Raw genomic sequence first — 52526 nt, 5'->3', positions numbered from 1 at the left:
ACTACGGCGCGCCGCCCTGATCAAACGGGCGGCGCCACCCGCCTTCTTTTGGCAATAAATACTGCGGGGGGCCGCGACAGCGGCGGGGGCAGCGCCCCCTCGACACCAGCCAAACAACCCGACGGTCCCACAACGAAAAAGGCCACCCTCGAAAGGGTGGCCTTTTCCAGTTCCGCGATAGGAAAGGGCTTTAGAAGCCCAGACCTGCGTATTTGCTTTTGAACTTGGACACGCGGCCGCCGGTGTCCATCAGGCGGGACGAACCGCCGGTCCATGCAGGGTGCACGGAGGGGTCGATATCCAGCGCCAGTTGGTCGCCTTCTTTGCCCCATGTGGATTTCATCTGAACAACAGTCCCGTCCGTCATCTTGACGTCGATCATGTGGTAGTCGGGGTGCGTATCGGCCTTCATGCCTCTGCTCCTTCAGACTTGGGTTTGTAGTTGGACACTTCTGCGATCCGTGCCGATTTACCGCGACGCGAGCGCAGGTAGTACAGTTTGGCGCGACGCACGCGACCGCGGCGGACCACGGTGATGCTGTCGATGTTTGTCGAAAACAGGGGGAACACACGCTCCACACCCTCGCCAAAGGAAATCTTGCGCACGGTGAACGAACCGGCAATGCCGTGGCCGTTGTTGCGTGCGATGCAGACGCCTTCGTAGTTCTGGACACGGGTACGTGTACCTTCGGTCACTTTAAAGCCGACACGGATGGTGTCACCGGCTTTGAAATCGGGAATTTCTTTCCCGAGGGCGGCGATTTGCTCCGCCTCGATTTGTGCGATCACGTCCATTGACGATCTCTCCTATGATGCTCGCGGTTATCCCACGAAGTTTGTTTGCGTCCAGAGAGCTCTGTGTCTTCATCGGGTTCGCCGCAGCGCCCGCCAGAGGTCAGGTCATCATTGCCTTGTCTCGCGTCCTTGCATTGAGCGCACCGAAGAAGGTGCCACAAGCAACACGGTCCGATTCCCAAGAACAGGATCAGACAAGGGGCCGTATAGGCAGCGCGCCAAGACGCGTCAAGCGCCGACCATGTCCAACGGGATGCTTGCTTGCAGTCCAGCCTAACTGCGCGGCAGCCCGTTACGTCTTGTCGGTACGTTTAGCCCACAGATCGGGTCGGCGTTCTTTGGTCAGCTTTTCCGACATCTCCTGTCGCCACTCTGCAATCTTGCCGTGGTTGCCCGACATCAGCACATCAGGAATATCGCGCCCTTCCCAGCTTGCCGGTTTGGTATATTGCGGGTGCTCTAGTAGGCCCGAGGAATGGCTTTCCTCGACCGTGCTTTCGGCATTGCCCAACACGCCGGGCAACAGGCGCACGGTGGCGTCCAGCATCGCCTGCGCGGCAATCTCTCCGCCTGTCATCACAAAATCCCCAAGCGAGACTTCGGTCACACCCCAATGTTCCAGCGCGCGTTCGTCCACGCCCTCGAACCGTCCGCACAGCATCGTCACCCCGTCACAACGCGCCAGATCGCGGGCCATCGCCTGATCAAAGCGGCGTCCGCGCGGCGACATATAGAGGATCGGCCAGCGTCCGCGCGCATGGGCCTGCGCCGCTTGTAGGGCGGCGCTGACCACGTCGGCGCGCAGGACCATGCCCGCGCCGCCCCCGGCGGGGGTATCATCGACATTGCGGTGCTTGCCGATCCCGTGCGGGCGCAGGTCATGGGTGTGCAACTGCCATTTGCCGTCTTGCAACGCCTTGCCGGTCAGGGACGCGCCCAGCACCCCCGGAAAGGTTTCGGGAAACAGCGTCACGATACGCGCCTGCCAGACACCGACCAGATCGGGCGTTTCGTCCATAAGGGAGGACGGCTTCAGCGTCGGGCGGATCGCCTTGCGACCGTGGGATTTGCTGGGTTGGCTCATGTGGGTTGCATCCTTGAAAGGATTTCCTGTTTGGCGGCTTTGCGCGCCTCTCGGTCGGGGTATGCGCGGTTTGCGGCCAGAAGTTCAAGCAGCACCTCCGTTGGAAGGCGGGTATTGGCGGCCCGCACAGGGACGAGGCTGGCTTTGACGTGGTCCGGCACACCGCACAAGGCGAGCAGCGGGGCAATCGTATCGGCCCCGTGATCCAGCGCGCAGGCCTCGACGTGGCAAGGCACCGCAACACGCACCGCATCAACCGCTGCCGCCAAATCGCCGCTCGCCTGATACCGCACCGCAAATGTGTCGACATCCAAGGTCATGGAGGATGATTTTACATGCTCCCAATAGGCACTTTCCAGCCACGACGCCTGAGCGCGGGTAGTGAAGTAAAACGCGACCTCGGCCTGCGGAAACCGTGCGACACAAAGGTCATAATACAGGCGCGCTAGTTCGGGCGCGGCGCCGTAGTCGCTGATCTTGGGACGCCCCGGCATGTGCCCCGACAATTCCTCGGCTGACAGGACCAGCGTGCGTTTCGGCATTTCGGGCAGATCGGCCAGTAGGGCGTCGAACCGCGTGGCGACCTTGGCAAAGCTAAGCGGATCGCGCCACGTTGAGAACCCGCGTGCCGCATGCGTCAGGTCTGTCATCTGCCCTTTAAGGCGTATGGCCAGCGCGGGCATCAACGCCTTACGGTTCTTGCGCAGGAACTGCTGGACGGTCGAGGTGCCCGTTTTGTGAAACCCCGCATGGATCACGATACGGCGGGGCATCAGCGCCCCCGCCGGTGCAAAGCGTTCTGCGCCGCGCGCCAGTCGCTGTCCGGCAGGTCAGAGCGGTTCAATTCAAGCATCGCGGCGCGTTTGTCGGCGTCAGGCGATGTGTTGGCAGGGGGCAGGGGGGTGAAGGCGGCGCGCAGATCTTGCGGCACACCGGCGAGGGCGAGCATCGGTGCAATCGGATCGGCGCTATGATCCTCAAGCGCGTGGCTATGCACGCTGGCCCCCGTCACTGTGGCGCGGACCTTGCCGACGATCCCGTCCAGATCGGCAGAGGTGGCAAAACGGGCGGCATAGTCCTGCACCGACATCGTCATCCGTGCAGCGCGCAAATGCTGGGTGTGGCAACTGGCCAGCCATGGTTGCGCGGCGCGGGTGGAGTAGCACCACGCGATCTGCACACCTAGTAAGGCGCTGTGCCATGTGTCGGTCATTGCGGCCACCAGTGCGGGGGCGGCGTCATAGGTTGTGACCTCGTGCCGTCCGGGCATGTGGCCGCTCAGATCTTCGGAGGATAGCAGCACGGTCTCGTCCTCCCACGCTTCGGCCAGCAGCGCGGCTTCGTAGGTGACAAGGCCCAAATCAAAGGCAGAGCGGCTGCGTGAATAGGCGCGCGCAGCCTCGCACAGCGCGACCATGTCGGGGCGCAGGACAACATGCAGATGCGGGGTAAGAGCCGCGCGATGGGCGGCCAGCGTGTTTTGCAGCGTGGTGGTGCCGGTCTTGTGAAAGCCCGCGTGGACGATCAACCGCTTAACCATGGCCTAGAACAGACCCTCGGGCGGGTCGGCCACGATACGCCCTGTCGCCAGGTCCACGGTCGGCACGACTGCTTGGGTAAAAGGCACCAGCACAGTGGCCGAGGCATTGGGCAATTGCACTTCAAGCAAATCGCCAGCGCCGTGGTTCTGCACCGACTTCACTTTTCCAAGCGGCGCACCGCCTGTGTCGAAAACCGCCAGCCCCGTCAGGTCGGAATAGTAATATTCGTCATCCGGCAGGCTGGGCAGTTGTTCGCGGCGGGCAAATAGTTGCGTACCCTTCAGCGCGTCAGCCTGTTCCTTTGTCTCTACATCCGTGATGCGCGCCACAAAGCCATTCTTCATCGGGCGCACCAGCGCCAGCGTGAAGCTGCGCGTGCCAGCCTGATTGGACAGGGGGCTGTAGGTTTCGATGTCGTCGGGCTGCGCGCAAAAGGATTTCACCCGCAATTCGCCATTCACCCCATAGGACCCGCTGATGGCACCTACGCAAATCAGGTCGTCACTCATCCCAGCATACTCCGTCATGCATCTTTCCACCCGCGCCCAGACAGGCATCGGCGGCTTGACTGCGTTCGTACAACAGGCCCGCGACAAAGGCGATAAGCAGCAGCACAGGAGTGCGTATCAATCGGAACATTCACCGCCTCTTTGGCTTTTGGGGCGCAGGCATTTGCACGCCCTGCACGCGGATTGTCCAGAGCGGGGTTGTGGAAGGAGGGGAGGTTTGCGGGCCAAGCAGACATTGTTCAGCGGGCATCAAGTGACGGCTTTGTATCGTTGTATCGTCCAAGACCAATGCTATGCCGCGTAGGAAATCCATCCTTTGAAGGTGAGAGCCGCGTAGAATAACTCGATCCGTTCAAAACCGGCTCTTTGCAAAATGGCCTCGTCGTCCGAGGGAGCCAATGCCGGTAACTTGTCTTTCATGCTTGCGATACCGGCTTTTGTCTGGACCGCACCTGCCCCCCGCGCGATCTGGAAATCAGCATAGCGATGCAGCCACCGGTCCTCACCACCGTCAGAATGCGGAAAGCTGTGATGAACAACCACTAAAGGGGCGCCAGGGCGTAGACGGCAACGCAGCTCTTGCAGAGTTCGCAGCCGCTTGTCCGGTTCCAGAAAATGCAGGACAAGCAGGCAGATGGCCCCGTCAAACGGTCCGTTCGGTGCGTCATCAATATAGCCGAGGGTGAAGTTGATCCGGTCGAGATCACCACCCAGCGTCTCTTTCGCCTGAAGAATCATGTCGGCAGATGGATCCACTGCCGCAAAGTTCCATTTCGGATGGTGTTCTCGCAGCGTTTGCAGTTCCATACCGCCGCCAGCACCAAGTGCAAGGACGCACCCGTTGTCACCAATGGTCTCTGCCAGAAGAAGCCCGACGATCCGGTGCAGATCGTTCAGACCGGGGACCTGCCGTTCTACGCGTGCCCTATATCCGTCTGCGTTGAATACTTTTGAGTTTGATGACATCGAACCAGTCCTTTGATCTCAAAAGCTGACTTTCGCGGCGAAGCGGAATGAGTGCAAGATTGGCTCAAAGCCGACTTGCGCCGTTGCAGCGGTGGCTACACAGGTTCGAATGACGGCTATGCGGGACGAAGTGAGCTTTCGCTGCGGCTGCGCCAATGTCTGCTTCCGAGCGTTTTGGTTACAGCTACTCAGGTGTAACCATCGACTGACTACTTCCCAAGCTCATCTTTGCTGATTACTGTTCCATTGGAAATCATATCGCCATCTTCGAGAATTTCGGATTTGGTTGGCGGTGGCAATAGCTTCACAGCTTCTTTCAGGTCTTCAACGCTTTTCGCTTCGACCTTGTAGTCTTCATACTCAACTTTCAGAGACCTGTTTGGATCACCGTTGAGCCATTTTTCAATGAGCAGGAGGACGCTTCCCGAGAATACTGTTGCACCTGTGGTTACCGTTTGTGGATGCGTCACAAACCAGAGCAGGTACTCCATAACAGATGCGGATCCAGTGCTATCCTTTACTAACATTGCGTTACCCACGGCGACACCGTCTTCCGCCAACGACAAGCTTAATGACTTCGCCACGTCAGCTTCATCTTTGGTCTTGCTGTGGGACAAAACAATACTAACTCTATCGTTTATAATTTCTCTAACCATATTGGCCTCCCGCCAACTCGCCGGATCATTCCCACTCGATATTGAGGTGATTTCGCAATGATGCAACCTACCGTCAGAAAGTAATTGAAGCGTCAGGTTGCGAAGCTGCGCAATAGTCAGCAGACGTTCGCGTGTGTGACAGCGTAGGTAGTTTGGGGCTCATAGCGGACTTTCAGCCCACGGCGTCACTGACGGTAGAGATCGGGACCGCTGTGCAAGGCGCAAAAAACCCGCCCCGAAGTAGATCGGGGCGGGCGTCTGCCACTGCGTTGTGGCGCAGATTACTCTGCTGCGGCGTCTTCTGCTGGTGCTTCTTCGGCAGGTGCTGCGGCGGCTTCGGCTGCGGCGGCTGCCTTGGCGGCTTTCTCTTCTGCGCGCTCTTGCGCTTTCTTGCCGGGCTGGCCTTTTTTCAGGTTTGCGCGCTCTTTCTTGGGCAGCAGGTCAGCTGCTTCGAGCATACGTGCGATACGGTCTGTGGGCTGTGCGCCCTGACCCAGCCAGTACTGAACGCGCTCGACGTTCATCTTCACGCGGTCTTCGCTGTCTTTGGCCAGCAGCGGGTTATATGTGCCCAGCTTTTCGATATAGCGGCCATCGCGTGGCATGCGGCTGTCGGCGGCAACGATGCGGTAGAAGGGGCGCTTTTTGGAACCGCCACGGGCGAGACGAATTTTCATGGACATGATGTTTTTCCTTTTGCTTTTGGTTGGGTGACAGGCAGGCGGCCTGCCTTATGGCTGGTGTTGCTTATGGTGCTGAATGACTTCAGCGATGATGAAGTTCAGGAACTTCTTGGCAAATTCGGGGTCCAGATCGGCCTCGTTTGCCAAAGCTTCGAGCCGTGCGATCTGGGCCGTTTCACGGGCAGGATCGGACGGTGGAAGGTCGTGTTCAGCCTTGAGTACCCCCACGGCTTTCGTGTGTTTGAACCGTTCGCCCAACGTGTAGACGAGGATGGCGTCAAGGCGGTCGATGCTGGCGCGATGCTCAGCAAGCACCTTTGCGGCGCGGGTCGTGACGTCGGTCATAGGAAGCCTCCGGTGCGGTCGCGGTTAATCAAGGGCCCATCCTTTCGGTGTGAACTTCGGGTCGGCATAGTGCCCGATTTCCATCTCGATCCCGTGGGACAGTTGAGTGTCGTCCAGTTGCGCAGGGGACGGGTGGCGATAGACAGCGTCAGAGCCGTCGATGCTGGGTGCGTCCTTGTCCTTTTTCGCGCCAAGACGCTCGGCCAGACGGATACTGTCGAGGTTGGACGGGTCGATATAGCTGACCGCCGAAGCCCAGTCGTTAGCATAGTAGTGCTTGCGCACCGCATGGGTTGCTTCGAGGGCATAGCCCTTGCCTGCCTTGGACGGCCAGATGATCCAAGCGATCTCGCGCTCGGGCCATCCGGCAGGCTGCCAGCCGCCCGCCATGCCATAGGTTTCATCGGTGCCCTTGTCGTGGATCATCCACATGCCAAAACCACGGATCTGCCAATGCCCCATCTCGGCGGCGTACAGCATCCACGCCTCGTACGCATTCAGCGGCCCGCCCATAAAGCGCGAACGGTACGAGGCAAAAGTCGCCTTGAAGTTGGGGTAATCGCCCGGTTCCGGCGCACGCAACGACAAGCGGCCCGTGGTTATGGTGGGGATGTCGAACACTTATTTCTTTTTCCCGAAACCCGACAGGCCGGGGGGCAAGGCCATACCGCCGCCGCCCAGACCGGGCAGTTTGCCACCCATCTGTTTTGCGGCTGCTTCAAGCTGCTTGGGGTCCATGCCTTGCGCCATGGCGGCGGGATCCATGCCGCCTTTGCCGCCCATCATGGCCTTCATCGCCTGTTTCATCATGCCGCCTTTGCCCTTGCCGAGCTTTTTCATCATGTCCGACATCTGGCGGTGCATCTTGAGCAGCTTGTTGAGGTCCGAAACCTCCATGCCGGAACCGCGCGCGATACGCTTCTTGCGGCTGGCTTGCAGGATTTGCGGGGCGGCGCGTTCCTTTTTGGTCATGGAATTAATCATGGCGATCTGGCGTTTCAGGACTTTGTCGTCAAAGCCCGCGTCCTGCACCTGTTTCGCCATTTTCCCCATGCCGGGCATCATGCCCATCATGCCTTCCATGCCGCCCATCTTGAGCATCTGTTCCAGCTGCATGCGCAGGTCGTTCATGTTGAACTGACCTTTGGCCATGCGCTTCATCATACGCTCGGCCTGTTCGGCCTCGATGGTTTCCTGCGCCTTTTCGACAAGGGCAACGATATCGCCCATGCCAAGGATACGGCCCGCGATCCGTTCGGGTTCGAAGGTTTCCAGCGCGTCAAGCTTTTCGCCAAGGCCGACAAATTTGATCGGCTTGCCGGTAACAGCGCGCATCGACAGGGCGGCACCGCCGCGTCCGTCACCATCCATCCGCGTCAGCACAACGCCGGAAATACCGATGCGGTCGTCAAAGTTTTGCGCGGTGTTTACCGCGTCCTGACCTGTCAGCCCGTCCACAACTAGCAGCGTTTCGCGCGGGTTGGCGACGTCACGCACGGCCTCGACCTGCGCCATCAGTTCTTCGTCGATCGACAGGCGGCCCGCGGTGTCGAGCATATAGACGTCATAGCCGCCCATATTGGCTTGGGTCTTGGCCCGCTTGGCGATCTGGACGGGGTTTTCACCTTTGACGATGGGCAGGGTGTCGACGCCGATTTGGGTGCCGAGAATCGCCAACTGTTCCATCGCCGCAGGGCGGTTCACGTCAAGCGAGGCCATCAGCACCCGCTTGCCATCGCGTTCCGTCAGCCGTTTGGCGAGTTTCGCGGTGGTGGTGGTTTTACCGCCACCTTGCAGACCGACCATCAGGATCGGCGCAGGCGGACTGTCAATCTTGAGCGCGCCCGGCTCCCCTTCGCCGCGCAGCGTGTCGATCAGCTCGTCGTGCACGATCTTGACCACCTGCTGGCCCGGGGTCACGGACTTGGTGACGGACTGGCCTGTGGCCTTGTCCTGTACGGCCTTGACGAAATCGCGCGCCACCGGCAGTGACACGTCCGCCTCAAGCAGGGCAACACGCACTTCGCGCAGGGCGGTTTTTACATCTTCTTCGGACAGTGCGCCCTGTTTCGTCAGCCGGTCGAATACACCGGAGAGGCGTTCGGATAGATTTTCAAACATGGGCCATGCTCCATTCTGACCGTTGACGTTCACCTGTAGCTAGGCACAGGCAGTGAGAACCCCAAGCTTTTCATACAACGAAAATCACCCCCGTGGGCGCAACGCGCTGACGGAGGGCGATCCCGGGTATTTCCCAAGGGACCGGAAAGCTGACACTTCCCGAATGCGCGTCGGCTAGCGGTTCGGGACACCAGAGTCAAGGCGCGTGGGGCGATGCAGCTATTTTGCGCGGCGTGGTGTGGGGGGGCGCCAAGACCATTCCATTTGCGGTCGGGTGATGCCTATGCCGCCGATAGCGTTTTGAGTCTTGCAAATTCGAACGCAATTTTCGAAAACGGTTGTGAGTGTTTGTATGTGCACAGCAGGGCCGGACGATGGACAATTGGGATGAAATAAAGACCGCCTATCAGGTGGCGCGCATGGGTACGGTCAGCGGGGCCGCCGATGTGTTGGGCGTGCACCACGCCACGGTGATCCGGCATATCGACGCGCTAGAGGCGCGGCTGGCGGTCAAACTGTTCCAGCGCCACGCCCGTGGCTATACCGCGACCGAGGCGGGGGATGATCTGTTCCGCGTGGCGCAGGCCACCGACGACCAGTTCAGCCAGTTGGCAGGGCGGATCAAGGGGCGCGGCACCGAAGTCTCGGGCGAGCTGGTTGTGACCACCCTTGCGACGATGGCACCGCGTATGGCCCCCGTGCTGACCCAGTTCCAGCAAGAGCATCCCGATGTCGTTGTGCGCTATCTGACCGGCGACCGCCTGTTCCGGCTCGAATACGGTGAGGCCCATGTGGCCATCCGCGCGGGGCGCGTGCCGGATCAGCCGGACAATGTGGTGCAACCATTTGTCAGCCTGTCGGTCGGCCTTTATGCGACCCGCGCCTATGTTGAACAACACGGACATCCGGATATGGATGGCGACCTAACGGGCCACCGCTTTGTCAGCCACGACTCTGCTGACAGCCGCGCCCCGTTCCACAAATGGCTGCGCGGATGCGTGCCCGAATCCGCAATCACCTTCCGTTCGACCGATGCGCGGGCGCTGGAACATGCGGTGATGGCAGGGGCAGGGATCGGCTTTGTCACCGTGATCGAGGCGCGCGCCAACCCCGATCTGGTCGAGATTATGACCCCGAGGGAAGACTGGGCCTCGCCGCTGTGGCTTGTAACCCATGTGGATTTGCACCGTACTAATAAGGTGCAGGCGTTCCTGACCTTTCTGAAAACGCGGTCCAAAGAATGGAAAGTGCTGTGATGCAGGCCGTCTTCGCGTGCGCCGCGTGACGCCCGCCTTGCAGGGCCATGCCGCGATGCTGCTGTTTTCTGCGCTCGTGGCGGGGTCGTTTTCGCTCGGCGCACTAGCCGCGAACGAGATTTCGCCAACAGCGATGAACGCGGCACGGTTTGCGCTGGCTTCCTTGGTTGTGGGCGCGGCGGTACTGGCGACGGGCAAGATGACGCGCAGCGCGTTGCAGGCCCCGTGGCGCTACCTTGTCTTGGGTGGTTTCTTTGCCGTCTACTTTGTCCTGATGTTCGAAGGGCTCAAAACCGCGGCCCCTGTGAGCGCGGCGGCTGTGTTCACCCTGACCCCTGTACTGTCCGCGATCTTCGGCTGGTATCTGCTGCGTCAGATCACGACCCCTCGCATGGCGCTGGCCCTGACGATCGGTGCGGCTGGCGCGCTTTGGGTGATCTTTCGCGCCGATCTGGCCGCGCTGCTGGCATTTGAGGTCGGACGCGGTGAGGCGGTCTATTTCCTCGGCTGCGTCAGTCACGCGATCTACACGCCCATGGTGCGCAAGCTGAACCGAGGCGAACCTGCGCTGGTCTTCAGCTTTGGTGTGTTGGTGGCGGGAACCGCTTTGCTGACGATCTACGGTTGGGGCGACCTGCGCGCCACTGATTGGGCGGCCTTGCCTGCAATCGTTTGGATCACGCTGGTCTATATCGCACTCTTTGCCTCGGCGGCGACCTTCGTCTTGCTGCAATTCGCCGCGATGCGCCTGCCAAGCGCCAAGGTTATGGCCTATACCTATCTGACACCGTCATGGGTGATCGGGTGGCAAATGGCCTTGGGCTTTGGGGTGCCGCCCGCGCTGGTGCTCGGGGGCGTCGGTCTGACCATTATCGCGCTGGTGCTTTTGCTGCGCGATGACGAGGTGGCGGCCTAAAGGAAACCGTCCGCCACAAGGGCCGCGCGCAACTTGTTTAGATCCAGCGGCGCGGGCGTGGTCATCGGCAAAGGCATAGCGCGGGCGTCAATTGTGGTCGGCGTCACCCCTGCAAACCCCTGCATTTGCATTGACAGATAGCGTAGCATTTCAGGTCGGTTCCGTCGCAAAAAGATTGCTGTCTTCGCATCGCGCCGCATGGCGAACGGAACCAGATGAAAGGCCGATCCGTCCGCCCCGACGATATACCGCGCGGCCCGCATCACCCCCAGTTGCACATCCAGATGGTATTTCTCGGGGTGCAGCACAAAATACCCTGCCGCTTCCATCATCGTCTCGATCTCGTCCTCGCGGTCGACACGTTGGTCGGCGCGATGCAGCCGCGCCCGCGATAGGTACAGCTTTTCCGCCCCGTCCACCGGCAGATCCGACAATCTGTCTGCGATATGGTGGCGAAAGGCGGGCGTTCCGGCCAACCACGGGCCATGGCCAAAACCTGCACTGGGCAGGATCAGCCGGTCGATGCGTGTCGGCTCTTTGATAATGTGCACAGGCAGATCGCCGCAAAACCGTTGCACCAGCGCGCCAAGGCGGCGGGGCAGGGGCGGGCCCATCTCCATCCCCTTGCGCGCGGGCAGGACCAGACCATCCGGCACCACCTCGCTTTGCCCAAGGGCCCAAACCCGCGCCAAACTCTCCAGCAAGAAATGCCCGAAATGATCGTGGCTCAAGCCAGCGTAAAGATAGGTGCCGCGCAACCGCGCCGTCGGGGTGGCCGCCTGTGGCACGCCACTCATTCGGTCCCGCGACAGCCGCGCTTGCGACAGCGGCAGAAACGCCCCACGCGCATCGAACACGCCATGAGCGACGTCCGCACTGCCAATGTCGGTGACGACAACCGCGCCCCGCACAATGCGCACACGCGGCGCAGGCAGCGCATCAGGGATCGCCGTCATGTTCAGGACGGGTCCGCATCGGGCAGTTCCGCCGCCAAGAAACGCTCGAACGCATCAAGGTTCACCGGCTCGAACTGGCCAAAGCCTTGCATCCACACCGTGGCGGCGCGCATCGCATCAGGTTGCAGCTTGCACCACTTCACGCGGCCCCGCTTTTCCTGCGCGATCAACCCCGCGCGGGTCAGTATAGTCAGGTGTTTGGAAATCGCGGCCAGCGACATCTCGAACGGCTCTGCCACATCAGTCACGGCCATATCATCCTCAAGCAACATGGATAGGATCTCCCGACGGGTCGGATCCGCAAGGGCCGAAAACACGGCGTCCAGACTGTTTGCTGCATCACTCATACCTGACCTGATGGCGATCCGATTCATAATCGTCAACCGATTGGTTTAATATCCCCCGATCCGCCGATTGGCCCGATGGCCCCACATCCCCGGAAAACCCTCTCCCATCATTGTTCTGAAAATATGCAATATAACAATGCCTTACGCTCCGCGCGCGCACTGATGCTTTGCCGTTGACTCATTCCACCCCGCGACATATCCAACAGCCATCCAAAGGACGGGACCAAGGCACGTGACCGACCCTGACGACAAAGCAAAAATGGAGGCGCTCAACGCGCGTCTTGCGGCTGTCAAAAAGGTTCACGCACCCAAACCCCGCACGCCGGATCATCACTCTCAGGCCCAGCTTGCATGGCGGATGGTGATTGAACTGGTGGCCGGTCTGGGGATCGGGTTTGGCATGGGGTACGGGTTGGATTGGCTTTTGGGCACCTCTCCGTGGTTCATGATCGTGTTTATATTTCTGGGCTTCGCCGCCGGTGTCAAAACAATGATGCGCAGTGCGGCCGAGGTTCAAAGCAAGCAGGCCGCCGAGCTGGCCGAAGAAGAAAACGACCGACCCGATTGAGGGCGGCATAGGATTGACCACCTCTCGGGGTGAGATGAGACGGAGAGAGCCAGATGGCAACTGAAGCAGCGGAAACCGGCGGCGGTCTTGAATTCCACCCCATGGACCAATTCATCGTCAAGCCTTGGCTGGGCGAGGTCGGTGATCCGATCCACTGGTACACCATCTCGAACGTCACTGTCTGGCTGGCGCTGGCTGTTTTGTCGGTCATCGCGCTGATGGTTCTGACCACCTCCAAACGCTCTGTTGTTCCTGGCCGCGGCCAGTCCATCGCTGAACTCGCCTATGGTTTTGTCTACAAGATGGTCGAAGACGTGACCGGCAAGGACGGGATCAAGTATTTCCCCTACATCATGACGCTGTTCATGTTCATTCTTTGCGCGAACTTCCTGGGTCTGCTGCCCAAGTCGTTCACCACCACATCCCACATCGCGGTCACGGCCGTTCTCGGCTTTGGCGTGTTCTTTGCTGTTACCATCCTTGGTTTCGTCAAGAACGGCGCGTCGTTCCTGTCCCTGTTCTGGGTGTCGAGCGCGCCGCTGCCGCTGCGCCCCGTGCTGGCGATCATCGAACTGATCTCCTACTTCGTGCGCCCTGTCAGCCACTCCATTCGTCTGGCGGGCAACATGATGGCGGGCCACGCGGTTCTCAAAGTTTTCGCCGGCTTTGCCCAAGTCGCAGCGATCGCCCCTGTCGCGATCCTCGGCGTGATGGCGATTTACGGCCTCGAGGTTCTGGTGTCCTTCATCCAGGCCTACGTCTTTACCATCCTGACATGCGTGTACCTCAAGGACGCATTGCACCCGCATCACTAATGTTTGGTGGGCACACCGCCCACCCTACTCAAACTTCCAATTGTAAGGAGAATTCTCATGGAAGGTGAACTCGCACACATCGGCGCAGGTCTGGCAGCAATCGGTTCCGGCGCAGCCGCAATCGGTGTTGGCCACGTGGCTGGCAACTTCTTGGCAGGCGCCCTGCGCAACCCGTCGGCAGCAGCCGGCCAGACAGCGACACTGTTCATCGGCATCGCCTTTGCAGAAGCTCTGGGGATCTTCTCGTTCCTCGTTGCTCTGCTGCTGATGTTCGCCGTCTAAGCCACTGAGCGACATTCCTTACAGTCGGGCAGTGTGACAGGTTCATGCTGCCCGATGTAATGGCGCATTTCGGCCCCGTGTCAGGGGTCAACTCAGGGGAACGACCGACATGGCAACCGATACAAACGCAGCTGCAGAAATTGCAGCAGGGGCGGCGCCCGGAATGCCGCAACTGGACATAGGGACGTTCGGCAACCAGATCTTCTGGCTGTTGCTGGCCCTTGTCGCCATCTATTTCGTGCTGTCGCGCGTGGCATTGCCCCGCATCGCAGCCATCCTTGCCGAACGGCAGGGCACTATCACGAATGACATCGCCGCTGCCGAAGACCTTAAAGTCAAAGCCGAAGAGGCCGAGGCCGCATACGAAAAGGCTCTGGCCGATGCGCGTGCCGAAGCACAGCGGATCGCAGGCGAAACCAAGGCAAAGATTCAAGCCGACCTCGATGTCGCCATCGAGAAAGCGGATGCAAGCATTGCTGCCAAGGCCGCCGAAAGCGAAAAGGCAATTGCCGAAATTCGCGCCGGTGCTGTCGACTCCATTGCGCAGGTCGCAAAGGACGCCGCACAGGAAATCGTCGCCGTCATGGGCGGTAAGGCAGATGCCAAAGCGGTCGAGGCAGCAGTCTCGGCACGGATGAAGGGATAAGAGCGATGGGTATGAAAACACTGACACCCGCGCTGGTTCTCGGCATGCTGGCCAGCCCCGCGCTGGCGGCATCCGGTCCTTTCTTTAGCCTTGCGAACACCGACTTCATCGTCCTGATCGCATTCATCCTGTTCATCGCGGTCCTGTTCTACTTCAAAGTTCCTGGCATGATTTCCAAAATGCTGGACGAACGCGCAACAGGCATCCAGTCCGAGCTGAGCGAAGCACGCGCCCTGCGTGACGAAGCACAGGCTTTGCTGGCCTCTTACGAGCGTAAGCAGCGTGAAGTTCAGGATCAGGCGGACCGCATCGTTGCACAAGCCAAGGTTGACGCCGAAGCCGCAGCAGAAGTCGCACGTGCCGATCTGGCCCGTTCGATCGAACGCCGCATCGCTTCTGCCGAAGACCAGATTGCCTCGGCCCAAGCCGGTGCTGTCAAGGAAGTACGCGACAGCGCCGTGTCGGTTGCAGTTGCTGCAGCCCGCGACGTGATCGCCAAGCAGATGACAGCCGCCGACGGCAACAAGCTGATCGACGACGCGATCTCTCAGGTCGACGCCAAGCTCCACTAAGCTTTATAAAATTCAGATTAAAACCCGGCGCTTGCGTCGGGTTTTTTCGTTTGTAGACGCTGTAGAAGCACGTGCCGCTTAAGTCGCGCCCGTTTCATGATCCAGCCGCTGACGTGCAATAGCCTCGTTACGGTCTGCTTTTTGCTGATCCAGCAGCGCGCCTTCGACATAGTCCATATGCCGGTGCACCGCATCCCGCGCCTGATCGGGTTCGCGGGCCTGAAGCGCATCGTTGATCGCGCGGTGCTGGTCCAGCAGAGCCTGCCGCGTCGTGCGTTGTTTGAACATGACCTGACGGTTGTAAAATACCCCGTCTCGCAACAGCTGGTACATCGACCGCATCATATGCAGCATGATGACATTATGGCTCGCCTCGATGATCGCCATGTGGAATTGCGCATCAAGGCGGGCCTCTTCCTCGCTGTTGCGCTTGGGGTGGGCGGCCTCCATCTTTTCGAACACGGTCTGGACGACAGCCAGATCGGTGTCGGACCCTAGGCGTGCGGCACGTTCGGCTGCCAGCCCCTCCATGTCCCGCCGGAAGCCGAGATAGTCAAAGACCGCCTCGTCATGGCGCGCGAACAATTCAGTCAAGGCAGGTGGAAAGGCTGACCCAAGCACATCCGCCACAAACACTCCCGCACCAGGGCGAGCGGTCAGCAACCCGCTGTCCTGAAGCGTTCCAATCGCGTCCCGTAATGAGGGGCGGGAGACATTCATCCGCTCTGCCAGTTCACGTTCGGGGGGGAGGCGTTCGCCGGGGCGCAGGATGCCGCGCAGGATCAATTGTTCGACCTGTCGCACAACAGCGGCTGAGATTTTTTCGGGATGAACGGGTTGGAAGGGCATATCTGGTCCTGTCGGAATTGGTAAAATCATATGACCAATGGCTGTGGCGTGCAATCGCAAGAGGGAGGCGCGATCCGCGCCCCCGTTAACCGCGCATTAACCGAGAGCAGCCCAATCTGGCCTATGTCCTTCCGCTCGCTCCTAATGGCCCTTTGCCTGCTTGCCGCCTGCAACACGGCGGGGCCGCATTTTCGCGGCTTGCCTGCGACGACTGTTACGGTGGACGGATCGACCTTTGATGTACGCGTGAGCGAAAAACTGGCAGAGGCGATCCGGACCAATGTGCAATACGCCCCCCGCTTCGGCCCGATCCGCGACCGCGCAGGCAAGGCGATGGAGATGGTCAGCGGCTGCAAAGTCAAAGAAGTACGCGGCGATGCCGCCGTCGCCACCGGCATTCTTGATTGTGGCAAAGGTGGGCCTGCACCAGACAGGCTCGAAGCTCAAGGCGAATACGATTGCCTTACAGTTGATTCTTATGTCAGCCCCGCCACGAATGAGGTGGTTCTAGATCTGGACTGTACGTTGATTTAGGCAGGTTGGCGCAATATCTTGTGGATAACCCTTGCGTAAACCCCTTTTGTAGTGCGTCAGCGTTGACAGGTGGCAGGGCGGGCGGTCACCATATGGGCCCGATAACCGTCAACAGGCAGGGCCAATTTGCGCTTTTCCAAACTCAGACTGACAGGGTTCAAATCCTTTGTGGATCCGACCGACCTGATCATCGCTGATGGTCTGACCGGTGTTGTCGGCCCGAACGGTTGTGGAAAGTCGAACCTCCTAGAGGCGCTGCGTTGGGTCATGGGCGAAAACCGCCCCACCGCGATGCGCGGCGGCGGGATGGAGGATGTGATTTTTGCCGGTGCGGCGACCCGTCCGGCACGTAACTTTGCCGAAGTGTCCCTGCATATCGACAACAGTGAACGGTTGGCCCCTGCCGGTTTCAACGACTCGGACGCGCTGGAAATTGTGCGCCGCATCACCCGTGACGTGGGCAGCGCCTATAAGGCGGCGGGTAAGGACGTGCGCGCACGCGATGTGCAAATGTTGTTCGCGGATGCCTCGACCGGATCGCACAGCCCTGCCTTGGTGCGTCAGGGGCAGATCGCGGAACTGATCAACGCCAAGCCAAAGAACCGCCGCCGCATTCTAGAAGAAGCGGCTGGGATTTCGGGCCTGTACCAGCGCCGTCACGAGGCGGAGTTGAAGTTGAAAGGGGCAGAACAGAACCTTGCCCGTGTCGATGATGTGGTCGAACAGCTTGCAGGGCAATTAACACAATTGGCGCGACAGGCCCGTCAGGCGGCGCGTTACCGCGAGATTGGTCAGCAGTTGCGCTTGGCCGAGGGGCAGTTGCTGTACCGGCGCTGGCGTGAGGCGGACAATGCGCGTGCTGCTGCGGATGAGGAATTGCGCGCGCGCACCTCTGCCGCGGCCCAAGCCGAAAGTGCCGTTCAGGTCGCCGCCAAAGCGCGCATAGCCGCCGAGGATGCCCTGCCGCCCCTGCGCGAGGAAGAGGCGATTGCTGCCGCCGTGTTGCAGCGCCTGTCGGTGCAGCGCGACACGCTGAGCGATCAGGAAGCGCGGGCGGCGCAGACCATTGAGACGCTAACCCAACGCATCGCGCAACTGGCCCGCGATATCGAACGTGAGGGCGGATTGAACCGTGATGCGGGCGAGACGATTGAGCGCCTTGAATGGGAAGCGGGCGAAATCGCCAAGGCCAGTGAAGGGCATGCGGAACTGCTTGCCGCTGCCGCCGAAGCATCGCGTGAGGCGGCGCAGGTTTTGCAAGCGCGCGAAGCCGACCAGGGCGACAAGACCGAAGATGTGGCGCGGCTTGCCGCCCGCCACGGGTCGGCCCAACGTCTGTTGGAGGACAGCCGCAAGGTCGAGTTGAAATCCGAAGCAGAGGCGGCAAAGGCGCGCGATACGGTCGCCGCCAGTCAGACCGCGCTTGATAAGGCAGGGCGCGATTTTGATGCCGCGCAAATCGCTGTGGCTACCGCCGAAGCGACCGCCGTGCGCGCCGACGAAACATTGCTGGCTGCCGAGGACGCCCGCGCCGACACCCAAGCACGCGAGGCAGATGCGCGGGCCGAACGGTCCGAAGCGGAGGGCGAAATGAACGCCCTGCGCGCCGAGGCGGGTGCGCTGGCCAAGCTGGTGCAGCGTGACACGGCCGAAGGTGGGCAAATCCTTGACCGTTTGCAGGTAGAGCAGGGGTTCGAAAAAGCGCTTGGCGCGGCGATGGCGGATGATTTGCGCGCGCCCGAAGTGGATGCCGATGGACCGTCGGGCTGGTCCAACCTGCCGGACTATACGGATGTGCAGCGCCTGCCTGATGGCGTGACCCCGTTGACGCATCACGTGTCGGTTCCCGATGTCCTCAGCCGCCGGATGAGCCAGATCGGCCTGTGCGATGTAGATGACGCGCCGCGTTTGCAGCCCCTGCTGCGTCCCGGACAGCGCCTTGTCTCGACCGAGGGGGATCTGTGGCGGTGGGACGGTTTCCGCGCTTGGGCCGAAGATGCGCCAAGTGCCGCCGCACTGCGCCTGCAACAGCTTAACCGGCTGGAAGAGTTGAAGCAGTCGCTAGAGCGCGCGACCTCGCGTGCGGATGGCGCACGGGATGCACACGAGGCGCTGACCAAACGCATGGCGGAGTTGACCGAAGCCGACAAGAAGGCGCGCCATGCCCGTCGCGAGGCCGATCGAATGGTCGCCGAAGCGGGCCGCGCCCTGAGCCGCGCCGAAGCGGATCGCAACCTCGCGCAAGGGCGGCTTGAATCGCTGGGCCTCGCCGTGACCCGCCACGAGGAAGAGGCGATGGCCGCCCGCGTCCGCGTGGCCGAGGCTGAGGCCGCGTTGGCCGAATTGCCTGACCTTGCCACAGCCCGCGCCGAGGTCGAAGACCTGCGCATGACGGTCGAGGCCGCGCGGATTACCATGATGTCGCGCCGGTCCGCCCATGACGATCTGCGCCGCACGGGTGAGGCGCGCACCAAGCGCGCCCAAGAGATCACCAAGGAAATCAGTGGCTGGAAACACCGGCTGGAAACCGCGGAAAAGCGCAGCGCCGAACTGGTCGAGCGCAAGGCAGCGTCAGAGGCAGAATTGAAATCGGCGCAGGCAGCCCCCGCCGAACTGGCCGCGAAGCGAGATGCATTGGGGCAGGAAATCTCGGTCGCTGATGCACGTAAGGCGCAGGCGTCGGACGCGCTGGCCGAGGGTGAAAGCCGTCTGCGCGCCGCCACCAACGCAGAACGGGATGCAGAGCGCGAAGCCTCCGAAGCGCGCGAGGCGCGGGCACGATCCGAGGCGCGTGCAGAGGCGGCCCGCGAAACCGTGGCCTATGCCGCCGAGCGTATCGCCGATGACCAGCAGATGACGCCGAACCAGTTGCTGACCGCGCTGGATGTCACGCCCGATGACATGCCCAAGGCCGAGGCGCTTGAGGCCGATGTGAACCGCCTGAAACGTCAGCGCGATGCCTTGGGTGCAGTGAACCTGCGCGCCGAGGAAGACTCCAAAGAAGTACAGGAAGAGCACGACACGCTGGTGTCCGAAAAGGCCGACCTTGAGGAGGCAATCAAGACCTTGCGCGGCGGCATCGCAAGCCTGAACCGCGAAGGTCGCGAACGCCTGCTGACTGCATTTGAACAGGTGAACTCTAACTTCTCCCTGCTCTTTACCCACCTGTTTGGCGGGGGCGAGGCGAACCTTGTCATGGTGGAAAGCGAAGATCCGTTGGAAGCCGGCCTTGAGATCATGTGCCAACCGCCGGGCAAGAAGCTGTCGACGCTGAGCCTGTTGTCGGGGGGCGAACAGACGCTGACCGCAATGGCGCTGATCTTTGCCGTGTTTCTTGCCAACCCCGCGCCGATCTGTGTGCTGGACGAGGTGGACGCACCGCTGGACGATGCCAACGTCACCCGTTTTTGCGACCTGCTGGACGAGATGTGCCGCCGCACCGACACGCGGTTCCTGATCATCACGCACCACGCGGTGACCATGTCGCGCATGGACCGCCTGTTCGGCGTGACCATGGCCGAGCAGGGCGTCAGCCAGCTGGTGTCGGTGGACCTGAAAAAGGCCGAGACACTGGTGGCCTGACCCGTTCCGCCGCACAGGCCTGCCTGTGCCCGCCGTTAGTTACAAACCATCCAGCAGCGCCCGCGTCGGCCACGCATCCGCCGCCAGCCCAAGGCGCTTTTGCTCGGCCTGAACAGCGGCGCGGGTACCAGCGCCAAGGATGCCATCGACCTTGCCCACATCATAGCCGCGTTGTTGCAGTTTCTTCTGCAGCCGCTTCATCTGGTCCGCGTCGAGCCCTGCATCGGGATTGCCCGCGTTGTAGACGGGTGTGCCCGCCAGACGCGTCGCGAAATAGGCTGCGGTCAGCACATAGGTAAAGGACTGGTTCCATTCGAAATACACGTTGAAGTTCGGATAGGCGAGGAAGGCAGGCCCCTTGTGCCCCTGCGGCAGGATCAAAGATGCGGGCAGGTTGGTTAACTGTCCGCTGCGCGCCCGCACGCCCCGCGCTTGCCAGTCGGCGGTGGACAGGGTGGTGTCGAGCCCGCTAAGCGACCAGTCCATATCCGCAGGCACACTGACTTCTTGCAGCCACGGCTGCCCGGCCTGCCAGCCAAGGTGTTGGAGCATCTTGCCCCCTGACATCAGCGCATCCGGAGCCGAGGTTTTCAGCTGCACGACCCCGTCACCATCGCCGTCCACCCCGTTGGTCAGGATGTCTTGGGGCAGCATCTGCACCATCCCGATCTCGCCCGCCCACGCGCCGGTGGTGTTGCGCGGATCGAACGCGCCTTGGGCGAAAAGCTGCATCGCGGCAAAGACTTGCGGGCGGAACAGGTCGGGGCGGCGGCAATCATGGGCCAAAGTGACCAGCGCGTTGGCGGTGTTGAAATCACCTTGGAACGCGCCGTAATCCGTTTCGAACGCCCAAAAGGCCAGCAACACGTGACGGTCCACGCCATAGCGCTGTTCGATGTGGTCAAAGATGCGGTCATATTGGCGCGCATTCGCTCGCCCCTTGTTGATCCGCCCTTCGGAGATCAGGCGACGGGAAAAGTCGATGAAGGGGCGCTGAAACACGCCTTGGGCGCGGTCGGCGCGCAACACCTTGTTGTCCTGACGCACGGGGGCAAGGAACGCATCGGCGGTGCCTGCGGGAATGCCTTGCGCAACCGCTTCGGCTTTCAGACCTGCCTTGAACCGCTCGAACGAACCGCCGCACTGGGCCTGTACCGCAACGGGCAGCAAAGTAAGTGCTAGGGCGAAACGGAGGGGCCGGAGAAGAGCCATAAGAAAATTCCTGCGATAAAAAGGGCGGTGGTCGCCATTGCCCACGCTTTCCACACGATTGCGATGGCGTCGTCAATGTCGGTGGGAATCAGGTTCTGGCGGGCGTCTGCGTTGACCCATGCCAGGTCGCGCAGGGTGCCGTGATAGACGCGCGGCCCTGCAAGCGCGATGCTCAGGCTGCGCGCCATCGCCGCCTCGGGCCAGCCCGCGTTGGGGGAACGATGCAGCCCCGCGTCCAGTGCGATGGCTTTCCACGTGTTCAGCACGCCGCCAGTGATCGCGATCAGGGCGCCGGTCAGGCGCGCGGGTATCCAGTTCAACACATCATCCGTGCGCGCCGAAGCCCAGCCGAACGCCGCATGTCGGGGCGTCAGATACCCCACCATGCTGTCGGCGGTGTTCACCATTTTGTAGACGGCCAAGGCGGGCAGCCCCCCGATCAGGAACCAGAAGGCAGGGGCGATCACGCCATCGCTGAAATTTTCGGACAGGCTTTCGATGGCCGAGCGGGCAACTGATGATGCAGGCGCGTCCTGCACATCGCGGCTGACGATCATCGCAACTGCATCGCGCCCTGCTTGTTCTGACTGGCGCAGGCCCGTCGCCACGGCGGCGACGTGGTCCACCAAGGATCGCTGCGCCAGCAGGATCGCGGCGGCCAGAACGGTGACGATTGCCCCGCACTGCTGCACCAGCCATCCCGCCAATCCTGCGAATATGGCGAGGGTAAGTATCGACACTGCGCCTTTCACACGCCGTGCTGCGCCGGTGTTGAACCGTTTGTCGAACAACCGCACACCGCGTCCCATGATGACCGCAGGGTGCGGCAGGCGCGCCCACAGCCATCTCGGCTCTCCCATCAGGGCATCAAGGCCGAGTGCGAGGGCGAGCAGCAGCGCGGTGGTCACAGGGCTTTCTCCAGCCGCTGCCACTGTGTCGGGGCGGGCAGTCCCAACCTGATCCAGTCGGATGCGTATGGGAAGATGCGCGTCCAGATATGGTGTTGTGCAAACCTGTCCTGCCACGCGGCGGCGTCATCAACGCGGTAAAGCCGGAACAGCGGTGTGCCACCGATCACTTCCGCGCCGCGCCCCTGCATCAACCCGTCCAGCCGGACAGCATCCGCGTCCAGCCGCGCCCGCGTCGTATCAGCCCATCCGGTGTCCCGCAGCGCAGCCAATCCGGTTTCAAGCGCAACGCCGGACACCGGCCACGGGCCAAGCATCTCGGCCAGTTGCGCGACAAGGGATGGATCGCCGATAACAAAACCAAGGCGCAGGCCCGCCAGCCCCCAGAATTTGCCAAAGCTTTTAAGGATCAGCGTATTCGGGCGTGTGGCGCTGGCGATCAGGCTGCGGTCCGGCGCAATATCGCAAAAGCTTTCGTCGATCACGGTAAGGCCGGTGCCAAAATCCTGATCGGTCCAGATGCGACCGTCTGGGTTGTTGGGGTGCACCAGCACGCGCGCGGCGGCGTTTCCTTCAGGCTGAACGTGCCAGCCGTTCGCGGCAAAGCTGGCCGCGTGTTCGTTATAGGTCGGCGAGGGAATGCACACATCACTTGCGGTCGCGAGGCGCGGGATCTGCGCGATCAACGCCGATGCACCGGGCGCGGCGAGGATCGCGGCGCCTTCCGGCACGTTCCAGAACTGGCGAGCCGCAGCGGTCAAAGCGGATGACACGGCTGTGTCGGGCAGGGCGGTCCATGCGTCATTGCTGAGCTGTGGGATGGGATAGGGAACAGGGTTGATGCCGGTCGACAGGTCGATCCAGTCGGCCCGCGTGCCGCCATATGCTGCGATGGCTGCATCCAGTCCGCCACCGTGATCACGCTTGGGTGTCAAAGCCATAAGGTCCGTCCAAACTCTGCCGAAAAAGGCGTCTCAGGACTTGCAGAAAGCGGATTGCCGCCGGAATGGCAAGCCAAAGCGCTGTGATTAATCTATTCCTCTCGTCGTTAATCATTTGTTAAAGAATCGGGCGCTCTGTGTGGGTTCAGAGCTTATGTAGGATAGGCTCCGGAGACATCATGAACGTCCTGATCGTAGAAAGTCGTCCCGAACTGGGTCAGCTGTGGCAACGGCATCTCGAACGTCAGGGCTGTGCTGTGGCTTTGGCCGACGGGCAGGAAGCGGCGGTTGCACATCTGACCGTGCAGGGGCCGGACGTGATCATCCTTGATCTGGTGCTGGAAGACGGCAGCGCGCTTGCCGTGGCTGATTTCGCAAGCTACCGCCACCCAGAAGCGCGGGTGATTTTTGTCACGGACACAACGTTTTTCTCGGACGGTTCCATCTTTAACCATGCCAGCAACGCCTGCGCCTACTTGCCCTCGGGCATGCCGCCCGAGGATCTGGCCGCGATGGTTGCCCATTACGGGGTCAACTGATCCCGCCCGTGCGGTGCGTCGAAATCAAGCACCGGATTGATCGGGATAATCCGGTTGGGATTTATCGTCTCGTGACTGTAGTGATAGTGCCGCACGATGTGATCCATATTCACCGTGCCTGCGACCCCGTCGCGTTGGTAGAGGTCGCGCGTATAGGCCCAAAGGTGAACGTAGTCCTGTAGGCGTTTAAGATTACACTTGAAGTGCAGGTGATAGACCGAATCGAACCGCACCAGCGTTGTGAACAGACGCCAATCGGCTTCGGTCAGGCGCGCGCCCATCAGATAGCGTTGATTTGACAGCCGGTCGTCCAGCCAATCCATTGTGTCAAATAGCGGGTGCACCGCCGCGTCATAGGCCGCTTGTGTCGTGGCAAACCCCGCCTTGTATACGCCGTTGTTCAGCGTGTCGTAGATACGGTCATTCACGGGGGCAATCGCGTCGCGCAACTCGGTTGGCCAGTAATCATCGTGGTTGCCCGTGATGTCGTTAAAAGCCGAATTGAACATGCGGATGATTTCGGAGCTTTCGTTACTTACGATCGTGCCATGCGCCTTGTCCCAAAGGATCGGCACCGTCACGCGCCCCGTAAAATCGGGCACGGCGCGGGTGTAGATATCGCGGGCAAAATCGTAGCCAAAGAGGGTGTCGCCCGTCGCGCCATACGTATCCGTCTTGAATGTCCAGCCATCGCCCAGCATGTCAGGATGTACCACGGAAATATCGATGTGGTCGGTCAAATCTTTGATAACTCGGAAGATCAACGCGCGGTGCGCCCATGGGCAAGCGTAAGAGACATAAAGGTGATAGCGCCCGCTTTCAGCTTTGAACCCGTCTCTGCCGGATGGTCCTGCGCTGCCGTCCGCGGTGATCCAGTTGCGAAAGTTCGCCTCTTTGCGTTCAAACGTGCCACCGGTCGATTTGGTGTCGTACCATTTGTCGTGCCAGACGCCGTCAATCAACAGGCCCATGGGGTCATCCTCCTATGCTCTGCCCTGTAACGTATACGTTGGCGGCGCAGAACACAGGGGGCCGTTGCGCGCAGATTTGGTGCGCGGCTGCACAGCGGGCAGAGTCACGGGAAAGCCACAGCGCAAAAGAGTCGTATTCGGCGGCACGATTTTTACTGGATTGACACATGTTTCACCCCATCTTTGCTATGTGGGATAAAGGAGCGACTGCCATGACGACCTTCTTACCAAAAGAGGTACAAGCCGGTTTGGACAATGCGCGTGCCGCATCGCTGAAATCCGCATCCCGCCTACGACTCTCTGCCAACGGCAAGATGCATCCGGTTCTGCGCATGTGGAAAACCGGGTTTTCGCTCGAGGCGCAGGATGCGCCGCACCTGCGCGGTTTTGTCGATCTGTATGATGGCGCGAACCATCTGTTCCAGTGTCTCATCGTGGCAAGCGATGAAGAGGGCGACGAGAAACAGTTCGAGTTCAAGCGCCTTACTGCCGTGTCGGACAAGGCGCCGATTGACTTCGAACGTGCAGTGGATGCGCCCGTCGCATTGATCGGGCACAGCACCTAACATACGATAGCGTATTGCGTTGCTCGGACCTTATTGCAGGTCCGAGAACGCTTTTGCCAACCGCTCCACCGCCTCTTGTACCCGTGCGCGGGGGGTCGCGATGTTGAACCGCAGCCACGCATCCCCACCGGTACCGAAAGACGGGCCGTGGTTGATGGCGATACAAGCGTCTTGTTCGACCCGTTTGGTGAACTCTTCGCGCGCCATGCCGGTGTTCTCGAAGTTGACCCATGACAGATAGGTCGCCTCGAGCGGCATGGAGCTCAGCCCCGGAATCGCGTTGATCCCTTCGTCGAACAGGCGGCGATTGCCGTCGAGATATTCCACCAGCGCATCCACCCATTCGGCCCCTTCGGGCGAATAGGCCGCCGTGGCCATGAACAGCCCGAAAGAGTTTGGCGACAGGCCAAGTGCCGCCATCCGTCCGGCAAATTTTGCCCGCAGATCGGGGTCGGCAATGATTACGTTGCCAGCATGGGAACCGGCGATGTTGAAGGTCTTGGTCGTGGCCGTCATCATCACCAGCCGGTCCTCGATCCCCTCGATCGCGGTCATGGGGATATGCGTGTGGCCCGGCATCACCAGATCGTGGTGGATTTCGTCCGACACAAGGATCAACTCGTGGCGCTTGGCAAAGGCGGCGACGGCCTGCAATTCACCACGGCTCCAGACACGGCCACCGGGGTTGTGGGGGGAACACAGGATGACCATGCGTTCGGACCCGTCCATTTGCGCGTCATAGGCATCAAAGTCGAATTCATAGCGCCCGTCGCTGTGCGTCAGTTCGCATTCCACAACGCGCCGTCCGCTGTCAGCGACCACGCGGGCAAAGGCGTGATAGACAGGAGTGAACAGCACAACGCCATCGCCGGGCTGGGTGAAGGCATCGACGCACATGGCGGTGCCGTTCACCAGTCCGTGGGTGGTAAAGATGTGGTCGGTGTCCAGTGTCCAGCCGTGGCGCGTTTCCATCCACCACTTGATCGCGTTGCGATAGGCGCTTTCGTCCCCGAAATATCCGATGATCCCGTGATCAACCTGTGCCTGCACCGCGTCCAGAATGACCTGCGGCGGGCGGAAATCCATATCGGCGACCCACATGGCCAGCCCTTTGTCCTGCGGGACGCCATAGATTTTTTCCATCATGTCCCATTTCACGCAATGGCTGCCGCGTCGGTCGATGATCTCGTCAAAACTCATGGTGCTCTCCTGCGCAAAACTACCGGCACGCTAGCAACGCCGCCGCCGAGCGCAAGGGGGACATTGCGGGTCTGGCCATGTTGTCCTACATCGGGGGCATGAAACGACCGATCCTTTTGCACCCCGACCCGCGTCTCAAGAAAACGTCCGCCCCTGTGGCCGACCTGTCGGACGAGTTGCGCGCCCTTGCCGACGATATGTTGGAGACGATGTATGACGCCCCCGGTATCGGCCTTGCCGCGCCGCAGATCGGCCTGTTGCACCGTCTTGTCGTGCTTGATTGCGTGAAGGGAGAGGATGAGAAACCCCGCCCCCTGATCATGTTCAACCCCGAGATCATAGCGTCCTCGGATGACACGAACGTTTACGAGGAAGGGTGCCTGTCCATCCCCGAGCAATATGCTGAAGTGACCCGCCCCGCCGAGGTGCAGGTGCGCTGGATCGACCGGAACGGCAATGAGCAGACCGAAGAGATGTCGGGCCTGTGGGCCACGTGTGTGCAGCACGAGATCGACCATTTGGATGGCAAGCTGTTCATCGATTACCTCAAGCCGCTCAAGCGTCAGATGATCACCCGCAAGATGGTCAAGATGAAGCGTGAACTGGCCCGCGAAAAAGCATGACGCTGCGCGCCATCCTGACGTGGCCTGATGAGCGGCTGACAGCGCGCTGCGCGCCGGTCGAGGTGATCACGGATGAGGTGCATCTGCTGGCGGCTGATATGCTGGAAACGATGTATGCCGCCCCCGGTCGGGGTCTGGCGGCACCGCAGGTCGGAGAGTTGCTGCGCCTCTTTGTGATGGATGCCACGTGGAAAGAAGGCACGCCCGATCCGCTGATCTGCATCAATCCCGAAATTGTAAGTGCAGGCACAGACGTGCAAACCCACGCCGAAGGCTGCCTGTCGATCCCCGGGGTCGAGGCGCAAGTCAGCCGCCCCACGACCATCCGGCTGGCGTGGACTGATCTGGCCGGCGCGCGTCACGAGTCCGATCTGAGCGGTTTTGCCGCCCTGTGCGCACAGCACGAGTTTGATCATCTGGACGGCATCCTGACGCTGGACCGAATTGATGCCGCACAGCGCGCCGAGGTGCTGGCTGCCTATCAAAAGGGAACGCCATGACGATCCGCCCGATCCTGCAATGGCCCGACAAACGCCTGCGCACCGCTGCCACGCCGGTTGCCGAGATCACGGATGAGATCCGTGCGATCTGGGCCGATATGGTCGACACGATGGATGCCATGCCGGGGCAGGGGGTAGGCCTTGCCGCGCCGCAGATTGGCGTGATGCTGCGCCTTGCCGTGGTTGATGTAACGCCCGACCGCACCCGCCGTATCCTGCTGGCAAATCCGGAGGTTCTGTCCATCGGTCCCGATAGCGAGGCGGGGAACGAGGCCAGCCCCTGTTTGCCCGCTGTGGATGCCAAGGTCGTGCGCCCGACGCAGGTCGCTGTGCGCTTCTTGAACGATAAGGGCATGATCGACAGGCGCGACTTCGAAGGGCTTGAGGCGCGTTCGGTCCTGCACCAGATCGACCATCTGGCGGGGCGCATGTATTTCGACACGTTGGGTCGCGTCAAAAGGGACATGCTGTTGCGCCGCGCGCGCAAAGTGAAATAGGGCAAGGCTCAGCTTTGCCGCCGCAACGGAAGGGGTAAGATGCGCCTGATATTCATGGGAACGCCGGATTTCTCGGTTGCCGCGCTGGATGCGCTGCACGCCGCAGGTCACGAGATCGTCTGTGTTTATTCACAGCCGCCCCGCCCCGCAGGGCGCGGCAAGAAGGACCGCGCCAGCCCCGTTCAGGCCCGTGCCGAGGCGTTGGGTCTGCCGGTGCGCCATCCCGTGTCCCTGCGCACGCCCGAGGCGCAGGCCGAGTTTGCCGCGTTGAACGCCGATATCGCCGTGGTTGTGGCCTATGGGCTGATCCTGCCGCAGGCCATTCTGGATGCGCCGACCCATGGCTGTCTGAACATTCATGCCAGCCTGCTGCCGCGTTGGCGCGGGGCCGCTCCGATCCACCGCGCCATCATGGCAGGGGATTCGGATACGGGCGTGTGCATCATGCAGATGGAGGCGGGCCTTGATACCGGCCCCGTCCTGATGCGCGCCGCCACCCCGATCGAGGCGACCGAGACAACAGCCGACCTGCATGACCGCTTGGCCGGTCTGGGCGCGGCGCTGATCGTGGACACGTTGCAACAACTGGCCACGCTGACGCCGAAACCCCAGCCCGAGGCAGGCGTGACCTATGCCAAAAAGATCGACAAGGCCGAAGCCGCCATCGACTGGACCCGCAGCGCCGCAGAGGTTGATCGTCAGATCCGCGGTCTGTCGCCTTTTCCCGGGGCATGGTTCGAACTGGACGGCGTGCGGATCAAGGTGCTTGGATCGGCCCTTGCGACTGGCAGCGGCACCGCGGGACAGGTGCTGGATGACGCGCTGACTGTCGCATGTGGCGAGGGGACGGTGCGCCTCACCCGCTTGCAACGCGCAGGCAAAGGCGCGCAGGATGCCGAAACCTTCCAGCGCGGCAACGCGATCCCGCGCGGCACACAACTGTAACCAAGGACAAACCCTATGTTTCCCACCCTCATCGGAACGGTCGTGATTGCGGGCATCGTGGGCTATCTGTCCGAAAAGTCGCGCTTTACCCATAACGGGATTTTGCAGTCGATTATCATCTGCATCGGCGGCGCATTTCTGGCCTATTTCGTGCGGCTGATGTTCGGGATCGGCTTTGGCAGTGCGGGGATGAACGCGATTGCGTCCTCGATCGGGGCGCTGATTATCGTCCCGACCCATTGGCGCAAACGCTAGGCCTTATTTCGACTTGAAAGGGGCCATTCCGGCGCGTGCCAGTTCGTCGGCACGTTCGTTTTCGGCGTGGCCTGCGTGGCCTTTGACCCATTTCCATGTGACCTTGTGACGGGCTTGCGCGGTATCAAGGCGCTGCCACAGGTCCGCATTGGCCACGGGTTTTTTCGCGGCGTTCTTCCAGCCATTGCGCTTCCAGCCGTGGATCCAGCTTGTGATGCCGTTTTTCACGTAGTTGCTGTCTGTCACGACGGTGATCGTGCTGGCCCGTTCCAGCGCCTCAAGTGCGGCAATGGCGGCCATCAGTTCCATCTTGTTGTTGGTGGTCTGTGCCTCGCCACCCTTCAACTCGCGTTCCTTTATGATCTTGCCCCCTTCGGAGGCGCGCAGCAATGCGCCCCAGCCGCCGGGGCCGGGGTTTCCGGAACATGCGCCATCGGTATAGGCAAACAGCTCAGCCATGTGCGCGCCCCTGCAAAATGATGAAGGCCGCCATTTTCCCGTCCATGCCTGTTTCCTCGCCCGTATGTGTGTGTTCGACCGTAAACCCTGTTCGCGCCCAAAGGTCCAACAGATCGGGTTCGTTCGTATAGGAATAAAGCCGCCCGATGCTGTCACGTTTTTCGCCGTTCCCGAGTTTGGTGCCAAAGTGGAACAGGCCCTTGGGCTTTAGCGCGCGTGCGATGCGGGCAAACTGGTCGGGCCATTGTGTCAGCGGCGTGTGGAGCATCGAAAAATTGGCCCAAATCCCGTCATAGGCAATGGTTTCCGTCAGATCGGAAAACCCGGCCTGCCGTGCAGTCACACCCTCGTGCGCCTGTGCCATCGCCACCATCTCGGGCACGGGATCCCATGCGTGTGCCTCGTGTCCGGCGGCGGCCATCGCCTGCGCGGCGAAACCGGGGCCGCAGCCCAGATCAAGTGCGCGCGCATGCGCAGGCAGGCCCGCGATGAAACGTTGCAGCGCGGGGCTTTCGCCCTCGGCACTGGTCATGGCCGCGTAGTCCTTGGCCTTGACGGCATAGACGGAAAGGGTTTCAGGATCGCTCACTCAGATCACCGTGATGGCAAGGCAGGCGACAACGACTGCGGTCAGCAATAGGCGAAGACGCATCCACCATGACGGCGTCAGACCCCAGCGGCTGAACGCATAGTCCAGCATCAGCAGACCGATAAAGCCGAAGGCGAGGTTGGTGCCCGCGCTGGTCGGGCCACCACCTGTCATAAAGAACGCCCAAAGCGCGGGCAGAACCGACAGGGCATAGCCCACTGCCGCCTGCGTGCCGCTGGTCTTGGTCGCGAACCCCCAAAGCACGCCGGACATGAACGACAGAATGACTGACCCGTAGAACAATTGCACATACGGCCCGATGAACCGTGACCCCAGATAGGTCGCGCCCAATGCGGCCAGATCATCGCTCAACACGGTGGCCGCGCCCCAGATGAACGGCAGCAGCCCAAGAAGGCCAAGGATCAGGGGGGCACGGGGTATCTGTGTCATGGCACTTTCGCTGATAGGATCGAACGGGGCCATGGTGTCGGCCCTTTTGGGAATGATGACAAGGTCGAACTTGCCCCGTTCATAGCTGTTGCCGTGAAGAGGCGACCCAAGCGGGGCACGAGCCTCAAGCCGGTTCGCGCAACACGCGTGGCACTTTGAATTCCACGTTTTCCTGCGCGGTTTCAACCACTTCGACCTGCACGTCATAGCGGTCGCGGAAGGCGTCGATCACTTCGTTGATCAGCACTTCGGGCGCCGAGGCGCCAGCGGTAATCCCGACCGAGGTGATGCCGTCCAGGCTGCGCCAGTCGATGTCGGTGGCGCGTTGCACCAGTTGCGAGTAACTGCATCCGGCGCGTGCGCCTACTTCGACCAGACGTTTGGAGTTGGACGAGTTGGGCGCGCCGACAACCAGCATCGCGTCGCATTTCGGGGCCATCGCCTTGACCGCCTCTTGGCGGTTGGTGGTGGCGTAGCAGATGTCTTCCTTGTGCGGACCGACAATCGCCGGAAAACGCGCATTCAGCGCCTCGACGATGTCTGCAGTGTCATCCACCGACAATGTTGTCTGCGTCACAAAGGCCAGCGAGGACGGATCGCGCACCTCGACCGATGCGACATCGGCCACGGTTTCGACCAGCAGCACATCGCCCTCGGGCAGCTGGCCCATGGTGCCGACGGTTTCGGGGTGGCCCGCATGGCCAATCATGATGATTTGCAGTCCCGCATCGGCGTGGCGCTGTGCCTCGATATGGACCTTGGAAACCAGCGGGCAGGTAGCATCGACAAAAACCATCTCGCGCGCGGCGGCGGCTTTGGGGACCGATTTGGGCACGCCGTGGGCGGAAAAGATGACCGGACGGTCATCAGGGCATTCCGACAGTTCCTCAACAAAGACCGCGCCGAGGTCGCGCAGGCTATCGACGACGAATTTGTTGTGAACGATCTCGTGACGCACATAGACCGGCGCGCCCCATTTCTCGATCGCCATCTCGACGATCTTGATCGCGCGGTCGACACCGGCGCAGAACCCGCGCGGTGCAGCAAGATAGAGCGTGAGGGGGGGATTGGGCATGGGACTTCTCCGGAGCGTCATGTGGCCCAGAGGTAAGGTGTTCGGCGGGCAGAATCCAGCCCGCCGGACACAGAGTTCAGTGTGAGACTTAGCCTTGGGCCTGAAGACGTTCTTCGGACTCGGGCATGACATCACGCGGTGGGCGTCCGATCACGTCCTTCAACTCATCCAGTTCGATGAAGTTGTCCGCCTGACGGCGCAAATCGTCCGAGATCATTGGCGGCTGGCTGCGGATCGTGGATACGACCGACACCCGGACACCCTGACGTTGCAGGCTTTCGATCAATGGACGGAAATCGCCATCGCCCGAAAACAGCACGATGTGGTCGACCCGTGGGGCCAGTTCCATCGCATCCACGGCCAGTTCGATGTCCATGTTGCCTTTGACTTTGCGTCGGCCCATGCTGTCGGTGTATTCCTTGGCCGGTTTTGTGACCATGGTGAAACCGTTATAGTTCAGCCAATCGACCAAAGGCCGGATCGGTGAATATTCGTCATTTTCCAGCAGGGCTGTGTAATAGAATGCCCGCAGCAACTTGCCACGGCGCATGAACTCTTGACGTAGTAACTTGTAATCGATGTCGAAACCCAACGCCTTTGCAGCGGCGTAAAGGTTCGATCCGTCGATGAACAGCGCAAGCCGTTCGTCCTTATAAAACATAAATTGTCCTTCCGAAAATTCGGTTACCGCCTGTACGTCTGAAGGTGAGTGAGTGAAGCTCACGACGGCAGTTGCTTGAAAATAGGTGAATTTGAATATGTCGCAAGACACATCTGGGACCAATGAAGGCGGAAACCCGCCACAAATCCGGTCACGTCTGTGGGTTGCCCTTGGGTCAAATCTTGAATCTGACGCTGGATCACCCGCGCAAATGCTGACTTTGGCGCTGCGCGCTCTCGCGGATTCAGGCGCGGTGATTCGTGCCCAAAGCCGCTTTTACAGCACCCCCGCGATGCCCCTTGGCAGCGGTCCCGATTTCGTAAATGCCGTTGTAGAACTTGAGGTTGCATGGACGGCACGAGATACTCTGTCAAAGTTGCACGAGATCGAGGCGCGTCTTGGACGCCGTCGCAAGGTCCGCTGGGGCGCGCGGGTGGTCGATCTGGACCTGTTGGCCGTGCAGGACACGATTCTGCCCGATCTTGCGACGTTGCGTTACTGGATGGATTTACCCGCCGATCAGCAGGCCAAACTGGCCCCTGACCAGTTGATCCTGCCCCATCCGCGCCTGCACCAGCGTGGATTTGTCCTTGTACCTATGGCCGATGTGGCACCGGACTGGGTGCACCCCGCCACGGGACAGACGGTCATACAGATGCGCGATTCCCTGCCGCCGGAGGATCTGGCGTCGATCACACCCGTGCAATAGCTGCTTGTCATTCGCCGCAATCGGGCCTAAATACGCGTCTTCTTACTTGTGATTTCTGATCTGGAGCATCCACATGGCCCGCGTGACCGTTGAAGACTGCGTTGATAAAGTACCCAACCGTTTCGAACTGGTGATGTTGGCAGCCCATCGCGCCCGTGAAATCTCGGCCGGTGGCCCGATCACTGTGGACCGCGACAACGACAAGAACCCTGTCGTGTCGCTGCGCGAAATCGCGGACGAGACCCAAAGCGCCGACGAACTGCGCGAGCGTCTGATCGAAAGCAACCAGAGCCAGATCGAAGTCGACGAGGCCGAAGACGACGCGATGGCGCTTCTTATGGGTGCCGAGCAGGACAAGCCTGAAGAAGACAGCATGTCCGAAGAGATGCTTCTGCGTCAGTTGATGGCGGCACAAGGCCAGGGTTAACCCTTAGGATACAGGTTCCGACTGCATGATCTCTGCTGACGATCTGATTGCACTGGTCCGGAACTATAACCCTAAGTCCAATGAGAAACTGATCCGCGCAGCCTATGATTTCGGCTGCGAGATGCACGAAGGTCAATTGCGCCATTCGGGAGAGCCGTATTTCACGCATCCCGTTGCTGTGGCCGCGATTCTGACCGAACAGCAGCTTGATGATGCGACCATCATCACCGCCCTGCTGCACGACACCATCGAAGACACCAAGGCGAATTACGGCATCGTCGCGGCCAAGTTCGGCGACGAGGTTGCCAAGCTCGTGGATGGCGTCACCAAGCTGACCAATCTGCAACTTAGCAGCGTCGAAACCAAGCAGGCCGAGAATTTCCGCAAGCTGTTCATGGCGATGTCCAAGGACATGCGCGTCATTCTGGTCAAGCTTTCCGACCGTTTGCACAACATGCGCACCATCCGGTCGATGCGTGCCGACAAGCAAATCCAGAAAGCGCGCGAAACCATGGACATCTTTGCGCCGCTTGCAGGGCGCATGGGGATGCAGTGGATGCGCGAGGAACTCGAAGACCTCGCGTTCAAAGTGCTCAACCCCGAGGCGCGGTCGTCCATCATCCGCCGTTTCATCACCATGCAGCGCGAAACCGGCGACGTGATCCAGAGAATCACCACCGACATGCGGCACGAGCTGGAAAAGGTGGGGATCGAGGCGGAAGTGTTCGGGCGTGCTAAGAAACCCTATTCGATCTGGCGCAAAATGCAGGAAAAGGACCAGTCGTTCTCTCGTTTGTCCGACATCTACGGCTTTCGCGTCATCACGGGCAGTGAAGAAGACTGCTATCGCACGCTTGGCGCGATCCACCAACGTTGGCGCGCAGTGCCGGGCCGGTTCAAGGACTATATCAGCCAGCCCAAGACCAACGGCTATCGTTCGATCCACACCACGGTGTCGGGGCGCGATGGCAAACGGGTTGAGGTGCAGATCAGAACCGCGCAGATGCACGACGTGGCCGAAACCGGCGTTGCGGCGCACTGGTCCTATCGGGACGGTGTGCGCGGCAACAACCCGTTTGCCGTCGATCCCGCCAAGTGGATTTCGCAACTGACCGAACAGTTTGACGGGGAAGACGATCACGAGGATTTCCTCGAAGCGGTCAAACTGGAAATGTATTCCGATCAGGTGTTCTGCTTTACCCCCAAGGGCGAGGTGGTCAAACTGCCCCGTGGCGCGACACCGATTGATTTCGCCTATGCGATCCATACCCGCATCGGAAACGCCTGTGTGGGGGCCAAGGTGGACAACATGCGCGTGCCCCTGTGGACGCGGGTGAAAAACGGCCAATCGGTCGAGATCATCACTGCCGAAGGCCAGACACCGCAAGCGACATGGTTGGAAATCGCCACCACCGGCAAGGCAAAGACGGCGATCCGCCGGTCCCTGCGTGAGGCCGACCGCGAACGTTTTGTCACGCTGGGCCGCGAACTGGCACGATCCGCTTTTGCCCATGTGCACAAAAAGGCGACCGACAAGGCGCTTGAGGCGGCGGCCAAGCAATTGCGCCTGCCCAGTGCGACCGAAGTGCTGGCGCGGCTTGGTTCTGCCGAGTTGACGGGTCGCGAGGTCGTGCAAGCGATCTATCCCGATCTGCAACCCAAACCGGGCAAGGTCGTGGATGCGCGCCGCGCAGTGATCGGCCTGTTGCCGGGGCAGAAGTTCCAGCGCGCCACTTGCTGTGATCCCCTGCCAGGAGAGCGGATTGTCGGCATCACTTTCCGAGGCGAAGGCGTGACCGTTCACGCAATCGATTGCGTGCGCCTTGCGGAATACGAGGACCAGCCGGACCGTTGGATCGACCTGCATTGGCACGAAGGCAGCCATGCCGCCGTCTATGGTGCAACGCTGGATGTGACCATCGGCAATGACGCAGGTGTGTTAGGGCGCATTTGCACATTGATTGGCGAGACACAGGCCAATATCTCTGATCTGGAATTCAAGGATCGCAAACCTGACTTTTACCGTTTGCTGATCTATGTGGAACTCAGAGACGCACAGCATCTGCATACGCTGATGAGTGCACTAGAAGCTGAAAGTGATGTTGCAGCCATAAAACGGTCCCGCCAGTCCGTGCCGACAGGGGCACAGGCGGCGTCCGCACCCCGGACTGCATAGGAAGGCGACAAGACATTGGTGTTCAAGCGCCGCGACCCCAAGCCGTTTTTGCGCGCGTTGCTGGAGCTTCTCTGGCCGCGTGGCGGATGGACGCGTGCGTTCCACTATGTCAAACACCGCGTCCGCCGCTTGCCGGATACGCCTGAAAAGATCGCGCGCGGCATCTGGGCGGGGGTGTTCACCACGTTCACCCCGTTTTACGGCATCCACTTCTTTGTCGCGGCATTCACGGCGACAGTGATGCGCGGCAATATTCTGGCCTCGCTGATGGCTACCTTCTTTGGCAACCCGCTGACCTATGTGCCCATCGGGCTTGTGTCCTTGCAGACGGGGCATTGGCTGCTTGGGACCGAGATGAAGGAAGGGACCGAACGGTCCTTTGGCGGCAAGTTCGTCGATGCGGGCGGCGATCTTTGGATGAACCTCAAACACGTCATCGCGGGCGAACCACGCGACTGGGCGGGTCTGAACACGTTCAATAACGAGATTTTCTTTCCCTATCTCGTGGGCGGCATCATTCCGGGAATCATCGTGGCGACGATCTGCTATTACGTGTCCGTGCCGGTGATCCGCGCCTACCAGCACCGCCGCAAGGGCGCCATCAAGGCCAAATTCGAAGCCCTCAAAGCCAAGGCGGCTGCCAAGGCAATTGACCGCAAAAAGAAAGCGGACTGAGGCGGGCCAAGTTGGTACAATAAACCGGTTTCTTTGTATTTTCAGTTGCCGGAGACCGCACTAGGTTGATCACCGCAAAGCAGGAAAAAGGGACCAGCCATGACCACACCACTCGGGACGCTGCGCCTTGGCGTGAATATCGACCACGTGGCGACCGTGCGCAATGCGCGGGGCGGGGATGCGCCTGATCCGTTGCGCGCGGCGCGCATTGCCGAACTGGCCGGTGCGGATGGCATCACGGCCCACCTGCGCGAAGACCGCAGGCATATCTCGGACGCCGATATCGAAGGGTTGATGGAGGTTTTATCCGTCCCTCTGAACTTCGAGATGGCGGCGACGGACGAAATGCAGTCCATCGCGCTGCGCCATAAACCCCACGCCGTCTGCATCGTGCCTGAAAAGCGTGAAGAGCGTACCACCGAGGGCGGTCTTGAAGTGGCGCGCGAGGAAAACCGCCTTGCCCATTTCATCGCGCCCCTGCGCGACGCTGGCTGCCGCGTGTCGATCTTTATCGCCGCCGACAAACGCCAGATCGAAGCGGCCCACCGCATCGGCGCGCAAGTGATCGAACTGCACTCCGGTGCCTATTGCGACGCCCATCACGAGGGCCGCTTTGACGACCGCGACCGTGAGTTGGAGGCCCTGCGCGAGATGAGTACCTTTGCCCATGATCTGGGGCTGGAGGTGCATGTGGGCCACGGGCTGACCTATGACACGGTGACACCCGTTGCCGCCTTCCCCGAAGTGATGGAACTCAATATCGGCCACTTCCTGATTGGCGAGGCGATTTTCCGCGGGCTTGATCCGGCGATCCGCGAAATGCGCCGCCTGATGGACGAGGCCCGCAGCGGTGCCACCGCGTGAAACGTGCGTTGGCCCTGATCTGTGCACTTGCGGGGCAGCCTGCGTTTGCGCAGAACGGCTGGCCTGATCTCGACTCGCTGCTGGGGCGTACTTTGGCCGTTGGGGCGCAGTTCGAACGGTCCTTCTGGTTGCCCGATGTGGCCGATCCGGCACTTGCCCGCCAAGCGATTGGCGTGGTCTATCCGATCATTCAGGGCGCGGCGGGCAATACCGGCATCAGCGTCGCCTATTACATGCGGGTCCAAGGCGGTTGGGCCTTTGCCGGTCAAATTGCGGGGTTGTTCGGCCATAACCCGCGCGATCCCGTCTACAGTGCAGGCGCTGTGCAACTGACCACCACCATGCCCGGCCCGAACGATCCGCGCTGCTGTCCGACGCAGGCGGCGCGCTGGCACATCGACCTCACCACCTTGCAAGCGCAGCATCTGAATTGATGCGCCCTGCCACCCCATACCGGAGAATGCCCCTATGATCCGCCACTGTGTGATGCTGACCCTCGAAGAAACCGCCGACCGGAGCGAGCTGGACCGCGTGATGCTGGAACTTGCCACGTTGGTTGAAGGGCTGGACGGCTGTACCGGCTTTCGCGCTGGACCGAACCGCGATTACGAGGGCAAGTCGCCGGACATCGCCTATGGCTTCATATTCGACGCGGACACGCCCGACGCGCTGGCGGCATATGCAGTGCATCCCGAACATGTCGCGCTAAGTGCGCGGCTGATTTCCTTGTGCAAAGGCGGCGGGCGCGGGGTCGTCATCTATGATCTGGAGGTCGGCCCGTGATTCTGGGCATCGGCACCGATCTGGCCAATATCGAAAGGATCGAACGGACCCTCGCGCGCTTTGGCGACAGGTTCCGCAACCGCGTCTTTACCGACATCGAACAGGCCAAGGCGGAACGCCGCGCCGATACACCCGGCACCTACGCAAAACGCTGGGCCGCGAAAGAGGCCTGTTCGAAAGCGCTTGGCACCGGATTGCGCATGGGCATCGCGTGGAAGGACATGGCCGTCAGCAACCTGTCCACCGGCCAGCCGGTGATGGCAGTGACCGGATGGGCCGCTGAACGGTTACGCGACATGACGCCGGAGGGGCACGAGGCGATCATTCACGTGACACTGACCGATGACCACCCGTGGGCGCAGGCCTTTGTGGTGATCGAGGCACGCCCGACGCCCCCACAGCCCTCATAGGGGCGCGATACGCCGTGTCACAGGCCCGCCCGCCTTGACAGTGACAGTCCACGCCCGCATGTACCCCAAACATCGTGACCCGAGCAGGAGCGCCCAATGGCCGCCAAGGAAAAGAACCAAAACGGCGTGATCGAAACGATCAAGACCATCGTCTACGCGCTGCTGATTGCAGGCGTGTTCCGCACGTTGTTCTTCCAACCCTTCTGGATCCCCTCCGGTTCGATGAAAGAGACATTGCTGATCGGTGACTTCCTGTTCGTGAACAAGATGGCCTATGGCTATTCCTATGCCTCCTGTCCGTCGATCCCAATCATCGGTCTGGACGCCAAGGCGCTGTGCGGATTTCTTGATGGTGACAACACCCGCATTCTGGCCGGAGAGCCGGAGCGCGGCGATGTGGTCGTCTTCCGTCACCCGATCTCGGGTGCGGATTACATCAAGCGTCTGGTCGGTTTGCCCGGTGATACGGTGCAGGTCACAGATGGTATCCTGATCCTGAACGGCACACCTGTGCCACAGGAACCCGCAGGCACCTTTACCGAAGAATTTGCCCCCCAAGGGCCGCAAGGATTGCGCCCGCGCTGTGAGAACGGTGCCGTGGGGCAGGGTGCGGATTGCACCAAATCCCGCTTTACCGAGACTTTCCCAGACGGGTCGACGCATATCGTGCTGAATGTGACCAATCAGGGCTCGGACAACACCTCTGTTTTCCGCGTCCCCGAGGGGCACTATTTCTTCATGGGCGACAATCGCGACAACTCTTCCGACAGCCGCCTTGCGCAGCTGGCTGGTGGCGTCGGCTTTGTCCCTTATGAGAACCTGATCGGGCGTGCGGATCGTATCGTGTTTTCCTCGGCTGGTCGTTCCATGCTGTTCTTCTGGACATGGCGCGGCGACCGGTTCTTTGAACGGATCGAATAATTTTGAAACATGTGTGCCGGATGATGTCTGCCTTGATGGCAACCGCGCCTAACAGCGCAGAACGGGTACGAAGCCGCCCGAACACATGGGTGCGCACATGAAACTGGGTGCGGATCTTGCCGCGTTCGAAACGCGCATTGGCCACAGCTTTCGCAATCCCGAATTGCTGATCGAGGCGGTGACCCATGCCTCCATGTCGTCGCCCACGCGCAACGACAACCAGCGGCTGGAATTTCTGGGCGACCGAGTGCTGGGCCTTGTGATGGCCGAGGCGCTTTTGGCCGCAGATGTGGCCGCCCCCGAAGGCACACTTGCCCCGCGGTTCAATGCACTGGTGCGCAAGGAAACCTGCGCCGATGTGGCACGTGACATCGGATTGGGCGAGGTGTTGCGCCTTGGGCGGTCCGAGATGATGTCGGGCGGGCGGCGCAAGCTGGCGCTGCTGGGTGATGCGACCGAGGCGGTGATTGCCGCTGTGTATTTAGACGGCGGGTTCGATGCGGCGCGTGGTGTTATCATGCGCTTGTGGGCGGATCGCATCGGGCGGGTCGAAGAAGACGCGCGGGACGCCAAGACCGCGTTGCAAGAATGGGCGCAGGGCCGTGGCCTTGCCCCGCCCGCCTATGTCGAAACCGGACGGACGGGGCCGGATCACGCCCCCGAATTTACTATCGCGGCCCGCTTGGCCACGGGGCAGGAGGCAACCGCCTCGGCCCGATCGAAACGCGAGGCGCAACAGGCCGCCGCCAAGGCCCTTCTGGCCCAATTGGAGCAAGACACATGAGCACCCGCGCCGGATTCGTCGCCCTGATCGGAGAGCCCAACGCGGGCAAATCCACCCTGCTGAACCGCATGGTCGGCGCCAAGGTCAGCATCGTAACCCACAAGGTCCAGACTACCCGCGCACGTATTCGCGGCGTGGCGATGGAAGGCGACAGCCAGATCGTGTTTGTCGACACGCCGGGCTTGTTCCAGCCGCGCCGCCGTCTGGACCGCGCCATGGTCGCTGCCGCTTGGGGCGGGGCGGCAGATGCGGATATCGTGGTTCTGATGATTGAGGCGCATCGCGGCCTGAGCGAAGGCGTTACCCGCATCCTTGAAGGATTGGGTGATATCGGCAAGGGCCGCACCGTGGCGCTTGCGATCAACAAAATCGACCGTGTCGAGGCACCCGTGCTGCTGGGTCTCGCCGAAAAGCTAAACGCGGAATATGATTTTGCCGAAACATTCATGATCTCGGCTGAAAAAGGGCACGGCGTTGATGCGCTGCGCAAATGGCTGGCCGCCGAGCTGCCCGACGGGCCGTGGCTCTATCCCGAGGATCAGATCGCCGATCTGCCGATGCGCATGATCGCCGCCGAGATGACCCGCGAAAAGCTGACCCTGCGCCTGCATCAGGAACTGCCCTATCAGTTGACTGTCGAGACGGAGAACTGGGAAGAGCGCAAGGACGGCTCGGCCCGTGTCGACCAGATCATCTATGTCAGCCGTGATGGCCACAAAGGCATCGTGCTGGGCAACAAGGGCGAAACCATCAAGTCTGTAAGTCAAGCCAGCCGCGCCGAACTGACCGAGTTTCTGGGCCGTAAGGTGCACCTGTTCCTTCAGGTGAAGGTGCGCGAAAAGTGGCAGGACGAAGCCGAGCGCTATTCCGAGATGGGGCTGGATTTTAAAGACGGCAATGTCTGAGACATCTGCCAGCCGACCCTACGGGGTGCATATTTGGAGAACAATGATGCCATGGCACGGCTGACGTCACGGTTCTGGGTGGATGCCTATCTTGCGCGGCTGCGGTTTGCCGATATTCCGGCCTTTGTTGTGGCGCATGGCGATGACACGGGCGGCGCGGTTCTGGTCAAGGTGAACTCTTTGGACGGGTGTGCGGTGCTATTCCAGCGGTCGTTCGATTTGATGTCGGACACACGGGTTTGGGCCGAGCTTGCCGGTGGGGAAGAGGCCGAGGTCGATGCGGCCATCGCCCGTCAGCGCGGGTTTGATCCTGATCTGTGGGTGGTCGAGGTCGAGGACCGGCAGGGGCGTCATCTACTGGATCAGGACGGGTTGAGCTGAGATGGAGTGGCGCGGCACTGGCATTTTGCTGAACACCCGTCGCCATGGCGAGACCAGTACGATTATCGAAGTGTTCACCGAAGAGATGGGCCGTCATGCAGGGATCGTGCGGGGCGGCACCAGTCGTAAGATTGCGCCGATCCTGCAACCGGGCGCGCAGTTGGACGTGGCGTGGCGCGCGCGGTTAGAGGATCACATCGGCGCGTTCACGGTCGAGCCTGTGCGTAGCCGCGCGGCCCTTGTCATGGGCGACCGGTTGGCCCTTGCGGGGCTGAATGCGGTGACGGCCTTGTTGAGTTTCTGTTTGCCGGAACGTGAGGCGCATAGCGCCCTTTATCGACGTAGCGAGCAGTTGCTGGACCTACTGGGGCAGAACGAGTTGTGGCCGCTGGCCTATCTGCAGTGGGAAGTGGCGCTGCTGGAGGAGATGGGGTTCGGACTGGACCTGTCATGCTGTGCCGTGACGGGGGCACGGGACGATCTGGCCTATGTCTCGCCCAAAAGCGGGCGGGCGGTGTCGCGGACGGGGGCAGGCGACTGGGCGTCGCGGTTGCTGCCATTGCCGGATGTTTTACTGGGGGAGGGCGATGCGGCCGATAGCGAGATCGCGCAGGCGTTCGAGACAACGGGCTATTTCCTGACCACGCATCTGGCGCCGGATCTGGGAACGCGCCCCTTGCCCGAGGCGCGCGCGCGATTTGTTGCAGCGTTCACTCGGACGCTTTGAACACCATTTCGGCGCCGTCCTCGTTGCGCAGGACTAAGGTGTCATCAAGCACTTCGGATTGGGTCATGGCGTCCAGTGCCATGAAAAAGGCACTTTCGGCACCAAGATCGGGGCAGGCCATTTTGGTCGCTACGACGGGGCCGGTTTTAAACCACGGGTAGGGGACGGTGTTGGTGCCGGAATAGCGGTTGCACGGAGCTTGCCCTGAAATCCGCCCATCCTCGCCAAAGGTGAGGGTGGCGCGGGCGGTGAAGGCGGAGCCGTTCAGTTCAACCAGCGTCCATTCCCTGTCCGCAGCGCCATAGCTTGCGACGGTTTCATCTGCCTGACAGGCCGATACGAGGCCGGCCAGTAGCAAAAGTGTTGCGCGGATCATTTGAGGGCCATCACCAGATCGACAAGCGCGGCAAAGGCGACAAGGCCGTCGTCATCTGCGCGGTGCATCTGCTTCAATCCGACCAACGCGCCATAGGCGGCAAGAGCGAAATCCTTGTTAGTGACACCGATGCCCTTCATGAGGGTCATCAGCCGCTCAAGCCGAGCGTCATCGACTGCCGCAACCGTTTTTGCAACAGACGCATCAGCATGGGCCCATGCGCGCAAGGCGGGGCCTGCAGCGTCTTCCTGAACGCTTTGGCCAAAGCGAATCATCTTGTCCGTATCCGACCCGTCCATGTCCGCATCTTCGGCCAGTTGGGACAGGGTGCTTTCCTTCCACTGCGCAAGCAGCGCGGCCTGAAAGGCGGGTACGTCCTTGAAATGCCAGTAAAACGACCCTTTGGAGGTGTTCAGATGGCGCGACAGGGGTTCGGCACGCAGGGCCAGTGGCCCGTCGAGGGTGAGTTGCTCGAGGCCAGCTTGAATCCAAGCTTCGGGGGAGAGGGGAGTTTTTGCCATATTCTGGCGATACGTCTTAGTATGCTGCGGCGCAATACAAACTACGGTAGTATGGGTTTATGAGCGTATTGCCGCACATTTGCGGCGCGGGACCGCCTGAAAGACCGCCGGTTTAGCGGGAAAATTCGGACCAGACGGCCAGGCCGACCACCAGCAGCATGGACGCCGCCATGGCGTAGTTGATCCATTTCTGGCGTGTTGGGGGCAGGTCCAGCGCCTTGAGGCGGACGCCGAACCAGACCCAGACCACGTGGATCGGCACCCAGATCGCATTCACGATCAGCAGCTTCCAGATCGCTTCGGCGACCAGTGCGTCGGGCATGATCGCAAAGCCTGAGAACAGCGCCGTGTTGACGGCATAGGCCTTGGGATTGATCGGTTGCAGCAGGATTCCTGCTATAACACCAGGTTCGGTGCGTGCAGGTGAGAAGGCGAGCTTGGACCCCGCCAAAGCGATCCGCGCCGCGAGGTAGAGCAGGTAAGCCGTGGACAGGGCAAACAGCACCGTCCGCACCAGCGGATTGGCCAGCACCAGCGCAGCGAGGCCCGAAACCACCGCCAAAATCACAAGATTGTTGCCGATGAAAAGGCCGAGCACATAGCGCAGGCCCGACCGAATGCCATAGGCGGCACCCACCCCTGCGGCAGACAGAACCCCGGGGCCGGGGGTGATGATCAAAAAGAAAACGGCGGCGGCAAAAGTCAGCATGCCGCCACTGTGAATATTCTGGCCCCCGCGTCAATCAATAGGACGCAAGGACGTACCTAGCCAAGAAGGCGGCGCGCGATGACCTGTGCCTGAATTTCTGCGGCACCTTCAAAGATGTTCAGGATGCGGGCATCGCACAAGACGCGCGAAATCTTGTATTCCAGCGCGAAACCGTTGCCGCCGTGGATTTGCAGCCCGTTATCGGCCGCCGCCCATGCGACGCGCGCGCCCAACAGCTTGGCCATCCCCGCCTCCACATCACAACGGCGCCCCTCGTCCTTTTGAAGGGCCGAGAAATAGGTGAGTTGGCGGGCGATCATGATTTCGACCGCCATCATCGCCAGTTTGTTCGCCACCCGAGGGAAGGCGATCAGTGATTTGCCGAACTGTTTGCGATCAACCGCATATTGCATCGAGATATCGAGCGCAGATTGTGCCACGCCGATGGCCCGTGCGGCGGTCTGGATGCGAGCGGATTCGAAGGTCTCCATCAACTGTTTGAAGCCTTTTCCCTCGGTCCCGCCTAACAGGTTCTCGCCCTTGACCGCGAAGCCGTCAAAGGCCAGTTCGTATTCCTTCATCCCGCGATAGCCCAACACCTCAATCTCGCCGCCGGTCATGCCTTCGGTCGGGAAGGGGTTCGCATCATCGCCGGGTGTCTTTTCGGCCAAGAACATCGACAGACCTTTGTAGTCGGTCGTGTCGGGGTCGGTACGGGCCAGAAGGGTCATTACATGGGTGCGGGCGGCATGGGTGATCCATGTCTTGTTGCCGGTGATGGTATAGTTGCCATCCGCGTCCTTGCTGGCGCGGGTGCGGAGCGATCCGAGGTCGGATCCGGTGTTGGGTTCGGTGAAAACCGCCGTAGGCAGGGTTTCGGCGCTAGCGAGGCGGGGCAACCACTTGGCTTTTTGTTCCTCGGTGCCGCCCGCGATGATTAATTCGGCGGCGATTTCGCTGCGGGTGCCAAGGCTACCCACCCCGATATACCCGCGCGAGAGTTCCTCGCTCACCACGCACATCGATGCTTTGGACAGACCAAAGCCGCCGTATTCCTCGGGGATGGTCAGGCCGAAGACGCCCATTTCGGCCAGTTCCTCGATGACCTCCATCGGGATCAGTTCGTCATTGAGGTGCCAGTCATGGGCAAAGGGTTCGACCTTTTCCACAGCATAGCGGCGGAACTGTTCGCGGATCATCTCCAGCTCTTCGTCTAGCCCACTGGCGCCGACGGTGATTTCGGCGTTGCGTTTCTGCATAAGGTCCACAAGGCGCAGGCGGGCGGCTTGGGTATTGCCGCCTTGGGTCAGTGTCTGCACCGCGGGCGTCATCAGCGCGCGCATGTCGTTCTGATCCAGCCCCATATCCTGTGGGCGCAGCACCTCGCCCTGATTCATCTGGATGCCGCCGTAAATCTGCCAGAGGTATTCGCCAAAGGCGATTTGCAGGATCAGTGCCTCGACCTCGCCAAATTTGGACTGTTCATCAAGGCCGCGCGCCCAAGAATGCATCTGCCGCAGAGATTCGGTGTAAGTGGCAAGCCATGCCAGTCCGTGCGCGGCGGTCTGGTGTTGTTCGACCAAGGCGGCAGAGACACGGCCATTCTCGCTCAACTGTGCGCGCAGGCGGGCGCGGGCCAGTTCGGTGATCTCTTCCACCGGAGCGAGGGCCGCGTCTGTCAGCGCCAGCAGATCGTCCAGCAGTACGGGCGCGACAGTGCCGATATCCTGTCCATCATGTGCCATTGCGCGTCTCCCTTTTGTCATGTCCGCGCCTGACTACCGACTTTGCAGGTGCAGCGCAACAAATATTCATTTGTGTGCCGTAATTTGTTTTATTATTACGCGGCGTTCTTTTGCAGTGCGGCGCAGAGCGGCGTAAGAGGGCGCTATGAATATGTTTTTTGACCTGCTTCCCGCACATCTTTGGATCATCGCCCTTAGCATCGCCCTTGTGGGCGGAATTGTGAAAGGTGTTGTCGGTTTTGCAATGCCGATGGTGGTCATTTCCGGCCTGTCGTCTTTCATTGATCCAGAACTGGCTTTGGCCGGACTGATTCTACCGACGCTGGTGGCCAATGGCACGCAGGCGCTGCGCCAAGGGGTCAAACCCGCACTCGCCACGGCGCAACGGTTCTGGGTTTATCTTTGCGTCGGGGGGCTGGTTCTGCTGTTCAGCGCGCAGTTGGTCCGCGTGCTTCCCATCGGCGTTTTGCTGGGCCTGATCGGTATCCCCGTCACCCTGTTTGCCCTGCTGCAACTGGCGGGCCTGACCTTTAGTCTGTCGCGTCAGCGCAAGGATGTCGAAGTGGGCATCGGGGCCTTTGCCGGTTTCCTTGGCGGGATATCAGGCATCTGGGGGCCGCCGACAGTTCTATATCTGACGGCCCTTAATACCGAAAAATCAGAACAGATGCGCGCCCAAGGCGTGATTTACGGGCTGGGCGCGGTTGCGCTGGTCGGGGCGCATATCGGGTCGGGTGTGCTGCGGTGGGAGACGCTTCCGCTCAGCCTTGCGCTAATTGCGCCGGCCCTTCTGGGCCAATGGCTGGGCGGGAAGGTGCTCGACCGGATCGATCAGGTGGCTTTCAAGCGTGCCACCCTGTTCGTGCTTCTAATCGTCGGCGCGAACTTGATCCGGCGGTCTTTGATGGCTTAGGACGCGCGGCGCGCGACTGTCAGGCCAGATACATCTTCGATGAAAGTGACGATGCGGGATTTGATTTTCTCGTCTTCGATCGCTGCCAATGCGTTCACAATGTCCAGACCGTTGTCCTGAGCGGCGGGTGCTGCTTCTTCATCCAGACCTTCGAAAAAGTAGGATGTTGGTACGTCGAGGATTTGGGACAATTCGAAAAGACGGCTGGCCGCAACGCGGTTCGATCCGATTTCGTATTTCTGAATTTGCTGAAATGACAGGTTAAGACGTTTTGCCACGTCGGTTTGCGACATACGGCGTAGTGTTCGAATTTGTTTCAGTCGTTTTCCGACATGAGCGTCCACTGGGTGTGACATTTTTATAATTACCTCCGGTTGTTGTGCCAGAGTGATCCGTTATCCCGCTCAACGGTTCAATTGACTAAGTTTTTACATTGGAAACACGTAGATGTTGCATTATTGTATGATTTGTTTACCCATAATGTGTTGCTGATCATACGTTGGACCTGTTCGTGGAAAATCAAGTGAGTGGAATGAGTGAAGCGAACCAACCTTTGTTGTTCGAAATGTTGCGGTCCTTCACCACGCTCGCGAAGACGCTGAATCTGTCCCATGCCGTGTCCGAACTTCAGAGCACGCGTCAGACCGTGCGCCGCCATATTGCACAGCTCGAGGTGTTGCGTGGCGAGCCGCTGTTTCACGTAAATGATCGCCGCTATGAACTGACCGCCGCCGGAAAGGCTGCCTTGCCCGAGGCGCAGGAACTTCTGGTGCGCGCGCGCGCTTGGGCGCGGGGGCAGACAGGATCGCACGGGGTGCTGCAATACCTCAAGGCGCAGACCGGCGATTGGGTCATTCACCAGCAACAGCAACCCATGGCCCGCATCTGGAGTGACGAATCGATTCTCCTCCGCGAGACCTATCGCGCGTGGGTTATGGCGGGCGGCAACATCGAAGATCCGTGCCTGTCCCATGTCCGGCCTTTCCTGATGGTGTACCGCAATAGCGAAAACGGCTGGATCTGTGTCGAGTTCGGTGAGGAATCTGCCTATGTGAACTGGTTCGGAATCGACTATGCCCGATCCAGTATCGGACGCCCCATCGCGCGGCTGCCTGCGGGTGAGGAATTCGGCAAAATGCTCGACCAGTCCTTTGACGAAATCGAGGCGACGCAGGTGGCGCGGCTGGACCATGTCTACACCCGTATGCCCCAAGAAGGCCAAGAACCTAAGCCTCCGATGGTATATCAGCGCCTTATGATGGGCGGCAGTTTTCCCGACGGATCACCGGCGGTCATGTCCCTTGTCGTGCCCACGGCCAACGTGAACATCCCCGAATTGAGCGATGAGGAAAAACAGAAGATCACAATGATTAAGCCGCCGGAATTCGACCCTGACAATGCGGTCTTTGAACAGCTGGCGCTGCGGGGCTTTTAGGACGGCGTTTCCAATCGTCGATAGGGTGCCGTTAAAATTCGAGTAATGGTTGTCAATCTGTATTAACTTTGCCGCGATGTGGCAAAGGAGACATATGAATGACGATGCAATTCTCGGCCGATGCGGCCCCGTTTATCGCGACCAGCCGTGACATCCTGTTTCGGCAGGGGATCAAGCTGACCATCGGGAGTGATTTTGACGAATATAGTGATATCGTCGCAAACGAGCGCCCGATGCAAAAGCTCGGCGCACCTTTCGATCCGGAACTTCACGATCTGAACGAAAGTAATGCGTTCTGGCTGATCGGGCGAAGCGAGGACGGCACCCTGATTCACACGCAGGCGTCAAAGATGGTCCGCCTGACCGATCGTCCGCTCAGCGGCTATTTGCTGCGCCAGTTCCGGTCCTACCCGCCGCCCCTGAAAGGCGTCGATCTGCGCACGTCGCGTTTCCGCGCCACACCTGGCACGCACCGGATCGAAGGTATTTCGGCCTATCACGGTGAATTCTGGGTCGCCCCTGAACGTGGTAAATACCGCGGCGTCGGACTTGCACCCGTGTTTGGCCGTACCGGCATGCTGGAAATGATGCGCCGTTGGGATCCCGATTGGATCTACGGATTTATCCTCAACGTGGTCGCCTATAAAGGTTTTGGGGCGCGCATCGGTTATCTGCACTTGGAACCCAGCGTACTCAAATGGGTGGTCGATGGACGGGATGAGCCCATCGACACGTTCCTTGCCTATAACAGCCGCGAAGACCTTCAGTATCTTCTGGACCTGCCTCTGAACGACGTCCTTCCGGAGGCCGCCTGAGCGCAGGGGTGGCCGCCATCATCCGATGGCGGCAGCCCTGACATCGTCATCAATATGCGGCAGGTACTGTTCGAAGTTGGAGGAGAACATATCCACCAGCTTCGTCGCCTGCCGGTCATAGGCCGCGCCGTCATCCCATGTGCGGCGCGGATCCAGCAGGATATCCGCCACACCAGGCACCGAGACGGGCACGTCAAAGCCGAAGTTCGGATCTTTGCGGAACTCGCCCGCGGCCAATGTTCCGTCCATCGCTGCCGTCAAAAGCGCGCGTGTGGCGCGGATGGGCATACGGCTACCGGTGCCATAGGCGCCACCGGTCCAACCGGTATTAACCAACCAGCAGGACGCGCCGTGTTTAGCGATTTTGTCTTGCAGCAACTTGCCATATTCCTCGGGGCGGCGCGGCATGAATGGCGCACCGAAACAGGTCGAGAATGTTGGCTGAGGCTCGGTCACGCCGCGTTCTGTTCCGGCGACCTTGGCGGTGAAGCCCGATAGGAAGTGGTACATCGCCTGCGCTGGCGACAGACGTGCGATAGGGGGCAGCACGCCGAACGCATCGCAAGTCAGCATGATGATATTCTTGGGATGCCCGCCAAGCGCCGAAGCCGACGCATTCGAGATATAGTGCAGCGGGTAGGCGCAGCGCATGTTCGCCGTAAGGCTGTCGTCTTCGAAATCAAGGTCTTTGGTGTCGGGATCATAGACCATATTTTCGATGACGGTGCCGAACTTCTCGGTCGTGGCATAGATTTCAGGCTCGGCCTCGCGGCTGAGGTTGATGGTCTTGGCGTAACATCCCCCTTCGAAGTTGAAAGTGCCGCGATCGGACCAGCCGTGTTCGTCGTCGCCGATCAGCGTGCGGCCTGGATCGGCGGACAGCGTCGTCTTGCCCGTGCCGGACAGGCCGAAAAAGACAGCTGTGTCGACAGGGTTGCCATGGGCGTGATTGGCCGAACAGTGCATCGGCATCACGCCGCGTTCGGGCAGAAGGTAGTTCAGCAGGGTGAACACGGATTTCTTGTTCTCGCCCGCATATTCCGTGCCGCCGATCAGGATGATTTTGCGGGCGAAATTCATGGCGATGACGGTTTCGGACCGGCAATTGTGACGTTCGGGGTCTGCTTGGAAGGACGGGCAATTGATGACCGTATAGTCGGCAATGAAGTCCGCGATATCGTCCGCATCTGGGCGGCGCAGCATGTGGCGGATGAACAGGCCGTGCCAAGCCATCTCGGTAACCATGCGCACATTGATGGCAAGGCTCGGGTCCGCGCCGCCAACAAGGTCTTGCACGAAATAGTCGCGCCCTTCCATGTGGCTCAGCATATCCTCGTAGAGGGCGTCGAACCCTTCGGGGGACATGGCGGCGTTGTTGTCCCACCAGATGTGATCGGCCACATCCGGCGTTTTGACAACGTGTTTGTCCTTGGGCGAGCGGCCCGTGAATTTTCCGGTGGTGACAAGGAATGTGCCGCCTTTGCCAAGGGTGCCTTCCTTGCGTTCGAGGGCGCATTCGATCAACGCGGGTTCGATCAGGTTGTAATAGACATTGCCAAGACCCTTGATCCCTTGATCTTCCAGGCGGAACTGCGGGTTTACCCGTCCAAATGTCATATGATTTCTCCTGAGGCCGCTTTTTCGGCATTTTAAGTCAGAAAGTGCTGCGCGCCGTGCAACTTTGCACACGACACTCCTGCGTCTTAACACGCCGATTTCAAAGGTGAACAGCCGCTGGGGGAAGGTTAGCGCCACCATTGCAACCGGTTGCGCAAACACTCGTCGCTGGGGATTCCCTCTGGGCGCGAATGTGCGGCAATTTAGCCATTCCTAACGAATTTCTGACGACACTGCGGGCGTATTCGTCACCTGATTCGCACTTACCGATTGATTCGAAAGGCCAAAACAGTGAGTATTGCGGAAAAAGCTATAAAAACGAGCAGCACAAGGAAACGGGCAATGTCTAAAATTGCATTGGTGGACGACGACAGGAACATCCTGACGTCGGTATCCATGACGCTTGAGGCCGAAGGGTTTGAGGTAGAGACGTACAACGACGGGCAGGCGGCGCTGGATGCGTTTAACAAGCGGCTGCCTGATATGGCGGTTCTTGATATCAAGATGCCGCGCATGGATGGCATGGATCTGTTGCAGCGTCTGCGCCAGAAGACATCGATGCCGGTGATCTTCCTGACCTCCAAGGATGACGAGATTGACGAGGTTCTGGGCCTCCGCATGGGGGCGGACGACTATGTGAAAAAGCCGTTTTCCCAACGGCTTCTGGTCGAACGTATCCGTGCATTGCTGCGGCGGCAGGATGCTGTCGCGGGCGAGGTTGTCGGCGACACCGAAGAAACCAAAGTGATGGAGCGCGGCGATCTGCGCATGGACCCGTTGCGGCACGCGGTGACGTGGAAGGGCAAGGATGTGTCCCTGACCGTGACCGAATTCCTGCTGTTGCAGGCGCTGGCTCAACGGCCCGGTTTTGTGAAGTCGCGTGATCAGCTGATGGACGTCGCCTATGACGATCAGGTCTATGTCGACGACCGTACCATCGACAGTCACATCAAGCGCTTGCGCAAAAAGATGCGGTCGGCGGACGATACATTCTCGGCGATTGAGACGTTGTACGGCATCGGCTATCGTTACAACGAAGAGTAACCGCCAAAATTGGCCTAGGTTGAGGGTATAACCTTGCGAGATACGAGCGCCCCACCATCGCATGACGGAGACGTTGTGCTTGGGGAGGACTGGGTTGCACCTGACACCGCGACTTCGTCCGAAATGCGAGATGACCGCGCCCGTCGCGGTCTGATCTCTTTGCGCGGGTCGCCTTTGGCGCGCAAGATCATCACCTTCAACCTCATTGCCCTTAATGTTCTGGTTGCGGGGATCTTGTATCTCAACTCGACCCGCGACAGTCTTGCTGTGCAGCGGATTGCGGCGCTGGTGGCGCAGGCCGAACTGGTGGCCGATGTCCTAGAGGCCCAAGTGCCAGCAGGCGCGCCCGTCAATCTGGCGACAGGCGACGGCGTGGATGTGGTTGCCACACTTGATGGTCTGGACGTGCGGCGCGGGCACGAGGTGTTCGTTTTTGACACCGAAAGCGCGTTGGTCGCCCGTAGCGAAGGCACGATGGATGCCTATCAGGCGGACTCGGCATCGGGTGAGGACCTCGCGGTTCTGACCGACGGGCTAAGCTGGGTATGGAACCTGATTTCGGCACCTTTTGCGTCTGAGCCACAAACGCCCCCATCCATCGAAGAACAGTTGCGCCCACTGGTCGCTGAATCGCTGGGCGGTGAAACGCAGGTGAGCGAAGGGCTGGACGGCACCGGCGGCGCGGTATTTAGCGTTGTAACGCCAATCCAACAGGGCGGGACAGCCGTAGGCGCGGTTGCGTTGATCAGCGCCTCTGGTGAGATCGACGCGATGGTGCGCGATGAACGCGAACGCGTGTTGCAGATGTTCGTCATCGCGACGCTTGTTTCTATTGGGCTAAGCCTTGTTCTCGCCTCGACCATTGCCAATCCGCTGGCCGACCTTGCCGCCGCCGCCGAACTGGGCCGCGACAAGAATGCACGCAAGGTCAATCCCGGCCGCATCCGCATTCCCGACCTGACAGCGCGGCCTGATGAGATCGGGCGGTTGTCCGGTGCGCTGCGCGGGATGATTGCCGCGCTCTATAACCGTATTGACGGTAACGAACAGTTTGCCGCCGATGTCGCCCACGAGATCAAGAACCCTCTCGCCTCGCTCCGCTCTGCGGTGGGGACGCTGCGCATGGTCAAGCGTGAAGACCAGCGCGATAAGTTGCTGGACGTGATCGACCACGA

66 protein-coding genes (1 of these 66 only partly in view) are annotated in these 52526 nt (G+C 60.6%); 34 read left to right on the top strand and 32 right to left on the bottom strand.

The genetic code is table 11. The annotated features are described in order from the left end of the window. Nucleotides 1-190: 190 nt before the first annotated feature. From rpmE to ffh, 13 genes are all read right to left on the bottom strand, one after another. Nucleotides 191-412 (bottom strand): 50S ribosomal protein L31, encoded by a 222-nt coding sequence (rpmE, locus tag AC6GQJ_RS08310; protein WP_500773614.1) that lies wholly within the window; start codon nt 410-412, stop codon nt 191-193. After that, complete coding sequence (gene rplS, locus AC6GQJ_RS08305) at nt 409-795, bottom strand: 50S ribosomal protein L19 (RefSeq protein WP_500773612.1); 387 nt, start codon at nt 793-795, stop codon at nt 409-411. Before rplS ends, rpmE begins: the two co-directional genes overlap by 4 nt. 292 nt (nt 796-1087) lie before the next feature. Then, entirely contained in the window at nt 1088-1879 is a 792-nt protein-coding gene (gene trmD / locus AC6GQJ_RS08300; RefSeq protein ID WP_500773610.1) for a tRNA (guanosine(37)-N1)-methyltransferase TrmD, read from the bottom strand. Further along, nucleotides 1876-2652, bottom strand: coding sequence for a hypothetical protein (locus AC6GQJ_RS08295; protein WP_500773609.1), 777 nt, complete (start codon nt 2650-2652; stop codon nt 1876-1878). Before AC6GQJ_RS08295 ends, trmD begins: the two co-directional genes overlap by 4 nt. After that, nucleotides 2652-3419, bottom strand: coding sequence for a hypothetical protein (locus AC6GQJ_RS08290; protein WP_500773607.1), 768 nt, complete (start codon nt 3417-3419; stop codon nt 2652-2654). Before AC6GQJ_RS08290 ends, AC6GQJ_RS08295 begins: the two co-directional genes overlap by 1 nt. Before the next feature lie 3 nt (nt 3420-3422). Next, entirely contained in the window at nt 3423-3929 is a 507-nt protein-coding gene (gene rimM, locus AC6GQJ_RS08285; protein WP_500773605.1) for a ribosome maturation factor RimM, read from the bottom strand. Beyond that, on the bottom strand, nt 3922-4059 hold the full coding sequence (locus AC6GQJ_RS08280; protein WP_500773603.1) for a hypothetical protein: 138 nt from the start codon (nt 4057-4059) through the stop codon (nt 3922-3924). Before AC6GQJ_RS08280 ends, rimM begins: the two co-directional genes overlap by 8 nt. A gap of 161 nt (nt 4060-4220) precedes the next feature. Then, nucleotides 4221-4895 carry a class I SAM-dependent methyltransferase gene (locus AC6GQJ_RS08275; protein WP_500773601.1) on the bottom strand — a complete coding sequence of 225 codons (675 nt, stop codon included), beginning with the start codon at nt 4893-4895 and terminating at the stop codon, nt 4221-4223. A gap of 209 nt (nt 4896-5104) precedes the next feature. Beyond that, nucleotides 5105-5551 (bottom strand): hypothetical protein, encoded by a 447-nt coding sequence (locus AC6GQJ_RS08270; protein WP_500773599.1) that lies wholly within the window; start codon nt 5549-5551, stop codon nt 5105-5107. Between the two features lie 281 nt (nt 5552-5832). Then, complete coding sequence (gene rpsP / locus AC6GQJ_RS08265) at nt 5833-6234, bottom strand: 30S ribosomal protein S16 (protein WP_500773597.1); 402 nt, start codon at nt 6232-6234, stop codon at nt 5833-5835. Nucleotides 6235-6282: 48 nt separating this feature from the next. Continuing rightward, nucleotides 6283-6579 carry a chorismate mutase gene (locus AC6GQJ_RS08260; protein WP_500773595.1) on the bottom strand — a complete coding sequence of 99 codons (297 nt, stop codon included), beginning with the start codon at nt 6577-6579 and terminating at the stop codon, nt 6283-6285. A 24-nt stretch (nt 6580-6603) separates the two neighbouring features. After that, nucleotides 6604-7200, bottom strand: a complete 597-nt coding sequence (locus AC6GQJ_RS08255) for a GNAT family N-acetyltransferase (RefSeq protein WP_500773593.1) — start codon at nt 7198-7200, stop codon at nt 6604-6606. Further along, nucleotides 7201-8700, bottom strand: a complete 1500-nt coding sequence (gene ffh / locus AC6GQJ_RS08250) for a signal recognition particle protein (RefSeq protein ID WP_500773591.1) — start codon at nt 8698-8700, stop codon at nt 7201-7203. Between the two features lie 374 nt (nt 8701-9074). Between ffh and AC6GQJ_RS08245 the strand changes: the two genes are divergently transcribed. Continuing rightward, nucleotides 9075-9956, top strand: coding sequence for a LysR family transcriptional regulator (locus AC6GQJ_RS08245; RefSeq protein WP_500773589.1), 882 nt, complete (start codon nt 9075-9077; stop codon nt 9954-9956). A 25-nt stretch (nt 9957-9981) separates the two neighbouring features. Next, nucleotides 9982-10872 carry a DMT family transporter gene (locus AC6GQJ_RS08240; protein WP_500773853.1) on the top strand — a complete coding sequence of 297 codons (891 nt, stop codon included), beginning with the start codon at nt 9982-9984 and terminating at the stop codon, nt 10870-10872. Here the strand turns inward: AC6GQJ_RS08240 and AC6GQJ_RS08235 are convergent. After that, nucleotides 10869-11828, bottom strand: coding sequence for a glycosyltransferase family 61 protein (locus tag AC6GQJ_RS08235; protein WP_500773587.1), 960 nt, complete (start codon nt 11826-11828; stop codon nt 10869-10871). The genes AC6GQJ_RS08240 and AC6GQJ_RS08235 overlap by 4 nt on opposite strands. A 2-nt stretch (nt 11829-11830) precedes the next feature. Then, nucleotides 11831-12175 (bottom strand): ArsR/SmtB family transcription factor, encoded by a 345-nt coding sequence (locus AC6GQJ_RS08230; protein ID WP_500773585.1) that lies wholly within the window; start codon nt 12173-12175, stop codon nt 11831-11833. A 232-nt stretch (nt 12176-12407) separates the two neighbouring features. Here AC6GQJ_RS08230 and AC6GQJ_RS08225 point away from each other — a divergent pair, with 232 nt between their 5' ends. The 5 genes from AC6GQJ_RS08225 to AC6GQJ_RS08205 all read left to right on the top strand — a co-directional run bounded on the left by AC6GQJ_RS08225 (nt 12408) and on the right by AC6GQJ_RS08205 (nt 15058). Then, nucleotides 12408-12743, top strand: coding sequence for an AtpZ/AtpI family protein (locus AC6GQJ_RS08225; protein WP_500773584.1), 336 nt, complete (start codon nt 12408-12410; stop codon nt 12741-12743). 53 nt (nt 12744-12796) lie between these two features. Further along, nucleotides 12797-13558, top strand: coding sequence for a F0F1 ATP synthase subunit A (locus AC6GQJ_RS08220; RefSeq protein WP_500773582.1), 762 nt, complete (start codon nt 12797-12799; stop codon nt 13556-13558). A gap of 57 nt (nt 13559-13615) precedes the next feature. After that, on the top strand, nt 13616-13840 hold the full coding sequence (locus tag AC6GQJ_RS08215; RefSeq protein ID WP_015496525.1) for a F0F1 ATP synthase subunit C: 225 nt from the start codon (nt 13616-13618) through the stop codon (nt 13838-13840). Between the two features lie 109 nt (nt 13841-13949). After that, nucleotides 13950-14486 carry a F0F1 ATP synthase subunit B' gene (locus tag AC6GQJ_RS08210; protein ID WP_500773579.1) on the top strand — a complete coding sequence of 179 codons (537 nt, stop codon included), beginning with the start codon at nt 13950-13952 and terminating at the stop codon, nt 14484-14486. An 11-nt stretch (nt 14487-14497) separates the two neighbouring features. Then, nucleotides 14498-15058 carry a F0F1 ATP synthase subunit B gene (locus tag AC6GQJ_RS08205; protein WP_500773851.1) on the top strand — a complete coding sequence of 187 codons (561 nt, stop codon included), beginning with the start codon at nt 14498-14500 and terminating at the stop codon, nt 15056-15058. A 78-nt stretch (nt 15059-15136) separates the two neighbouring features. Here AC6GQJ_RS08205 and AC6GQJ_RS08200 read toward each other — a convergent pair whose 3' ends face one another. Next, on the bottom strand, nt 15137-15907 hold the full coding sequence (locus AC6GQJ_RS08200; protein ID WP_500773577.1) for an FCD domain-containing protein: 771 nt from the start codon (nt 15905-15907) through the stop codon (nt 15137-15139). A gap of 30 nt (nt 15908-15937) precedes the next feature. Between AC6GQJ_RS08200 and AC6GQJ_RS08195 the strand changes: the two genes are divergently transcribed. After that, entirely contained in the window at nt 15938-16441 is a 504-nt protein-coding gene (locus AC6GQJ_RS08195; RefSeq protein WP_500773576.1) for a hypothetical protein, read from the top strand. A 126-nt stretch (nt 16442-16567) separates the two neighbouring features. Continuing rightward, nucleotides 16568-20023: a chromosome segregation SMC family protein gene (locus tag AC6GQJ_RS08190; RefSeq protein WP_500773574.1), complete on the top strand. Its 3456-nt coding sequence runs from the start codon at nt 16568-16570 to the stop codon at nt 20021-20023. A gap of 39 nt (nt 20024-20062) precedes the next feature. On the opposite strand, the gene AC6GQJ_RS08185 is transcribed toward AC6GQJ_RS08190, so the two are convergent. The 3 genes from AC6GQJ_RS08185 to AC6GQJ_RS08175 are packed head-to-tail and all read right to left on the bottom strand — an operon-like array spanning nt 20063 to nt 23084. Next, the gene (locus tag AC6GQJ_RS08185) at nt 20063-21235 is read right to left on the bottom strand and encodes a lytic murein transglycosylase (protein ID WP_500773572.1); all 1173 of its coding nucleotides are present in this window, start codon (nt 21233-21235) and stop codon (nt 20063-20065) included. After that, entirely contained in the window at nt 21202-22143 is a 942-nt protein-coding gene (cbiB, locus tag AC6GQJ_RS08180) for an adenosylcobinamide-phosphate synthase CbiB (protein WP_500773570.1), read from the bottom strand. Before cbiB ends, AC6GQJ_RS08185 begins: the two co-directional genes overlap by 34 nt. Continuing rightward, a complete protein-coding gene (locus tag AC6GQJ_RS08175; RefSeq protein WP_500773568.1) occupies nt 22140-23084 on the bottom strand; it encodes a threonine-phosphate decarboxylase in 945 nt (314 codons plus the stop codon). The genes cbiB and AC6GQJ_RS08175 overlap by 4 nt, the downstream gene beginning before the upstream one ends. Before the next feature lie 179 nt (nt 23085-23263). Here AC6GQJ_RS08175 and AC6GQJ_RS08170 point away from each other — a divergent pair, with 179 nt between their 5' ends. After that, complete coding sequence (locus tag AC6GQJ_RS08170) at nt 23264-23623, top strand: response regulator transcription factor (RefSeq protein ID WP_500773567.1); 360 nt, start codon at nt 23264-23266, stop codon at nt 23621-23623. Here the strand turns inward: AC6GQJ_RS08170 and AC6GQJ_RS08165 are convergent. Beyond that, the gene (locus AC6GQJ_RS08165; protein ID WP_500773565.1) at nt 23608-24594 is read right to left on the bottom strand and encodes a glutathione S-transferase family protein; all 987 of its coding nucleotides are present in this window, start codon (nt 24592-24594) and stop codon (nt 23608-23610) included. The genes AC6GQJ_RS08170 and AC6GQJ_RS08165 overlap by 16 nt on opposite strands. Nucleotides 24595-24806: 212 nt before the next feature. Between AC6GQJ_RS08165 and AC6GQJ_RS08160 the strand changes: the two genes are divergently transcribed. Beyond that, nucleotides 24807-25160, top strand: coding sequence for a hypothetical protein (locus tag AC6GQJ_RS08160; RefSeq protein WP_500773563.1), 354 nt, complete (start codon nt 24807-24809; stop codon nt 25158-25160). 30 nt (nt 25161-25190) lie between these two features. Here the strand turns inward: AC6GQJ_RS08160 and AC6GQJ_RS08155 are convergent, their stop codons facing one another. Continuing rightward, nucleotides 25191-26360: a MalY/PatB family protein gene (locus tag AC6GQJ_RS08155; protein ID WP_500773561.1), complete on the bottom strand. Its 1170-nt coding sequence runs from the start codon at nt 26358-26360 to the stop codon at nt 25191-25193. Nucleotides 26361-26458: 98 nt separating this feature from the next. Between AC6GQJ_RS08155 and def (AC6GQJ_RS08150) the strand changes: the two genes are divergently transcribed. Genes def (AC6GQJ_RS08150) through AC6GQJ_RS08130 form a run of 5 tightly spaced genes read left to right on the top strand, consistent with a single transcriptional unit; the run spans nt 26459 to nt 29180 of the window. After that, nucleotides 26459-26983: a peptide deformylase gene (def, locus tag AC6GQJ_RS08150; RefSeq protein WP_500773849.1), complete on the top strand. Its 525-nt coding sequence runs from the start codon at nt 26459-26461 to the stop codon at nt 26981-26983. After that, complete coding sequence (def, locus tag AC6GQJ_RS08145) at nt 26980-27483, top strand: peptide deformylase (RefSeq protein ID WP_500773559.1); 504 nt, start codon at nt 26980-26982, stop codon at nt 27481-27483. Before def (AC6GQJ_RS08150) ends, def (AC6GQJ_RS08145) begins: the two co-directional genes overlap by 4 nt. Continuing rightward, the gene (gene def / locus AC6GQJ_RS08140) at nt 27480-27980 is read left to right on the top strand and encodes a peptide deformylase (RefSeq protein ID WP_500773557.1); all 501 of its coding nucleotides are present in this window, start codon (nt 27480-27482) and stop codon (nt 27978-27980) included. The genes def (AC6GQJ_RS08145) and def (AC6GQJ_RS08140) overlap by 4 nt, the downstream gene beginning before the upstream one ends. Nucleotides 27981-28019: 39 nt before the next feature. Beyond that, nucleotides 28020-28925, top strand: a complete 906-nt coding sequence (gene fmt / locus AC6GQJ_RS08135) for a methionyl-tRNA formyltransferase (protein ID WP_500773555.1) — start codon at nt 28020-28022, stop codon at nt 28923-28925. A gap of 15 nt (nt 28926-28940) precedes the next feature. Continuing rightward, on the top strand, nt 28941-29180 hold the full coding sequence (locus AC6GQJ_RS08130) for a hypothetical protein (RefSeq protein ID WP_500773553.1): 240 nt from the start codon (nt 28941-28943) through the stop codon (nt 29178-29180). Nucleotides 29181-29183: 3 nt separating this feature from the next. Here AC6GQJ_RS08130 and rnhA read toward each other — a convergent pair whose 3' ends face one another. The 5 genes from rnhA to AC6GQJ_RS08105 form a co-directional block, all read right to left on the bottom strand. Next, the gene (rnhA, locus tag AC6GQJ_RS08125; RefSeq protein WP_500773551.1) at nt 29184-29639 is read right to left on the bottom strand and encodes a ribonuclease HI; all 456 of its coding nucleotides are present in this window, start codon (nt 29637-29639) and stop codon (nt 29184-29186) included. Next, nucleotides 29632-30228 (bottom strand): class I SAM-dependent methyltransferase, encoded by a 597-nt coding sequence (locus AC6GQJ_RS08120; RefSeq protein WP_500773549.1) that lies wholly within the window; start codon nt 30226-30228, stop codon nt 29632-29634. Before AC6GQJ_RS08120 ends, rnhA begins: the two co-directional genes overlap by 8 nt. Continuing rightward, nucleotides 30229-30678: a DUF3429 domain-containing protein gene (locus AC6GQJ_RS08115; protein ID WP_500773847.1), complete on the bottom strand. Its 450-nt coding sequence runs from the start codon at nt 30676-30678 to the stop codon at nt 30229-30231. A 124-nt stretch (nt 30679-30802) separates the two neighbouring features. After that, nucleotides 30803-31753, bottom strand: coding sequence for a 4-hydroxy-3-methylbut-2-enyl diphosphate reductase (gene ispH / locus AC6GQJ_RS08110; RefSeq protein WP_500773547.1), 951 nt, complete (start codon nt 31751-31753; stop codon nt 30803-30805). 88 nt (nt 31754-31841) lie between these two features. After that, nucleotides 31842-32414: a LabA-like NYN domain-containing protein gene (locus tag AC6GQJ_RS08105; protein WP_500773545.1), complete on the bottom strand. Its 573-nt coding sequence runs from the start codon at nt 32412-32414 to the stop codon at nt 31842-31844. A gap of 97 nt (nt 32415-32511) precedes the next feature. Here AC6GQJ_RS08105 and folK point away from each other — a divergent pair, with 97 nt between their 5' ends. The 13 genes from folK to recO all read left to right on the top strand — a co-directional run bounded on the left by folK (nt 32512) and on the right by recO (nt 42176). Continuing rightward, complete coding sequence (gene folK / locus AC6GQJ_RS08100) at nt 32512-33123, top strand: 2-amino-4-hydroxy-6-hydroxymethyldihydropteridine diphosphokinase (RefSeq protein ID WP_500773543.1); 612 nt, start codon at nt 32512-32514, stop codon at nt 33121-33123. 73 nt (nt 33124-33196) lie between these two features. Continuing rightward, a complete protein-coding gene (gene rpoZ, locus AC6GQJ_RS08095; protein ID WP_500773541.1) occupies nt 33197-33550 on the top strand; it encodes a DNA-directed RNA polymerase subunit omega in 354 nt (117 codons plus the stop codon). A gap of 25 nt (nt 33551-33575) precedes the next feature. Continuing rightward, nucleotides 33576-35726: a RelA/SpoT family protein gene (locus AC6GQJ_RS08090; RefSeq protein WP_500773539.1), complete on the top strand. Its 2151-nt coding sequence runs from the start codon at nt 33576-33578 to the stop codon at nt 35724-35726. 15 nt (nt 35727-35741) lie between these two features. Further along, on the top strand, nt 35742-36401 hold the full coding sequence (locus AC6GQJ_RS08085; protein ID WP_500773537.1) for a DUF2062 domain-containing protein: 660 nt from the start codon (nt 35742-35744) through the stop codon (nt 36399-36401). Between the two features lie 99 nt (nt 36402-36500). Then, nucleotides 36501-37265, top strand: a complete 765-nt coding sequence (locus tag AC6GQJ_RS08080) for a pyridoxine 5'-phosphate synthase (protein ID WP_500773535.1) — start codon at nt 36501-36503, stop codon at nt 37263-37265. Then, nucleotides 37262-37699, top strand: a complete 438-nt coding sequence (locus AC6GQJ_RS08075) for a hypothetical protein (RefSeq protein WP_500773533.1) — start codon at nt 37262-37264, stop codon at nt 37697-37699. Before AC6GQJ_RS08080 ends, AC6GQJ_RS08075 begins: the two co-directional genes overlap by 4 nt. A gap of 34 nt (nt 37700-37733) precedes the next feature. Further along, nucleotides 37734-38048, top strand: coding sequence for a Dabb family protein (locus tag AC6GQJ_RS08070; RefSeq protein ID WP_500773532.1), 315 nt, complete (start codon nt 37734-37736; stop codon nt 38046-38048). Next, nucleotides 38045-38458 (top strand): holo-ACP synthase, encoded by a 414-nt coding sequence (gene acpS / locus AC6GQJ_RS08065; protein WP_500773530.1) that lies wholly within the window; start codon nt 38045-38047, stop codon nt 38456-38458. Before AC6GQJ_RS08070 ends, acpS begins: the two co-directional genes overlap by 4 nt. A gap of 96 nt (nt 38459-38554) precedes the next feature. After that, nucleotides 38555-39379 carry a signal peptidase I gene (gene lepB / locus AC6GQJ_RS08060; RefSeq protein WP_500773528.1) on the top strand — a complete coding sequence of 275 codons (825 nt, stop codon included), beginning with the start codon at nt 38555-38557 and terminating at the stop codon, nt 39377-39379. Between the two features lie 97 nt (nt 39380-39476). Next, entirely contained in the window at nt 39477-40163 is a 687-nt protein-coding gene (gene rnc / locus AC6GQJ_RS08055) for a ribonuclease III (protein WP_500773526.1), read from the top strand. Beyond that, entirely contained in the window at nt 40160-41068 is a 909-nt protein-coding gene (gene era / locus AC6GQJ_RS08050) for a GTPase Era (RefSeq protein ID WP_500773524.1), read from the top strand. The genes rnc and era overlap by 4 nt, the downstream gene beginning before the upstream one ends. A gap of 51 nt (nt 41069-41119) precedes the next feature. After that, entirely contained in the window at nt 41120-41449 is a 330-nt protein-coding gene (locus AC6GQJ_RS08045; RefSeq protein ID WP_500773522.1) for a DUF1491 family protein, read from the top strand. A 1-nt stretch (nt 41450) separates the two neighbouring features. After that, entirely contained in the window at nt 41451-42176 is a 726-nt protein-coding gene (gene recO / locus AC6GQJ_RS08040; RefSeq protein WP_500773520.1) for a DNA repair protein RecO, read from the top strand. Here recO and AC6GQJ_RS08035 read toward each other — a convergent pair. The 4 genes from AC6GQJ_RS08035 to AC6GQJ_RS08020 form a co-directional block, all read right to left on the bottom strand. Next, nucleotides 42160-42552, bottom strand: a complete 393-nt coding sequence (locus tag AC6GQJ_RS08035; protein ID WP_500773518.1) for an META domain-containing protein — start codon at nt 42550-42552, stop codon at nt 42160-42162. The two genes, recO and AC6GQJ_RS08035, sit on opposite strands and share 17 nt — an antisense overlap. Further along, nucleotides 42549-43073, bottom strand: a complete 525-nt coding sequence (locus AC6GQJ_RS08030) for a TetR/AcrR family transcriptional regulator (protein WP_500773516.1) — start codon at nt 43071-43073, stop codon at nt 42549-42551. Before AC6GQJ_RS08030 ends, AC6GQJ_RS08035 begins: the two co-directional genes overlap by 4 nt. A 112-nt stretch (nt 43074-43185) precedes the next feature. Further along, entirely contained in the window at nt 43186-43782 is a 597-nt protein-coding gene (locus tag AC6GQJ_RS08025; protein WP_500773514.1) for a LysE family translocator, read from the bottom strand. A gap of 56 nt (nt 43783-43838) precedes the next feature. Continuing rightward, entirely contained in the window at nt 43839-45527 is a 1689-nt protein-coding gene (locus AC6GQJ_RS08020; protein WP_500773512.1) for an acyl-CoA dehydrogenase family protein, read from the bottom strand. Between the two features lie 145 nt (nt 45528-45672). Here AC6GQJ_RS08020 and AC6GQJ_RS08015 point away from each other — a divergent pair, with 145 nt between their 5' ends. Next, on the top strand, nt 45673-46440 hold the full coding sequence (locus AC6GQJ_RS08015; protein ID WP_500773510.1) for a TSUP family transporter: 768 nt from the start codon (nt 45673-45675) through the stop codon (nt 46438-46440). Here the strand turns inward: AC6GQJ_RS08015 and AC6GQJ_RS08010 are convergent. Next, nucleotides 46437-46796 (bottom strand): helix-turn-helix domain-containing protein, encoded by a 360-nt coding sequence (locus AC6GQJ_RS08010; protein WP_500773508.1) that lies wholly within the window; start codon nt 46794-46796, stop codon nt 46437-46439. The genes AC6GQJ_RS08015 and AC6GQJ_RS08010 overlap by 4 nt on opposite strands. A gap of 176 nt (nt 46797-46972) precedes the next feature. On the opposite strand from AC6GQJ_RS08010, the gene AC6GQJ_RS08005 reads away from it, so the two are divergent. Continuing rightward, complete coding sequence (locus tag AC6GQJ_RS08005) at nt 46973-47875, top strand: helix-turn-helix domain-containing protein (protein ID WP_500773506.1); 903 nt, start codon at nt 46973-46975, stop codon at nt 47873-47875. 98 nt (nt 47876-47973) lie between these two features. Further along, nucleotides 47974-48690, top strand: a complete 717-nt coding sequence (locus tag AC6GQJ_RS08000) for a hypothetical protein (RefSeq protein ID WP_500773504.1) — start codon at nt 47974-47976, stop codon at nt 48688-48690. 18 nt (nt 48691-48708) lie between these two features. Here the strand turns inward: AC6GQJ_RS08000 and AC6GQJ_RS07995 are convergent, their stop codons facing one another. After that, nucleotides 48709-50307 carry a phosphoenolpyruvate carboxykinase gene (locus AC6GQJ_RS07995; protein ID WP_500773502.1) on the bottom strand — a complete coding sequence of 533 codons (1599 nt, stop codon included), beginning with the start codon at nt 50305-50307 and terminating at the stop codon, nt 48709-48711. 342 nt (nt 50308-50649) lie between these two features. Here AC6GQJ_RS07995 and AC6GQJ_RS07990 point away from each other — a divergent pair, with 342 nt between their 5' ends. After that, nucleotides 50650-51351 carry a response regulator transcription factor gene (locus AC6GQJ_RS07990; RefSeq protein WP_500773500.1) on the top strand — a complete coding sequence of 234 codons (702 nt, stop codon included), beginning with the start codon at nt 50650-50652 and terminating at the stop codon, nt 51349-51351. Between the two features lie 33 nt (nt 51352-51384). Continuing rightward, nucleotides 51385-52526, top strand: partial view of a sensor N-terminal transmembrane domain-containing protein gene (locus tag AC6GQJ_RS07985; protein WP_500773498.1) — the 5' portion only. The gene runs 556 nt beyond the window's last position; only the first 1142 of its 1698 coding nucleotides appear in the window; it begins with the start codon at nt 51385-51387; its stop codon lies beyond the right edge, outside the window.

The organism is Tateyamaria sp. 7Alg 36, from assembly GCF_059882455.1.
Note: the sequence above shows the minus strand (reverse complement) of the source record. Positions and strands in the feature narration are given on the sequence as shown.

Excerpts from the sequence above, each read along its gene's own strand:
- rpmE (WP_500773614.1), bottom strand. The coding sequence starts at position 412 with ATGAAGGCCGATACGCACCCCGACTACCACATGATCGACGTCAAGATG.
- rplS (WP_500773612.1), bottom strand. The coding sequence starts at position 795 with ATGGACGTGATCGCACAAATCGAGGCGGAGCAAATCGCCGCCCTCGGG.
- trmD (WP_500773610.1), bottom strand. The coding sequence starts at position 1,879 with ATGAGCCAACCCAGCAAATCCCACGGTCGCAAGGCGATCCGCCCGACG.
- AC6GQJ_RS08295 (WP_500773609.1), bottom strand. The coding sequence starts at position 2,652 with ATGCCCCGCCGTATCGTGATCCATGCGGGGTTTCACAAAACGGGCACC.
- AC6GQJ_RS08290 (WP_500773607.1), bottom strand. The coding sequence starts at position 3,419 with ATGGTTAAGCGGTTGATCGTCCACGCGGGCTTTCACAAGACCGGCACC.
- rimM (WP_500773605.1), bottom strand. The coding sequence starts at position 3,929 with ATGAGTGACGACCTGATTTGCGTAGGTGCCATCAGCGGGTCCTATGGG.
- AC6GQJ_RS08280 (WP_500773603.1), bottom strand. The coding sequence starts at position 4,059 with ATGTTCCGATTGATACGCACTCCTGTGCTGCTGCTTATCGCCTTTGTC.
- AC6GQJ_RS08275 (WP_500773601.1), bottom strand. The coding sequence starts at position 4,895 with ATGTCATCAAACTCAAAAGTATTCAACGCAGACGGATATAGGGCACGC.
- AC6GQJ_RS08270 (WP_500773599.1), bottom strand. The coding sequence starts at position 5,551 with ATGGTTAGAGAAATTATAAACGATAGAGTTAGTATTGTTTTGTCCCAC.
- rpsP (WP_500773597.1), bottom strand. The coding sequence starts at position 6,234 with ATGTCCATGAAAATTCGTCTCGCCCGTGGCGGTTCCAAAAAGCGCCCC.
- AC6GQJ_RS08260 (WP_500773595.1), bottom strand. The coding sequence starts at position 6,579 with ATGACCGACGTCACGACCCGCGCCGCAAAGGTGCTTGCTGAGCATCGC.
- ffh (WP_500773591.1), bottom strand. The coding sequence starts at position 8,700 with ATGTTTGAAAATCTATCCGAACGCCTCTCCGGTGTATTCGACCGGCTG.
- AC6GQJ_RS08245 (WP_500773589.1), top strand. The coding sequence starts at position 9,075 with ATGGACAATTGGGATGAAATAAAGACCGCCTATCAGGTGGCGCGCATG.
- AC6GQJ_RS08235 (WP_500773587.1), bottom strand. The coding sequence starts at position 11,828 with ATGACGGCGATCCCTGATGCGCTGCCTGCGCCGCGTGTGCGCATTGTG.
- AC6GQJ_RS08230 (WP_500773585.1), bottom strand. The coding sequence starts at position 12,175 with ATGAGTGATGCAGCAAACAGTCTGGACGCCGTGTTTTCGGCCCTTGCG.
- AC6GQJ_RS08220 (WP_500773582.1), top strand. The coding sequence starts at position 12,797 with ATGGCAACTGAAGCAGCGGAAACCGGCGGCGGTCTTGAATTCCACCCC.
- AC6GQJ_RS08215 (WP_015496525.1), top strand. The coding sequence starts at position 13,616 with ATGGAAGGTGAACTCGCACACATCGGCGCAGGTCTGGCAGCAATCGGT.
- AC6GQJ_RS08210 (WP_500773579.1), top strand. The coding sequence starts at position 13,950 with ATGGCAACCGATACAAACGCAGCTGCAGAAATTGCAGCAGGGGCGGCG.
- AC6GQJ_RS08205 (WP_500773851.1), top strand. The coding sequence starts at position 14,498 with ATGAAAACACTGACACCCGCGCTGGTTCTCGGCATGCTGGCCAGCCCC.
- AC6GQJ_RS08200 (WP_500773577.1), bottom strand. The coding sequence starts at position 15,907 with ATGCCCTTCCAACCCGTTCATCCCGAAAAAATCTCAGCCGCTGTTGTG.
- AC6GQJ_RS08195 (WP_500773576.1), top strand. The coding sequence starts at position 15,938 with ATGACCAATGGCTGTGGCGTGCAATCGCAAGAGGGAGGCGCGATCCGC.
- AC6GQJ_RS08185 (WP_500773572.1), bottom strand. The coding sequence starts at position 21,235 with ATGGCTCTTCTCCGGCCCCTCCGTTTCGCCCTAGCACTTACTTTGCTG.
- AC6GQJ_RS08175 (WP_500773568.1), bottom strand. The coding sequence starts at position 23,084 with ATGGCTTTGACACCCAAGCGTGATCACGGTGGCGGACTGGATGCAGCC.
- AC6GQJ_RS08170 (WP_500773567.1), top strand. The coding sequence starts at position 23,264 with ATGAACGTCCTGATCGTAGAAAGTCGTCCCGAACTGGGTCAGCTGTGG.
- AC6GQJ_RS08165 (WP_500773565.1), bottom strand. The coding sequence starts at position 24,594 with ATGGGCCTGTTGATTGACGGCGTCTGGCACGACAAATGGTACGACACC.
- AC6GQJ_RS08160 (WP_500773563.1), top strand. The coding sequence starts at position 24,807 with ATGACGACCTTCTTACCAAAAGAGGTACAAGCCGGTTTGGACAATGCG.
- AC6GQJ_RS08155 (WP_500773561.1), bottom strand. The coding sequence starts at position 26,360 with ATGAGTTTTGACGAGATCATCGACCGACGCGGCAGCCATTGCGTGAAA.
- def (WP_500773849.1), top strand. The coding sequence starts at position 26,459 with ATGAAACGACCGATCCTTTTGCACCCCGACCCGCGTCTCAAGAAAACG.
- def (WP_500773559.1), top strand. The coding sequence starts at position 26,980 with ATGACGCTGCGCGCCATCCTGACGTGGCCTGATGAGCGGCTGACAGCG.
- def (WP_500773557.1), top strand. The coding sequence starts at position 27,480 with ATGACGATCCGCCCGATCCTGCAATGGCCCGACAAACGCCTGCGCACC.
- fmt (WP_500773555.1), top strand. The coding sequence starts at position 28,020 with ATGCGCCTGATATTCATGGGAACGCCGGATTTCTCGGTTGCCGCGCTG.
- AC6GQJ_RS08130 (WP_500773553.1), top strand. The coding sequence starts at position 28,941 with ATGTTTCCCACCCTCATCGGAACGGTCGTGATTGCGGGCATCGTGGGC.
- rnhA (WP_500773551.1), bottom strand. The coding sequence starts at position 29,639 with ATGGCTGAGCTGTTTGCCTATACCGATGGCGCATGTTCCGGAAACCCC.
- AC6GQJ_RS08115 (WP_500773847.1), bottom strand. The coding sequence starts at position 30,678 with ATGACACAGATACCCCGTGCCCCCCTGATCCTTGGCCTTCTTGGGCTG.
- ispH (WP_500773547.1), bottom strand. The coding sequence starts at position 31,753 with ATGCCCAATCCCCCCCTCACGCTCTATCTTGCTGCACCGCGCGGGTTC.
- AC6GQJ_RS08105 (WP_500773545.1), bottom strand. The coding sequence starts at position 32,414 with ATGTTTTATAAGGACGAACGGCTTGCGCTGTTCATCGACGGATCGAAC.
- folK (WP_500773543.1), top strand. The coding sequence starts at position 32,512 with ATGTCGCAAGACACATCTGGGACCAATGAAGGCGGAAACCCGCCACAA.
- rpoZ (WP_500773541.1), top strand. The coding sequence starts at position 33,197 with ATGGCCCGCGTGACCGTTGAAGACTGCGTTGATAAAGTACCCAACCGT.
- AC6GQJ_RS08090 (WP_500773539.1), top strand. The coding sequence starts at position 33,576 with ATGATCTCTGCTGACGATCTGATTGCACTGGTCCGGAACTATAACCCT.
- AC6GQJ_RS08080 (WP_500773535.1), top strand. The coding sequence starts at position 36,501 with ATGACCACACCACTCGGGACGCTGCGCCTTGGCGTGAATATCGACCAC.
- AC6GQJ_RS08070 (WP_500773532.1), top strand. The coding sequence starts at position 37,734 with ATGATCCGCCACTGTGTGATGCTGACCCTCGAAGAAACCGCCGACCGG.
- lepB (WP_500773528.1), top strand. The coding sequence starts at position 38,555 with ATGGCCGCCAAGGAAAAGAACCAAAACGGCGTGATCGAAACGATCAAG.
- rnc (WP_500773526.1), top strand. The coding sequence starts at position 39,477 with ATGAAACTGGGTGCGGATCTTGCCGCGTTCGAAACGCGCATTGGCCAC.
- era (WP_500773524.1), top strand. The coding sequence starts at position 40,160 with ATGAGCACCCGCGCCGGATTCGTCGCCCTGATCGGAGAGCCCAACGCG.
- AC6GQJ_RS08045 (WP_500773522.1), top strand. The coding sequence starts at position 41,120 with ATGGCACGGCTGACGTCACGGTTCTGGGTGGATGCCTATCTTGCGCGG.
- recO (WP_500773520.1), top strand. The coding sequence starts at position 41,451 with ATGGAGTGGCGCGGCACTGGCATTTTGCTGAACACCCGTCGCCATGGC.
- AC6GQJ_RS08035 (WP_500773518.1), bottom strand. The coding sequence starts at position 42,552 with ATGATCCGCGCAACACTTTTGCTACTGGCCGGCCTCGTATCGGCCTGT.
- AC6GQJ_RS08030 (WP_500773516.1), bottom strand. The coding sequence starts at position 43,073 with ATGGCAAAAACTCCCCTCTCCCCCGAAGCTTGGATTCAAGCTGGCCTC.
- AC6GQJ_RS08025 (WP_500773514.1), bottom strand. The coding sequence starts at position 43,782 with ATGCTGACTTTTGCCGCCGCCGTTTTCTTTTTGATCATCACCCCCGGC.
- AC6GQJ_RS08020 (WP_500773512.1), bottom strand. The coding sequence starts at position 45,527 with ATGGCACATGATGGACAGGATATCGGCACTGTCGCGCCCGTACTGCTG.
- AC6GQJ_RS08015 (WP_500773510.1), top strand. The coding sequence starts at position 45,673 with ATGAATATGTTTTTTGACCTGCTTCCCGCACATCTTTGGATCATCGCC.
- AC6GQJ_RS08010 (WP_500773508.1), bottom strand. The coding sequence starts at position 46,796 with ATGTCACACCCAGTGGACGCTCATGTCGGAAAACGACTGAAACAAATT.
- AC6GQJ_RS08005 (WP_500773506.1), top strand. The coding sequence starts at position 46,973 with ATGAGTGAAGCGAACCAACCTTTGTTGTTCGAAATGTTGCGGTCCTTC.
- AC6GQJ_RS08000 (WP_500773504.1), top strand. The coding sequence starts at position 47,974 with ATGACGATGCAATTCTCGGCCGATGCGGCCCCGTTTATCGCGACCAGC.
- AC6GQJ_RS07995 (WP_500773502.1), bottom strand. The coding sequence starts at position 50,307 with ATGACATTTGGACGGGTAAACCCGCAGTTCCGCCTGGAAGATCAAGGG.
- AC6GQJ_RS07990 (WP_500773500.1), top strand. The coding sequence starts at position 50,650 with ATGTCTAAAATTGCATTGGTGGACGACGACAGGAACATCCTGACGTCG.